General features: G+C 64.2%; 43 protein-coding genes. 21 read left to right on the top strand and 22 right to left on the bottom strand.

Annotation, left to right across the window (positions count from 1 at the left end; translation table 11 throughout):
• Positions 1 to 128 precede the first annotated feature (128 nt).
• Positions 129 to 1,643, bottom strand: a complete 1,515-nt coding sequence (locus D7T59_RS17800; protein WP_164138510.1) for an acetyl-CoA hydrolase/transferase family protein — start codon at positions 1,641 to 1,643, stop codon at positions 129 to 131.
• 385 nt (positions 1,644 to 2,028) lie between these two features.
• On the opposite strand from D7T59_RS17800, the gene glnE reads away from it, so the two are divergent.
• Positions 2,029 to 4,824: a bifunctional [glutamate--ammonia ligase]-adenylyl-L-tyrosine phosphorylase/[glutamate--ammonia-ligase] adenylyltransferase gene (gene glnE, locus D7T59_RS17795; protein ID WP_180853027.1), complete on the top strand. Its 2,796-nt coding sequence runs from the start codon at positions 2,029 to 2,031 to the stop codon at positions 4,822 to 4,824.
• Between the two features lie 121 nt (positions 4,825 to 4,945).
• Here the strand turns inward: glnE and D7T59_RS17790 are convergent, their stop codons facing one another.
• The 6 genes from D7T59_RS17790 to D7T59_RS17765 form a co-directional block, all read right to left on the bottom strand.
• Positions 4,946 to 5,506, bottom strand: coding sequence for a queuosine precursor transporter (locus D7T59_RS17790; RefSeq protein ID WP_049480270.1), 561 nt, complete (start codon positions 5,504 to 5,506; stop codon positions 4,946 to 4,948).
• A gap of 74 nt (positions 5,507 to 5,580) precedes the next feature.
• Positions 5,581 to 6,093: a hypothetical protein gene (locus D7T59_RS17785; RefSeq protein WP_106549739.1), complete on the bottom strand. Its 513-nt coding sequence runs from the start codon at positions 6,091 to 6,093 to the stop codon at positions 5,581 to 5,583.
• 32 nt (positions 6,094 to 6,125) lie between these two features.
• Positions 6,126 to 6,620 carry a hypothetical protein gene (locus D7T59_RS17780; RefSeq protein ID WP_180853028.1) on the bottom strand — a complete coding sequence of 165 codons (495 nt, stop codon included), beginning with the start codon at positions 6,618 to 6,620 and terminating at the stop codon, positions 6,126 to 6,128.
• Between the two features lie 19 nt (positions 6,621 to 6,639).
• Positions 6,640 to 7,491 (bottom strand): DUF2145 domain-containing protein, encoded by an 852-nt coding sequence (locus tag D7T59_RS17775; protein WP_180853029.1) that lies wholly within the window; start codon positions 7,489 to 7,491, stop codon positions 6,640 to 6,642.
• Positions 7,492 to 7,539: 48 nt separating this feature from the next.
• Positions 7,540 to 7,770: a hypothetical protein gene (locus tag D7T59_RS17770; protein ID WP_164138501.1), complete on the bottom strand. Its 231-nt coding sequence runs from the start codon at positions 7,768 to 7,770 to the stop codon at positions 7,540 to 7,542.
• A gap of 358 nt (positions 7,771 to 8,128) precedes the next feature.
• Entirely contained in the window at positions 8,129 to 9,091 is a 963-nt protein-coding gene (locus D7T59_RS17765) for a mitochondrial fission ELM1 family protein (RefSeq protein ID WP_180853030.1), read from the bottom strand.
• 126 nt (positions 9,092 to 9,217) lie between these two features.
• On the opposite strand from D7T59_RS17765, the gene D7T59_RS17760 reads away from it, so the two are divergent.
• Together D7T59_RS17760 and D7T59_RS17755 are read left to right on the top strand one after the other, a co-directional pair.
• Positions 9,218 to 9,808, top strand: coding sequence for a malonic semialdehyde reductase (locus tag D7T59_RS17760; RefSeq protein ID WP_106549742.1), 591 nt, complete (start codon positions 9,218 to 9,220; stop codon positions 9,806 to 9,808).
• Positions 9,809 to 9,883: 75 nt separating this feature from the next.
• Positions 9,884 to 10,591 (top strand): YceI family protein, encoded by a 708-nt coding sequence (locus D7T59_RS17755; protein WP_005407837.1) that lies wholly within the window; start codon positions 9,884 to 9,886, stop codon positions 10,589 to 10,591.
• A gap of 261 nt (positions 10,592 to 10,852) precedes the next feature.
• On the opposite strand, the gene D7T59_RS17750 is transcribed toward D7T59_RS17755, so the two are convergent.
• Complete coding sequence (locus tag D7T59_RS17750) at positions 10,853 to 11,254, bottom strand: hypothetical protein (RefSeq protein WP_057499930.1); 402 nt, start codon at positions 11,252 to 11,254, stop codon at positions 10,853 to 10,855.
• Positions 11,255 to 11,462: 208 nt separating this feature from the next.
• Between D7T59_RS17750 and D7T59_RS17745 the strand changes: the two genes are divergently transcribed.
• Both D7T59_RS17745 and D7T59_RS17740 read left to right on the top strand, forming a co-directional pair.
• Entirely contained in the window at positions 11,463 to 12,296 is an 834-nt protein-coding gene (locus D7T59_RS17745) for a hypothetical protein (protein WP_180853031.1), read from the top strand.
• Positions 12,297 to 12,342: 46 nt separating this feature from the next.
• On the top strand, positions 12,343 to 12,516 hold the full coding sequence (locus tag D7T59_RS17740) for a hypothetical protein (protein WP_180853032.1): 174 nt from the start codon (positions 12,343 to 12,345) through the stop codon (positions 12,514 to 12,516).
• A 73-nt stretch (positions 12,517 to 12,589) separates the two neighbouring features.
• Here D7T59_RS17740 and D7T59_RS17735 read toward each other — a convergent pair whose 3' ends face one another.
• Both D7T59_RS17735 and D7T59_RS17730 read right to left on the bottom strand, forming a co-directional pair.
• On the bottom strand, positions 12,590 to 13,387 hold the full coding sequence (locus tag D7T59_RS17735) for a siderophore-interacting protein (protein WP_180853033.1): 798 nt from the start codon (positions 13,385 to 13,387) through the stop codon (positions 12,590 to 12,592).
• Positions 13,388 to 13,447: 60 nt separating this feature from the next.
• The gene (locus tag D7T59_RS17730; RefSeq protein WP_180853034.1) at positions 13,448 to 14,008 is read right to left on the bottom strand and encodes a PadR family transcriptional regulator; all 561 of its coding nucleotides are present in this window, start codon (positions 14,006 to 14,008) and stop codon (positions 13,448 to 13,450) included.
• Positions 14,009 to 14,551: 543 nt separating this feature from the next.
• On the opposite strand from D7T59_RS17730, the gene aceE reads away from it, so the two are divergent.
• From aceE to D7T59_RS21445, 3 genes are all read left to right on the top strand, one after another.
• A complete protein-coding gene (aceE, locus tag D7T59_RS17725; RefSeq protein ID WP_180853035.1) occupies positions 14,552 to 17,239 on the top strand; it encodes a pyruvate dehydrogenase (acetyl-transferring), homodimeric type in 2,688 nt (895 codons plus the stop codon).
• 76 nt (positions 17,240 to 17,315) lie between these two features.
• Positions 17,316 to 19,271, top strand: coding sequence for an NACHT domain-containing protein (locus tag D7T59_RS17720; protein WP_180853036.1), 1,956 nt, complete (start codon positions 17,316 to 17,318; stop codon positions 19,269 to 19,271).
• A 1,168-nt stretch (positions 19,272 to 20,439) separates the two neighbouring features.
• Positions 20,440 to 21,327 carry an HNH endonuclease gene (locus tag D7T59_RS21445; protein WP_180853038.1) on the top strand — a complete coding sequence of 296 codons (888 nt, stop codon included), beginning with the start codon at positions 20,440 to 20,442 and terminating at the stop codon, positions 21,325 to 21,327.
• A 136-nt stretch (positions 21,328 to 21,463) separates the two neighbouring features.
• Here the strand turns inward: D7T59_RS21445 and D7T59_RS17705 are convergent, their stop codons facing one another.
• From D7T59_RS17705 to D7T59_RS17695, 3 genes are all read right to left on the bottom strand, one after another.
• Positions 21,464 to 21,832: a hypothetical protein gene (locus D7T59_RS17705; RefSeq protein ID WP_180853039.1), complete on the bottom strand. Its 369-nt coding sequence runs from the start codon at positions 21,830 to 21,832 to the stop codon at positions 21,464 to 21,466.
• Between the two features lie 452 nt (positions 21,833 to 22,284).
• Complete coding sequence (locus tag D7T59_RS17700; protein WP_180853040.1) at positions 22,285 to 22,710, bottom strand: TonB family protein; 426 nt, start codon at positions 22,708 to 22,710, stop codon at positions 22,285 to 22,287.
• Positions 22,711 to 22,801: 91 nt separating this feature from the next.
• Positions 22,802 to 23,011 carry a hypothetical protein gene (locus tag D7T59_RS17695; protein WP_180853041.1) on the bottom strand — a complete coding sequence of 70 codons (210 nt, stop codon included), beginning with the start codon at positions 23,009 to 23,011 and terminating at the stop codon, positions 22,802 to 22,804.
• A 132-nt stretch (positions 23,012 to 23,143) separates the two neighbouring features.
• On the opposite strand from D7T59_RS17695, the gene D7T59_RS17690 reads away from it, so the two are divergent.
• A complete protein-coding gene (locus D7T59_RS17690; RefSeq protein WP_180853042.1) occupies positions 23,144 to 23,800 on the top strand; it encodes a DUF6988 family protein in 657 nt (218 codons plus the stop codon).
• Positions 23,801 to 23,985: 185 nt separating this feature from the next.
• Here D7T59_RS17690 and D7T59_RS17685 read toward each other — a convergent pair whose 3' ends face one another.
• Positions 23,986 to 27,810: an XVIPCD domain-containing protein gene (locus tag D7T59_RS17685; RefSeq protein WP_180853043.1), complete on the bottom strand. Its 3,825-nt coding sequence runs from the start codon at positions 27,808 to 27,810 to the stop codon at positions 23,986 to 23,988.
• A gap of 10 nt (positions 27,811 to 27,820) precedes the next feature.
• Positions 27,821 to 28,321, bottom strand: a complete 501-nt coding sequence (locus D7T59_RS17680; RefSeq protein ID WP_180853044.1) for a hypothetical protein — start codon at positions 28,319 to 28,321, stop codon at positions 27,821 to 27,823.
• A 549-nt stretch (positions 28,322 to 28,870) separates the two neighbouring features.
• Between D7T59_RS17680 and D7T59_RS17675 the strand changes: the two genes are divergently transcribed.
• A complete protein-coding gene (locus D7T59_RS17675; RefSeq protein ID WP_180853045.1) occupies positions 28,871 to 29,797 on the top strand; it encodes an XVIPCD domain-containing protein in 927 nt (308 codons plus the stop codon).
• A 166-nt stretch (positions 29,798 to 29,963) separates the two neighbouring features.
• Positions 29,964 to 31,109 (top strand): YncE family protein, encoded by a 1,146-nt coding sequence (locus D7T59_RS17670; protein WP_180853046.1) that lies wholly within the window; start codon positions 29,964 to 29,966, stop codon positions 31,107 to 31,109.
• Positions 31,110 to 31,165: 56 nt separating this feature from the next.
• Here D7T59_RS17670 and D7T59_RS17665 read toward each other — a convergent pair whose 3' ends face one another.
• The gene (locus tag D7T59_RS17665) at positions 31,166 to 32,257 is read right to left on the bottom strand and encodes a hypothetical protein (protein WP_180853047.1); all 1,092 of its coding nucleotides are present in this window, start codon (positions 32,255 to 32,257) and stop codon (positions 31,166 to 31,168) included.
• A 517-nt stretch (positions 32,258 to 32,774) separates the two neighbouring features.
• Between D7T59_RS17665 and D7T59_RS17660 the strand changes: the two genes are divergently transcribed.
• From D7T59_RS17660 to D7T59_RS17645, 4 genes are all read left to right on the top strand, one after another.
• On the top strand, positions 32,775 to 34,319 hold the full coding sequence (locus D7T59_RS17660) for a hypothetical protein (protein ID WP_180853048.1): 1,545 nt from the start codon (positions 32,775 to 32,777) through the stop codon (positions 34,317 to 34,319).
• Positions 34,320 to 34,405: 86 nt separating this feature from the next.
• On the top strand, positions 34,406 to 34,960 hold the full coding sequence (locus D7T59_RS17655) for a tellurite resistance TerB family protein (protein ID WP_164137723.1): 555 nt from the start codon (positions 34,406 to 34,408) through the stop codon (positions 34,958 to 34,960).
• Positions 34,961 to 34,972: 12 nt separating this feature from the next.
• The gene (locus tag D7T59_RS17650) at positions 34,973 to 35,998 is read left to right on the top strand and encodes a hypothetical protein (protein WP_164137722.1); all 1,026 of its coding nucleotides are present in this window, start codon (positions 34,973 to 34,975) and stop codon (positions 35,996 to 35,998) included.
• A gap of 70 nt (positions 35,999 to 36,068) precedes the next feature.
• A complete protein-coding gene (locus D7T59_RS17645) occupies positions 36,069 to 37,088 on the top strand; it encodes a helix-turn-helix transcriptional regulator (RefSeq protein ID WP_180853049.1) in 1,020 nt (339 codons plus the stop codon).
• A gap of 40 nt (positions 37,089 to 37,128) precedes the next feature.
• On the opposite strand, the gene D7T59_RS17640 is transcribed toward D7T59_RS17645, so the two are convergent.
• The gene (locus tag D7T59_RS17640; RefSeq protein WP_180853050.1) at positions 37,129 to 37,611 is read right to left on the bottom strand and encodes a DUF4440 domain-containing protein; all 483 of its coding nucleotides are present in this window, start codon (positions 37,609 to 37,611) and stop codon (positions 37,129 to 37,131) included.
• A 221-nt stretch (positions 37,612 to 37,832) separates the two neighbouring features.
• Between D7T59_RS17640 and D7T59_RS17635 the strand changes: the two genes are divergently transcribed.
• Together D7T59_RS17635 and D7T59_RS17630 are read left to right on the top strand one after the other, a co-directional pair.
• Positions 37,833 to 38,645, top strand: coding sequence for an alpha/beta fold hydrolase (locus tag D7T59_RS17635; RefSeq protein ID WP_180853051.1), 813 nt, complete (start codon positions 37,833 to 37,835; stop codon positions 38,643 to 38,645).
• 9 nt (positions 38,646 to 38,654) lie between these two features.
• Complete coding sequence (locus D7T59_RS17630) at positions 38,655 to 38,828, top strand: hypothetical protein (protein ID WP_180853052.1); 174 nt, start codon at positions 38,655 to 38,657, stop codon at positions 38,826 to 38,828.
• An 88-nt stretch (positions 38,829 to 38,916) separates the two neighbouring features.
• Here D7T59_RS17630 and D7T59_RS17625 read toward each other — a convergent pair whose 3' ends face one another.
• Entirely contained in the window at positions 38,917 to 39,597 is a 681-nt protein-coding gene (locus D7T59_RS17625; RefSeq protein ID WP_180853053.1) for a hypothetical protein, read from the bottom strand.
• Between the two features lie 132 nt (positions 39,598 to 39,729).
• On the opposite strand from D7T59_RS17625, the gene D7T59_RS17620 reads away from it, so the two are divergent.
• Together D7T59_RS17620 and D7T59_RS17615 are read left to right on the top strand one after the other, a co-directional pair.
• The gene (locus tag D7T59_RS17620) at positions 39,730 to 40,389 is read left to right on the top strand and encodes a hypothetical protein (protein ID WP_180853054.1); all 660 of its coding nucleotides are present in this window, start codon (positions 39,730 to 39,732) and stop codon (positions 40,387 to 40,389) included.
• A gap of 70 nt (positions 40,390 to 40,459) precedes the next feature.
• Positions 40,460 to 41,428: a polysaccharide deacetylase family protein gene (locus tag D7T59_RS17615; protein WP_180853055.1), complete on the top strand. Its 969-nt coding sequence runs from the start codon at positions 40,460 to 40,462 to the stop codon at positions 41,426 to 41,428.
• A 3-nt stretch (positions 41,429 to 41,431) separates the two neighbouring features.
• Here the strand turns inward: D7T59_RS17615 and D7T59_RS17610 are convergent, their stop codons facing one another.
• From D7T59_RS17610 to D7T59_RS17600, 3 genes are all read right to left on the bottom strand, one after another.
• Positions 41,432 to 42,274 (bottom strand): class I SAM-dependent methyltransferase, encoded by an 843-nt coding sequence (locus D7T59_RS17610; RefSeq protein WP_343203079.1) that lies wholly within the window; start codon positions 42,272 to 42,274, stop codon positions 41,432 to 41,434.
• 127 nt (positions 42,275 to 42,401) lie between these two features.
• Positions 42,402 to 42,725 carry a hypothetical protein gene (locus tag D7T59_RS17605; protein ID WP_180853057.1) on the bottom strand — a complete coding sequence of 108 codons (324 nt, stop codon included), beginning with the start codon at positions 42,723 to 42,725 and terminating at the stop codon, positions 42,402 to 42,404.
• Between the two features lie 69 nt (positions 42,726 to 42,794).
• Positions 42,795 to 43,211, bottom strand: a complete 417-nt coding sequence (locus tag D7T59_RS17600; protein ID WP_180853058.1) for a hypothetical protein — start codon at positions 43,209 to 43,211, stop codon at positions 42,795 to 42,797.
• A gap of 91 nt (positions 43,212 to 43,302) precedes the next feature.
• Here D7T59_RS17600 and D7T59_RS17595 point away from each other — a divergent pair, with 91 nt between their 5' ends.
• A complete protein-coding gene (locus D7T59_RS17595) occupies positions 43,303 to 43,587 on the top strand; it encodes a hypothetical protein (RefSeq protein WP_180853059.1) in 285 nt (94 codons plus the stop codon).
• An 88-nt stretch (positions 43,588 to 43,675) separates the two neighbouring features.
• Here the strand turns inward: D7T59_RS17595 and dmeF are convergent, their stop codons facing one another.
• Entirely contained in the window at positions 43,676 to 44,644 is a 969-nt protein-coding gene (gene dmeF / locus D7T59_RS17590) for a CDF family Co(II)/Ni(II) efflux transporter DmeF (protein ID WP_180853060.1), read from the bottom strand.
• A 52-nt stretch (positions 44,645 to 44,696) separates the two neighbouring features.
• Between dmeF and D7T59_RS17585 the strand changes: the two genes are divergently transcribed.
• Positions 44,697 to 44,981 carry a metal-sensing transcriptional repressor gene (locus D7T59_RS17585; protein ID WP_180853061.1) on the top strand — a complete coding sequence of 95 codons (285 nt, stop codon included), beginning with the start codon at positions 44,697 to 44,699 and terminating at the stop codon, positions 44,979 to 44,981.
• The last annotated feature ends 165 nt before the right edge of the window (positions 44,982 to 45,146 follow it).

Raw genomic sequence — 45,146 nt, 5'->3', positions numbered from 1 at the left:
CCGGCTCTACCCGATGCCCTTACCTGGGGTCAGAGCCCTTTCCTGTGGAAAGGGATCCGACCCCGACGTTGGGCGTGACCGGGGTCAGATCCCTTTTCGGCAGAAAAGGGCTCTGACCCTCAACGCAATCAGCCCTTCATCGTGCCGGTATCCAGCCAACGCTGGTGCCACGACAGCGCTTCCGGCAGCAGGTGCGGGGTGTGCTTGCCGTAGCTCTCGCGGCTGGCACGGTCGAAGTAATCCTGCAGCTGTGGGCGGAAATCCGGGTGTGCGCAGTTGTCGATCAGCACCTGCGCGCGCTTGCGCGGGGTCAGGCCACGCAGGTCGGCCAGGCCCTGTTCGGTCACGATCACCGACACGTCGTGCTCGGTGTGGTCGACATGGCTGGCCATCGGCACGATCGCCGAGATGGTGCCGTTCTTGGCGGTGGACGGGCTCAGGAACGCCGACAGGAAACCGTTGCGGGCAAAGTCACCGGAACCGCCAATGCCGTTCATGATCCGCGTGCCCATCACGTGCGTCGAATTGACGTTGCCGTAGATGTCCACCTCGATCATGCCGTTCATGCCGATGCAGCCGAGGCGGCGCACCAGTTCCGGATGGTTGGAGATCTCCTGCGTGCGCATGATGATGCGCTCGCGGTAGAAATCGATGTTCTCCTTGAACGTCTCGTTGGCCTGCGGGCTCAGCGCGAAGCCGGTGCACGAGGCGTAGCTCAGCACACCGTCGCGCAGCAGGTCCAGCATGCCGTCCTGGATCACTTCGGTGAACGCCGCCAGGTCGCGGAAACCGCTCTTGGCCAGGCCGGCCAGCACCGCATTGGGAATGTTGCCCACGCCCGACTGCAGCGGCAGCAGGTTCGGCGGCAGGCGGCCCTTCTTCACCTCGTGCTGCAGGAACTCGATCAGGTGCGAAGCGATCTGCTCGCTGGTGGCATCGATCGGGCTGAACGGGCTGTTGCGGTCCGGGCCGTTGGTGCGCACCACGGCCACGATCTTGTCCGGGTCGCAGCGCAGTGCGGTGTCGCCGATGCGGTCGTTGGCGTTCACCAGCGGAATCGGCTTGCGGTGCGGCGGAAGCGCGGTGCCGTAGTAGATGTCATGCATGCCGTCGACGCCGGCCGGCTGCCATTCGTTGACCTCGACGATCACCTTCTTGGCCAGGTCCAGCCAGGTCTTGTTGTTGCCCACCGAGGTGGACGGCACCAGCGAGCCATCCTCGCGGATGGCCGAGACTTCGATCACGGCGGTATCGATCCCGCCGTAGAAGCCGAACCACACGTGCTGGGCCACGTGGCTGAGGTGGATGTCGATGTAATCCAGCTTGCCCTCGTTGATGCGGTTGCGCGCATCCGGGTCGCTCTGGAACGGCATGCGCATGGCGATGCCATCGGCCTTGGCCAGCGCGCCATCAAGCTCCGGCGCGGTGGAGGCACCGGTCATCAGCTTGATCTGGAAGGGGTTGCCCTGGGCATGCACCGCTTCGATGCGGCGGGCCAGTTCGACGGGAACGGCCTTGGGATACCCGGAGCCGGTAAAGCCGCTCATGGCCACGGTTTCACCGGGCTGGATCAGCGCGGCTGCGGCCTCGGCGGAGACCACGCGGTCACGGAGACGCGCGTTGGCGATGCGATCAACAGACATGACGACACGTGTTGCTTGGGGGAATCCCGATTATCGGCCATCCCCATCCGTACGGGGGGTTCTACCTTCGTGGAATGGCTTTTCCCCGCAGGGGGCACCCATACCCGCCGGTTTTGTTTTGCAGTGCAGCGTGCAAAGTGCTTTCGCAGCCCGCACGATGGCCCTGCATCCCGACGTGGGGGAGGGAGCAGAGCCCGCTGGCAGTTCGCTGCAAGCGGGCTTTTTTATTGCTTGTCGCCCAGTATGAATGCGCGGTTTCCATTATCGGTAGTGCCGGCCGCWGGCCGGCAACCCCAGTAACCCTCGGCGGGATCATCGAATCTGCCGGCCAGCGGCCGGCACTACCGGGTCCGTTGCGTCCCGACCGGCTCGATACAATCGGCCCATGACCCTCGCCCCCGCCGAACTGCCCGCCTCCCTGCAGCCCGCCGTCGACCGCGCCTTGTCGCGATTGGCCCAGGTGCTGCCTGAGCCCGCCCCGGCTGAGCTGCAGCCGCTGCTGACCCGGCTGGCGGTGGCCAGCGATTTCGCCCTGGACACCCTGGTCCGCCAGCCCGGCCTGCTGGCGCAGCTGGCCGCCCCCGGTTGCCCGCCGATCCCGGCGCCGGTGCTCGACCCCCTGCAGCCCAGCGACTGGCCGGCACAGCTGCGGCGCTGGCGTGCGGCGATGTCCACGCGGCTGATCTGGCGCGACCTGGCTGGGCTGGACGACGTGGCGCAGACCCTGGCCGGCGCCACCACCCTGGCCGAGGATTGCCTGCGGCTGGCGCTGGAGGCCCTGCAGCAGGAATTCGCCCAGCGCCACGGCGTGGTGCGTGATGGCGAAGGCGCCCCGCAGCAGCTGGTGGTATTCGGCCTCGGCAAGCTTGGCGGTGGCGAGCTCAACTTCAGTTCCGATATCGATCTGGTCTACGCCTACCCGCACGGCGGCGAATCCGATGGCCCGCGCGCGCTGGCCGCCGAAGAGTATTTCGCCCGCCTCGGCCAGCGCCTGGCCAAGCTGCTGGACGAAACCACCGTCGATGGATTCAGCCACCGCGTCGACCTGCGCCTGCGCCCGTTCGGCAGCGCTGGCCGCGTCGCACTGTCATTCGCGGCAATGGACCAGTACTTTCAGCGCGAGGGCCGCGACTGGGAACGCTATGCGTGGTTGAAGGCGCGCGCGGTGGCCGGCGATATCCAGGCCGGTGAAGCGTGGCTGCAGACCCTGCGCCCGTTCGTGTACCGCCGCTACCTGGATTTCACCGCGCTCGACGGCCTGCGCGAGATGAAGGCGGCAATCACCGCCGAAGTCGCGCGCCGCGAACTGCACGAGGACATCAAGCGCGGCGCCGGCGGCATCCGCGAAATCGAGTTCCTGTGCCAGGCGCTGCAGCTGATCCGCGGTGGACGCGAACCGGCATTGCGCGAACGCCGCCTGCTGGTGGCACTGGATGCACTGGTGGCCGCCGGTCAGATCGCGCCGGAGGATGGCGCCGCGCTGCGCGAGGCCTACCTGTTCCTGCGCCGGCTGGAGAACCGCCTGCAGATGCTGCGCGACGCGCAGACCCACGTGCTGCCCAGCGATGCATTGGATCGCGAGCGCATCGCCGTCGGCCTCGGTTATCCGGACTGGGACGTGCTGCGCGCGGCACTGGCCGTGCAGCAGCAGCGGGTCAGCACCGAGTTCGCCGCGCTGCTGGCGCCGCGCAAGGGCCAGGCCGCGCCCGACGCGCTGGCCAACTACTGGCGCAGCCTGCCCGACGGCAGCAATGCACCGCTGCTGGCCGAAGCCGGGTTCCTCGATGCCAACGGCGCCGACCAGTCGCTGCGCGATTTCGCCCAGGGCACCGGTGTGAAGTCCTTGTCCGATGCCGCGCGTGCGCGACTGGATCGCGTGCTGCCGGCGCTGCTGCATGCGGCCACGCGTTCGCCCCAGCCCGACGCCGCGCTCAAGCGCGTGCTCGGCCTGCTGCAGGCGGTGCTGCGCCGGACCAGCTATCTCGCACTGCTGGATGAGCAACCAAGTGCGCTGGCGCGGCTGGTGGACGTGCTGGCGCGCAGTGCGCTGCTGGCCGAACGCCTGGCTGCGTATCCATTGCTGTTGGACGAACTGCTGGACGTGCGCGTGTCCGGGCCGATGCCGGATGCCGCCGGGATGCTGGCCGAGTGCCAGCAGGTACTGACGGTGGAGGATCCCGAATCCGCGCTGCGCTGGCTCAATGAAACGCGGCTGGCGCTCAGCTTCCGCATGGCGATGGCCACGCTGGATGGCCGTCAGGGTGCGGTGGACAGCACCCGGCAACTGGCCGAGCTGGCGCAGGCAGTGGTGGTCACCGTGCTGGCGATGGCCGAAGCGGACATGCGCGCCGCACACGGCGAGATTCCCGGTGGGCGCTTCGCGATCATCGGCTACGGCAGCCTGGGTGGCCTGGAGCTGGGCTTCGGTTCCGATCTGGACCTGGTGTTCCTGCACGACAACCCGGCCGGCGTGGATGCCAGCGATGGTGCGCGCCCGCTGGAGCCGGGCCGCTGGTATGCGCGGCTGGCACAGAAGGTGATGGCGCTGCTCGGTGCGGTCACCGCTGCCGGTCGCCTGTACGACATCGACGTGCGCCTGCGCCCGGACGGTGGCAAGGGGTCGCTGGTGTCTTCGTTGGCCAGCTACACCGAATACCAGCGCGAGCGCGCATGGACCTGGGAACACCAGGCACTGGTGCGCGCGCGTGGCGTGGCTGGCGATGCCAGTCTGCTGGCCGACTTCGAGCAGGTGCGCGCACAGACGCTGGGGCGTGAGCGTGATCCGGCCACACTGTATGCCGATGTGTTGAAGATGCGCGGCCGCATGCGCACCGAACTGGACCGCAGCGATGCCGCGCGGCTGGACCTGAAGCAGGGCGCCGGCGGCGTAGTGGACCTGGAGTTCCTGCTGCAGACCGGCGTACTGGCGCGCAGTGCACAGCATGCAGCGCTGTTGGAGCCGCGCGATACGCCGTCGTTGATCGATGCGTTGGCGGTTGCCGGATTCCTGCCGGAAGGCACCGCGCAGGCGTTGCATGGAGCGCATGCCACGCTGTTGGACGTGGGCCTGGCCTGCACGCTGGACCGGCGCCCGCGGTTGGCACCGACCACGCCGGCGATTGAAGAGGCGTGTGCGGCGATTACGGCAGCGTGCAGAGCCGCGGAGCTGCCGTTCGCCTGAGCGGCGGATGGCGGAGGTCTGCAGTTGGTAGGTGCCAACCTTGGTTGGCACAACCCATCCGCGTTCATGACCCCGGCAACAGCGTGCCAACCAAGGTTGGCACCTACCAGAGCATGTAAGGTCAGCTGGTGGCGCGCAGTGGCGCCATCTTCCACAGCAGCGCGCGGAACGGGGCCAGCAGGCACACGCCGATCGCCAGCTTCACCGCCAGGTCGCCGGCGGCCCAGCTCACCCACGGCAGGGCGGAACCGGCAAACGCGATCGACCAGAAAATGGTGGTATCCACCGTCGCGCTGCAGGTGGTGGCCACCATCGGTGCGCGCCACCAGCTGCCACGGCGCAGGCGGTCGAACACGGTGATATCCAGCAGCTGCGCCACGATGAAGGCCGAGCACGAGGCAATGGCGATACGCGGGGTGGCCACCCAGATCGACAGCAGCACCGCCACCAGGAAGCCGATCCACGCCACGCGGCGCGCCGGGCCCGGGCCGAAGCGGCGGTTGATCAGGTTGCTGACCAGGAACGCCACCGGATAGCTGAAGGCACCCCAGGTCAGCCAATCGTTGATCGGGTACTGCACCAGTACGTTGGACAGCAGCACCACCGCGCCCATCGCCAGTACCGCCAGTACCAGGGCACGCGGGGTCAGCGGGGCAAAAAGAGGGGCAGGACGCACGGACATGGCGAGCCAGGGGACAAAGGGAATCACCCATTATCCGCCCGGCCCGCGCCAAATCCAAAAACGCTGGTTCAGCTTTACAGCGCTTCGCTCATCACATCGCCAGCGGCATAGGCGGTGGGCACGTAGGCCAACGCCTGGCCCTGCGCGCTCTTCACGGTCCAGCCGGCACCGGCCTCAGTGGGGTCGAAATGCACCTGCTGGCCGACCACGAACGCGGCCGTCTGGTCTTCGTGCACGCGCGCCGGCCAGCGCAGGGTGGCGGTCTGGTCGGCCTTGTCCGGCACCTGCAGCTGCACCTGGCGTTCGCCCGCTGGCGTGGTCTCCACCTTCTTCACTTCCATTGGTGGCAGCGGCACCGCCTTGGTGCGCTGGGCCTTCTCACGGCGTTCGCTGGCCTTGAACGGCGCCTTCGACAGTTCGGACAGGCCCGCCGATGCGGCAAGGGGCACCGAAACCACGATCACCGAGGTGATCAGCACGCTGGCCTCGCTGCTGTTCAACTGCGGTGCGGCGCCGGCATGGACGGTGGGCACCAGCAGTGCGGAGAGCAGCAGGGCGGAAGCAGGAACGCGCAGGCAACGGAACATGGAGACCTCCTGGTCAGGGTGGGGACGGCGGCTCAGCGCCGGGTATCGAAAATGTCGCGCGGGCCGGTAGCCTCGGGCAGGTATTCCAGCGGCCGGCCCTGGTTGTCCTTCACCTGCCAGCCCTGGTCGGTGCCGGTCGGCTCGAAGTTCACGGTCTGTCCCACGGTGAACTGCACGGCGGGATCGCCGGGGCGCTTCGGCCACTGCATCGACGCAGTGTTCTGCGGGTTGTTGGCATCACGCAGCAGCACTTCGCGGCGGCCGTCGACGGTGGTGGCGATGGCGCTCACCTGCATCTGCGGCAGCTTCACCGATGCGCCATGGCCGGGCGGCAGCCCGGCATCCTGGGCTTCCCTGGCAGCGGCGGCGCGCGCTGAAGCAACCAGGGGCGCGGACATTTCCAGGCTCGGCCCCTGCGGACCCGGGTCCTGCAGGATGATGATGCGGCGTTCGGCATGGGCGGTGTTCGCGCCGAGCAGGCCGGCAACGATCACCATCGGCATCAGGGAAACACGCAGCAGACGCATGTCGTTCTCCTCGCGGGATTCAGGGCGTGGCGGCGGCAGCACCGGCCACCGGCACATGGGGGATCACCAGTTCCTGCTGCAGCTGGCTGCGCTGGTGCAGGAAGTCGAACACCGATTCCACCGTCACCACCGAATAGTTGCCGGAAATGCGTTCGCCGGCCGGGTGGTCGGTGGTGGTGGCGTTGGCCACGAACAGGCGCGCACCCACGCGTTTGCCCAGGCCGATATGCAGCACGCTGGGCTGGTACTTCTGCTGGCGCAGCCACTGCTGGGCCTGCTCGCGCTTGACGATGGCCGGCGCGCCTTCGGCCTGCGCCATCGCCGCCGCCAGCACTTCCAGTACCCACTGGTTGGAGTTCTGGTAGTCGGTGGCGAACGGATAGGCGACCACGTTGTATTTCGTTTCGTGCAGCGCCTTGGGCTGGATCGAGGGTGATACCAGCATCGCGCGCAGTGCCGCACGCAACGGTGCCGATGGCACGCCGATGCGCAGGTCGGTGTGGCCGCCGCTCTCGCCGACGAAGTTGCCCAGGCCTTCGTGGTACAGCTGCGAGCTGTCGGTCTTGCAGCGGTTGAGCAGGTGCATCGCGCGCCAGCGGCCGTCGTCCTCGCGCAGCAGGAAGGCCAGGTGGCTGTGGCGCAGGCCATAGCGGCTCAAATCCTGGCCACCGCGCGCGGCGACCACCACGTCCACATCGGGCAGCGCATCCAGGCGCTCGGCGGTGGTCCAGGCCACGTCCAGCATCGCCGCCTGCGAGGCCACGCTGGGGTAGCGCTCGCGGCACTCGGTGCTGTTGGCCCATGCAGGCGTGGTCGCCAGCAGGCTGGCGGTCAGCAGGGCGGCGCGGGGCAGGCGGGAGAAACAATCCATGTCGGTACCTTCAACGGCGGGCAGGCCCGCGCGCCGATCATACGCCGGTCAGCGCAGCGGGCGGTCCACGCCCTTGCGCTTGAGCTCGCGATCGCAGGCCTCGCTGATCGGCGCGATCGGCAGCGGCGGGCGCTCGCCCGTCTTCGGATCGCGCAGGGCCGGCTGTTCGCGGTATGCATCCAGCTGCTGCTGGCACTGGTAGGAAATCGGGTCCAGCTCGGTGGGCGCGGTGGAGCAGGCGGCGAGCAGGGCCAGTGGCAGCAGGAGCAGGGTGCGCATGAAGACGTTCAGCGTGATGGGGGAAGCTGGACTCTAACCGTGCAGCCGGATCGAAATGTTCAGAAATCGCTGGACACCCGGGTAACGGAGGGCCGGAGCACGTTGGGGGCTTGGGCCAGGGCGCGGGGCTTGGGCCGCTGCGCGGTAGAGTCGACTGTTGGTCGACTGCCGTTGGCGGTATGGCTGAAAACCCCGCGCTGCGCGCGGTAGTCGACTAACAGTCGACTCTACCCGGTCGGCTCCTTTCCCGGGTCATTGGCGGTATGGCTGAAAACCTCGCGCTGCGCGCGGTAGTCGACTAACAGTCGACTCTACCTGGTCGGCTCCTTTCCCGGACCCGGTCGGCTCCTTTCCCGGGTCATTGCGCACGCCCCAGCCGCGCTCTCACTTCCGCCGCCACCCGCGCGGTCTCGCGCAGCGGCTCGATGCGGTCGTACTGCCAGTCCAGCCAATGTTCCTGCAGCCGTCCACGTTCGCGCAGCTGCTGCTGGAAGCGCGCCAGCCGCCCCTGCACGGTATTGGCCAGCGCCACCATCACCGGCATGCGCGTGGCACAGGCTTCAGAGAGCAGGTTCACCGAATCGGGCGAGACCACCACGCGGTTGGCCCAGCCGAGCAGCCCCCCGTAGGGGTTCACACCGTCGCCGCCATCGCCCCAGATCACATGCGGCAGCCCGGCGAAGGTGGCGCGCAGGATCTCGGCCAGTGCCGGCGGCGTGCGCCGCGAGGTGGTGGCCAGCAGGCTGCCGCCTTCGCTGCGGATCTGCTCGGCCAGGGCCTGGAACACGCCGACCATCCGCGCCTCGTCCCACGGCGCCAGCGGGGTTGGCCCACCCACCAGCAGCGCGGTGCGTGGGCCGGGCAGGGTGCTGAAGCCGGCGAACGCGGCGCGGCCCCAGGCCAGCCAGTCATCGTCCACCGGGTTGAGGCTGCCGAGCAGGGTCAGCACATTGCTGCCGCGCAGGGCGTCGTGCTCGGGCACCACCACCACATCCCAGTGGCGTGCGCCGATGCGCGGGTCAAGGATCTGCACCACCTGGCTGCCACGGGCACGCAGCACGCGCAGCGCACCGGCAGCCTGGCGGCCACAGCCGATCGCCAGCGCCGGGGCCTCGGCGGCCAGTGTCGCGAAGGCCTCGCCGTAGCCATCCACATCGCCCGGCAGGCGCCGTGGTGAGACCCAGCGCCAGGGGGCGCGGGGCTGCAGCACCAGCGGCCGATGGGTGCCCTGGCGCAGCGCCGAGGCCAGCGCGACCGCCTGGCGGACATTGCCCGCTCGGCCATCAGTGACCGTCCAGGGCGCGCTTGATCGTTTCACCATTGGCATTAATTCGTTTCAGCCCTGCTGGGTGTTGCAACAGTCGCGACACTCTACACTGCGGCTCGTCGATTCGCCCCGCGCCGCCCGCGGGCACTGACTTCCCTTAGCCGCCCTGGAGATCCACCGATGTCCCACGCGCTCGACGCTGCTGCCCTTGATCAGCTGTTCCGTACTGCCCGCACCCAGAACGCCTTCCTCGACAAGCCGGTTCCGGCCAGCCTGCTGCAGGAACTGTACGACCTGGTGAAGTGGGGCCCGACCGCGGCCAACACCACGCCGGCCCGCTTCGTCTTCGTTACTTCGAAGGAAGCCAAGGAAAAGCTGGCCCCGGCCCTGTCCGAAGGCAACCTGGCCAAGACCATGGCCGCCCCGGTCACCGCCATCATCGGCTTCGACTTGGATTTCCACGAAAAGCTGCCGTACCTGTTCCCGCACACCGATGCCAAGGCCTGGTTCGACGGCCCGCAGGAAGGCCGCCACGAAGCCGCCATCCGCAACGGCAGCCTGCAGGGCGCCTACCTGATCCTGGCCGCACGCGCGCTGGGCCTGGATGCCGGCCCGATGTCGGGCTTCGATCCGGCCAAGGTGGACGAAGCGTTCTTCGCCGGTACCTCCATCAAGTCGAATTTCCTGGTCAACCTGGGTTACGGTGACTCGGCGGGCCTGTTCCCGCGTCTGCCGCGCCTGTCGTTCGACGAAGCGGCGCGCATCGCGTAAGTCGCTGCATCGATTCCGGGCCGCCCCCTTGGCGGTCCCTGCTGTACCCACCCTACGATCCGGAGAGTTCCTGAGATGAGCGCCACCCGTAAACTGCTGCTGCCGCTGGCCCTGACCCTGGCCATCGCCGCCTGCTCCAAGCCGGCCGACACCGCTGCCCCGGCTGCCGATGCCGCCGCCCCGGCCACCACCGAACAGGCTGCTACCCCGGCTGCCGATGCCGCCGCTGCCGCCCCGGCCGCCGAAGCGATCAAGATCGCCTCGGGCACCTACAAGCTGGACCCGACCCACACCGACGTGCTGGCCCAGTGGAGCCACTTCGGCTTCTCCAACCCCAGCGCGCACTTCGGCAACGTCGAAGGCACCCTGGTGTACAACGCCGAAGACGTGACCAAGTCCACCGTGGAAGTGAAGCTGCCGCTGAGCGGCCTGAACAGCTTCACCGCCAAGTTCGACGAGCACCTGAAGAGCGCCGACTTCTTCGACGCCGCCAAGTTCGCCGATGCCACCTTCAAGAGCACCAAGGTGGAAGCGGCCGGCACCAACAAGCTGACCGTCACCGGCGACCTGACCATCAAGGGCATCACCAAGCCGGTCACCCTGGACGTCACCGTCAACGGCGGCGGCGAGCACCCGATGGCCAAGGTTCCGGCCGCCGGCTTCGATGCCACCACCACCCTGAAGCGCAGCGATTTCGGCGTCGGCGCGTATGCCCCGAACGTCAGCGATGAAGTGAAGATCCGCATCACCACCGAAGCCACCGGCGAAAAGCCGGCCGCTTGATGCACCCCGCTCACTCGTCGTGAGAAGGCAGAAGGCCCGCTGGAAAGCGGGCCTTCTTTTTGGGTGCTGGGGAACACGCGTTGGTAGGTGCCAACCTTGGTTGGCACGCACGCCTTGTCATGGCGGCCGGAATTCGCTTTGGTAGAGTCGACTGTTAGTCGACGGCTCTTCGCGGGATGCCAGAACCCCGCGCTGCGCGCGCGAGTCGACCAACAGTCGACTCTACCGCTGCTCGGTTCCATCACATCGTGCGGGGCGTGCTCAGCGCAGCGCGCCCAACCATGCCACGCACGCTTCGCTCGGGCTCTGCTTGGCCTTCACTGTCATGCCACTCACGCGCACGAAGGTCTGCGCGGCCTGCGCCACCACCTGGCGGGCGATCAGCGCCGCCTGCTTGGTCGCAGCCTGCTGCTTGCGCAGCTGCACGATATGCACCGACGGGCGGCCCACCGGCGCGTACTTCTGGTCGCGGCGCAGCACATCAGCCACCTGCGCCACTTCGAACTCGGCCTGCAGGTAGCGGTGCTGTGCCTCCACCAGCTCGCGCAGCGGCGCGCGCAGTGCGGCGGTGTCGGCGAAAGCGGCCAGGGCCGCATCGCAGGCGGCGTCATCGGCGAAGCGGGTACGCAGCGCGTCCACGCTGGCCAGGGTCAGTTTGGCCATGTGGGCCTCGTTGCTGCAGGAAAGGAGCGCGATTGTCGCATTGCTTGCCGGCTGATGCGTTGAACCGGGCGGCGGAATCCCTGTAGAGCCGAGCCCATGCTCGGCTCATCGCGCGCAGCGCGAGGGTTCTCCGATGGCGGAACGAAAAGCAGCCGAGCGTGGGCTCGGCTCTACAATGGCCCGCTGTACCACCCACGGAAGGAAGACCATGCAGGACGCGCAGTACTGGTTGAACGAATTCTGGACGGGCCTGAGCGTGCTCGATCTGCTGGGCGGCAGCGTGCTCGGCACGCTGCTTGGCCTGGTGCTGGGCATCCTCGCCTGGCGCGGGCTGCACCGCCGCGGCTGGCTGCAGCGGCGCAAGCGCTGGCATCACTGGCTGCTGGCCAGCTACGTGGTGCTGCTGCCGCTGGCCACCGCCTTCTTCGGCCTGCAGCTGGGCTTCACCGCCGGTGCGCACCGCGCGCTGTTCAAGCAGCTCGATCATTTCCAGCCGCATCTGCAGACCCTGGTGGAAGGCTGGAGCGAAGGCTTCACCGATTCACTGGACGACCCGCGCATGCGCGAGGCATTGCGCAGCCAGGGCACGGTGGGCGATGTGGCCGACACCATCGCCTCGGCTTATCTGAGCGAACACCCGCTGCCCGGCCTGGACCGTCTTGGCGATGGCCCGCTGGCGCGTGGTGCGGGATGGGTGATCGGCAAGGTGCGCGAAGGCCTGCTGCGCGGCATGGTGGAAGACACGCTGGTGGACAAGGCCGGCACGATCGGCCTCGAGCCGAAGGTGGTGCGCGAAGCGCTGACCATGCATGTGGATGAGCTGCTGCACACCCGTGGCGTGCTGCGGCTGGTGAAGGCGCAGATCAACGGCATGATGCCGGGTGTGTACTTCGGGCTGCTGTTGCCGCTGTTGGTCATCGCGCTGCTGGTGGCGCTGGAGATCTGGGCCGCGCAGCGGTTCGGGTGGACGCGGCAGGTGGTGTCCAGCGCGGTAGTGCCGGCCGCTGGCCGGCAGCTGCAGGTTCCTGCCGAGGGTTCATGAGGTTGCCGGCCAGCGGCCGGCACTACCCAGCCAGGCAAGAAGGTGCATGAGCGGCGGCGTAGCCCCTGTAGAGTCGAGCCATGCTCGACTCATCGCGCGCAGCGCGATGCGTGCGGATTTCGGGCTGCTGCCGCTGCTGATCATCGCGCTGCGGGCGGCGTCCAGCGTGGTAGTGCCGGCCGCTGGCCGGCAGCTGCGGGTTCCTGCCAAAGGTTCATGAGGTTGCCGGCCAGCGGCCGGCACTACCCATCGGAGGGCGGGCGGACCAACGGTCCGCATCCGCCATCTCTTGGTCAATCGCCGTCGGTTTCGTCCGGGTGGGCCTTCCAGTAGCCGGTGGAACGAATCCAGTCGCGCGGCACGCCCAGGTGGCCTTCGATGAACTTGCGCATCATGCGGGCGCGGCGCGATTCGGTGGCGATCCAGTAGAAGACGTCGCCGTCCGGTGCTTCGAAGTCGGTCAGCATGTCTTCCAGCAGGGTGCTGGTCGCCGCCGGGAAGCCGTTGCGCTCCAGCCAGTGGATGCGCACGTTCTCGTACTGCGGCAGGTCCTGGCGTTCGGCTTCGTCGCTCACTTCGATGAAGGCCTGCACCTCGGCACCGTCCGGCAGCACGTCCAGCCAGCGGGCGATGGCCGGCAGCGCAGTTTCATCGCCGATCAGCACATAGGCATCAAAGCTGTCGGCCACCACGAACGAGCCGCGCGGGCCGCCGATCACCAGCATGTCGCCCGCCTGGGCCTGCTCGGCCCACGGCCCGGCAATGCCCTGGTCGTGCAGCACGAAGTCGATGGCCAGCTCGCCGGTTTCGTGGTCCCACCAGCGCGGCGTGTAGTCGCGGGCCGGTGAGGGCTCCTTGCCGGCCGGGTAGCTGCGGCCTTCGGCGGTCAGCACCGGCAGCACCATCTCGCCGCTGGCATTGGGGAAGAACAGCTTGATGTGGTCGTCGGCGCCGGGCGAATCGAAACCGGCCAGCTCGGCGCCACCCAGCACGATGCGGCGCATGTGCGGGGTGACCTCTTCGGTGCGCAGCACGGTCAGTTCACGGAAGCGCACATCCAGGCGCAGGCGCGTGTTGTTGTGTTCGGTCATGGGGATACCTGTAAAGGTGTCGCGCGGGGGGCGCGCGGCGTAGGGGCGACCTGGCTGGAGTCAGTCTGGCTGGGTCGTTGAAAAGGGTTGGCTCTCGCTACCGGCCGTACCGTTGAGCAGCGCGGATGCCCGCGTCAGCAGCGCCGCAACTTCTTCCGCCTCGCCCTCGGCCCAGCGGCCGTGGTGGTGCACCAGCGCCCGCTTGAACTCGCGCAGGGCAGTGGCCAGCGGCGGCGGCAGCGAGGCCTTGGTGATCTCGCGGGCACGGTCGAAGGCGCGTCGCTGCGCCAGGCGCACCTGGGTGCGCTGCACCTTCAGCTCGAACTCGCCGGCGGTGGTGATGCGGAAGATCCGCTTGCCATCCACTTCCTCGGCCTCGATCCAGCCGGCCTGCTCGAAGCTGGCCAGCAGCGGGTACATGGTGCCGGCGCTGGGCGTATAGGCCTGCATGAACTGGTTGCTGATCAGCTGCATCAGCTCGTAGCCATGGCGCGGCTGTTCGCCGATCAGGGCCAGCACCAGCAGGCGCAGGTCGCCGCGGCTGAGCACCCGCGGCTGGCCGTTGCGGCGCGGTACCGCCGGGTCGGGGGAACGGGCTCTGGGAGAAGGGGTACGGCTCATTTCGATATATCGGTAAACGAGTGTGCAAACGATATATCGATATGCCGAAGCCGACAATCATCGATCCGGCCACAAGCAGCTCTGTTTTGGGCCACGGCTGGCCGCGCGCAGCAAAAGGGGCGCCCCTTGCGAGGCGCCCCGGCGATGCTGTGGAAGGGAGCAGGGCCACCGGGCCCATCACTCGCGGGCCACCCTGGGCCCACGACCGGCACAGATCCAGAGGCAGGTGCGACATGTTGTCGCCGGTTCAGTAGCGCCGCCCGAACCGCCCCTACGGCGGCGCCGGAGTTGCCCTACAACCGTCATCGGCAGCGGTAACACTGCGTCCTGCACATGGGCGCAGCAGCCCGCAAGCGACAGCCCGCGCAGCCGCCACGGCCCGCCGCAGGGCCTTCACCGGGACGTGCAAGCCCCTTGCGGACACTGGCCGGTTGCATCCATACGCCTGCGTAGCCAAGTGACGAAAGCCCTTGGTGCGCTACACTTTGCGGTCTAGAAATCTATACAACAGTCGCGCGCGTGCGTGCGGTTATGGGAGCGCTAATGAACTGGTTGAACGAGGTGCTGAACAACGACCCGAATCCTGTGGAAACCCAGGAGTGGATCGAGTCGTTGAAGGCCGTTATTGATGTCGAGGGCTCCGAGCGCGCGCATCAGCTGCTGGAAGGCATGGTGGAACTGACCCGTCGTTCGGGCGCCTACCTGCCGTTCTCTCCCACCACCGAGTACGTCAACACCATCGAGCCGCAGCTCGAGGCCAAGAGCCCGGGCAATGCCGAGCTGGAATGGCGCATCCGTTCGATCATCCGCTGGAACGCGATGGCCACCGTGGTGCGCGCCAACCGCAAGCCGGGTGACCTGGGCGGCCACATCGCCTCGTTCGCCTCCGGCGCCACCCTGTACGACGTGGGCTTCAACCACTTCTGGCGCGCCCCGAGCGAAAGCCATCCGGGCGACCTGCTGTTCATCCAGGGCCACAGCGCCCCGGGCATCTATGCGCGTTCCTTCCTGGAAGGCCGCATCAGCGAAGAGCAGCTGGACAAGTTCCGCATGGAAGTGGACGGCGGTGGCCTGTCCTCGTACCCGCACCCGTGGCTGATGCCGGAATACTGGCAGACCCCGACCGTGTCGATGGGCCTGGGCCCGCTGGCCGCCATCTACCAGGCGCAGTTCATGCGCTACCTGGAAAACCGTGGCCTGATCGAGAAGTCCGATCGCAAGGTGTGGTGCTTCATCGGCGACGGCGAGAGCGACGAGCCGGAAACCCTGGGTGCCATCGCCCTGGCCGGCCGTGAAGGCCTGGACAACCTGATCTTCGTGGTGAACTGCAACCTGCAGCGCCTGGACGGTCCGGTGCGCGGCAACGGCAAGATCATCCAGGAACTGGAAGGCGTGTTCCGTGGCGGCGGCTGGAACGTGATCAAGCTGCTGTGGGGCGGTTACTGGGATGCCCTGCTGGCCAAGGACAGCGACGGCGTCCTGAAGAAGCTGATGATGGAAACCGTCGACGGCGAGTACCAGAACTGCAAGGCCTTCGGCGGCGCGTATACCCGCGAGCATTTCTTCGGCAAGTACCCGGAAACCGCTGCGATGGTGGCCGGCCTGAGCGACGACGACATCTGGCGCCTGAACCGTGGTGGCCACGACCCGCACAAGGTGTACGCCGCCTACCACCAGGCCGTGAACACCAAGGGCATGCCGACCGTCATCCTGGCCAAGACCGTGAAGGGTTACGGCATGGGCAGCGCCGGTGAAGCGCTGAACCCGACCCACCAGACCAAGAAGCTGGACGACGAAGCCGTGCGCCACTTCCGCGACCGCTTCAACATTCCGGTGACCGACGCGCAGCTGGCCGACGGCCAGGTGCCGTTCTACCACCCGGGCCCGGATTCGCCGGAAGTGCAGTACCTGCAGGAACGCCGTGCCGCGCTGGGCGGTTACCTGCCGCAGCGCCGCCGCAAGGCCGACAAGACCTTCGTGGCGCCGAAGCTGGAAGCCTACGACCGCCTGTTGAAGAGCAGCGGCGAGCGCAGCTACTCCACCACCATGGCCTTCGTGCAGAGCCTGAACATCACCCTGCGCGACAAGGAACTGGGCCCGCACATCGTGCCGATCGTGGCCGACGAAGCCCGTACCTTCGGTATGGAAGGCCTGTTCCGCCAGATCGGCATCTACGCGCCGTTCGGCCAGAAGTACAAGCCGGTCGACGCCGACCAGCTGATGTTCTACCGCGAAGACCAGAGCGGCCAGGTGCTGCAGCAGGGCATCAGCGAGCCGGGTGCGATCAGCTCGTGGATGGCCGCCGGTACCAGCTACTCGGTCAGCAATGTGCCGATGCTGCCGTTCTACATCTACTACTCGATGTTCGGCTTCCAGCGCGTGGGCGACATCGCCTGGCAGGCCGCCGACATGCGTACCCGCGGCTTCCTGCTGGGTGGCACCGCCGGCCGCACCACGCTGAACGGTGAAGGCCTGCAGCACGAAGATGGCTTCAGCCATCTGGTGGCCGGTGGCATTCCGAACGTGCGCAGCTACGACCCGACCTTCGGCTTCGAAGTGACCGTGGTGCTGCAGCACGGCACCAAGCGCATGATGGAAGACCAGGTGGACGAGTATTACTACGTCACCCTGATGAACGAGAACTACACCCACCCGGAAATGCCGGAAGGCGCGGCCGAAGGCATCGTCAAGGGCATGTACCTGCTGACCGACGCCGGCAAGCCGAAGAAGGGCGAGCTGCGCGTGCAGCTGCTGGGTTCGGGCACCATCCTGCGCGAAGCCATTGCCGCCGCCGAGCTGCTGGACAAGGACTTCGGCGTGACCGCTGATATCTGGAGCTGCCCGAGCTTCAACGAACTGCGCCGCGATGGTTTCGACGTGGAACGTGCCAACCGCCTGCATCCGGAAGGTGAGCAGCGCAAGGCCTACGTGACCGAGCTGCTGGAAGGCCGCCAGGGCCCGGCGATTGCCGCCACCGACTACGTGCGTGCGTATGCGGACCAGATCCGTGCGTTCGTGCCGATGTCGTACACGGTGCTGGGTACGGATGGCTTCGGCCGTTCGGATACGCGTGCGAACCTGCGCCGGTTCTTTGAGGTTGACCGGTACTACATCGCGCATGCCGCGATTGCGGCGCTGGCTAAGGACGGGAAGATGACCGGGAAGGATGTGGCCCGGGCGATCAAGCAGTACAAGATTGATCCGGAGAAGGCTAATCCTGTTGGGGTTTGATTGCTAGATAGTTAAGTGGTCCGCGGAGCGGGGTCGCCGCTCCGCGTTGTTGTGGGGAGCGTGAGTTTCTAACTTCATGTCTGAGATACCCAATAAAATGGTTACTGCAGTCGACCTTTTGCCCGTGGCTAAAGAAGCGTTAAAGCCTGCGTCGGGATTCATCGATGCACTGCTTGCGCCGAAACTAGAGAAAGTAAAGGGCTGGGCGCGTACGAGAGAACGCGACAAACGAGTTGAAGCCGCTCGTTTAGCAGATGCTTCAGAGAAATATCTTCGACGTCTTCTCAAACGAATTTCTAGCGTAACTTCGCTTGTATTTCCTCAGAGATCCGTTCCGTTGCCTGAGGTTTATGAGCCGCTTTTGCTGGTCGATGTTACAGCGCGAATGAACTTTGCAGCGTCTCGGCGCCAGCGGGCTGGGGCGAAACCTATATTTTGGATGGATTTGACGAGGCCAGGAACTCGTAGCTTCATAATTGATGGTGCAGGCATGGGAAAGTCTACCTATGTGAAGCACCTTTCTATGCTGGAAGTCAGTAGTTCGGACCGAATCCCAATCTTCGTTGAGTTGCGCCGAGTGGGAGAGAATGAAAGCCTCCTCGAAGCGCTTGCTCGGGATTTTGATGATCTTCATCAGAAGTATGACAGAGAGCTTTTTCTTAGCTTGTTGTCGGTAGGTAGATTTCTTATTGTTTTGGATGGTTTGGACGAAGTGCCTGTTGAAGCGCGACAGTCCTTGTGTGTTCAGATAGAAGAGCTATCCGTTAAGGCGGATACAGCATCGATCGTTGTAACTTCTCGTCCGGAAGTTTCTCTGCCAATCATGGCAGGCTCGAAAATTTTTAACTTTCTCCCGCTGAGTAAGGTTCAGGCTGCGTCTTTGATCAATCGATTTGATCAGTTTGCTGGTATCGATGTTGGGGCTAGATTGCTTCATCGGCTGGATGAATTGCCTGAGCATTTTCTTGAAAAGCCAATATTAGTTGCGCTTTTATACATTTCATTTGGGCATAATGGCGAAATATCCCCGAATGAATCAAGCTTCTATGATGATCTGTACGCTGCCTTGTTCAAGGGGCATGACCTCTCGAAAGGAGGTTTTGCGAGGAAGAAGATCTCCGGGCTGGAATTTGATAGCTTTAGGCGGCTAACCAGAGCTTTCGCATTCTTACTTATTGCTGATCCACCCAGTGGAGGGATGACGGAGCAGAATGCAGTAGGTTACATTGAGAGAGCCATCGGCTTTGCAGCGGTTTCGCCGGTGTCCCCGGCGAACTTCTTGGATGATTTACTAGTTGCAGTCCCGCTGCTTTCTCGGGACGGGTCGGAAATGAAATTCTCTCACAAGACGATTGGCGAGTATTTTGCCGCTGATTTTGTGGCTAATTCTCACAATGGCTCAAGCCTTGTAAGGTCGATAATATCTTCACCGGCTGCCGATCAGTTTTCTCAGGTGATGTATTTTCTGAGGAGTTTGCATCCTCAGTTGTTTGGGCGGGAGGTTGTTCTTCCTGCTCTGAATAGATTTATAGCTATTCTTGAGGGTGAGGGGGATATTGCCATCAGCTCGCTTCGCTTTGCTGTTGGTAAGTTTAGAATAATGGCATCGGGTAAGCCTGAGTTTGATGACCCCTCTTTAAGTTCCGCGGAACAGGCCCGGGTGAGAAAAGCTCGGCCGATTCAGTTTGACCTCAATAGTGACGTTGCATTTCTTGATTTATTTATTGATGATCTGCTTGAGAATGCTAATGATGAAGATTATGTTAGCTTCATTAACGGCTTCGAGTGGCTTCCAGAGGGGGAGTGGTTTGATATAGATAAACTTCTGTCGCAGGAGGCGGATTTTCGGGAGAAATTCATAAAAATGATGCCTTCTTTGGTGGGTTTGTCGCATTCTCGGAAATCGAATCAATGGCGAAATGAGAATTATTTGATTAGTCTTGATAAGGTTGTTCGAAGAAAAGAGCAGATAGACGCCGAGAATTCAATGTCTGAAGGACTTTCGGCACTGCTTGCTGGATTGAAGTCATAGTTGAATTTCTGAGATTTTGGTTTGGCGGGGTCGATATGTTTTGTTGTGAGCGATCCTATTGATGCGGCTGTCAATATGCGTACGCGTTAAGATAATTCAAAGATATTTAGGTCGTAGACGGGGTTTGTAGTTTTATAAGGGGGGGGGGCTCACTATGTATTTTATCCAGTTAAAGGTGGGCATTATTTCTGATAGGCAGATCCATGGCGAAGCTGATCGTCAGCGAGCATCGGCGTGTCGAGTATGCTCCGGCTCTGCAGGTCAATTCCGTCGGTTCGGATAAAGAAGCATGCGCCAATGCTGCGCAGAACGGCTTGGCAGCGTGCACTATGGTGGGCATTGGTCATCTTACGGATCAGCAACTACCCCCCCCCACCCGCGTGCGCTAATTAATCTGTGTAGTCAACGCTGCAAAAGCCATAGTTAGGCCCTCCATTATCAGCCCCCGCAGATACTCCTCGAGCGCATCGTTCTGCCGCGCGCATTCCTTGGCCAGCGTCAGTTCGCCACCAGCGCAGACCGGCCAGCCTGCGGCATGAGTCCGCCTGCGGAGGGCAATGCTCAGGCAATTGATGTCGCGTCGGCCAGGGCCGGCCGTCTGTACCGGTTCCAGTGCGGTGCAACGTCACGACGAAAAAAGCTGGGGGTCGATGGGCAGTTTGCATCCGGCTTCGGCATTTTCCGGATCGTACTGCGCGTGCAGGGAGCGAAAATATTATCCCTACAGAGCACACAAGCAGCGCCACCGATAGGAGTGGCGTGGCAGAGTAGGGCGCCTCGAAAGCCCTATAACGACTACCTGTACCAACCATCCACGAAGCTAGTACGGCGGTGGTCTACAACGCGGACAGTTGCCGTAAGGTGACAACCTGCCCGGTGCCGCCCCATCCGCACAGCCTGGAGTCGGAACACAAATAGCAACAGGGTGTTTGTGCACATCATGAACGGCGAAAAACGTGCGAAGGACACGAAGAGAGTCTTGCAGAAGTTCAGTTGTAGGGTGCCCCGTCGCAGCAAGGTAAAGAGAGGAGGCAGGGTGTCACCGTGCCCTCGCTGTATCCGTAAAGAGCGTGCTGATTACGACATCGGAAGGTACTATCCCGTCTCGTAGGCCAATAGGCCGCATCAATTTGATGAGACAGGGGAAGCAGGGATGGCGTACTGGTGGGTGAACCAGAAGCAGACGTTTGATCGGGCTGTTAAGGCAGGCTACTTGTGGTCGCCGAAGACCAATGTAGAAGGGAAGACGAATCCCTTCTATGAGCACATGACCCAGGTACGTCCGGGTGATGTGGTCTTTGCGTTTGCCAACACTCGAATCAAGGCTGTCGCAATCGTCAATGGCGCGCACTATGCGAAAGATCGCCCTGATGACTTCAAGAAGACGGACAACGAATGGCGCAGGGACGGATGGGCCGTTCCGGTGGACTATCACCTTGTGGAAGCGCCGTTAAAGGTGAGCGAGCACATGGCGAAGATCGGGCCGAGTCTTCCGAGGAAGTACTCGCCACTGAAGCCGGATGGCAAGGCCAACCAGGCATACCTGTTCCCAGTGCCCCAGGAAATGGCTGCTGAGCTGCTGTCGCTGCTCAACGTTGACATCGATGTCCTAAGCGCTTGGCAAGACGAGGTGCGAGTCAAGGAGATCAAGGAAGACAAGAATATTGTCGATACAGTGAAGGCCCAGCTGATCAATGCCAGAGTGGGACAGGGAATCTACCGTAAGAACGTCAGCGAAATCGAAAAGGTCTGCCGCGTTACCGGTACCAGTGAGCCCAAATTTCTTATCGCTAGCCACATTAAGCCCTGGGCGAAGAGCACCAATTCTGAGCGCCTTGATGGAAGCAATGGGCTGATGTTGGCGCCCCATATCGATCGGCTATTCGACCGTGGATACATCTCGTTTGAAGATGACGGCCGGCTAATTCTGAGCAAGCAGTTGCCGGAGGCAGTGCGCTTGAGGTGGGATGTGGTGCAGAAGATTCCGAGCGTTCCGTTCTCGGCGGTGCAGGTCTCGTACCTGAATTACCATCGGGCCGTACTGCTGCGTAAGTAGGCAATGACCACCGGGAGTAGGCATCTCCGAATCGGGGATGCCTTGCGGAACCCGCAAAGTTGACTTCCCAACCGACGTTAGCCGATAGCACGTGGATGGCCAGCAGTCACGCGACAGTTGGCCACGTCCAACTGGGCTACTCCCGCACGTGCAACCGCTCAGCCACCTGCGCAGTCAACGCAACACACGCCATCTTCAATCCTTCCATAACCCGATCCCCCACGTACTCCTCTGGCGAGCCGTTCTGCCGAGTCCGCTCCGCAGCCAGCATCAGCTCTGCCACCACACGCAGGCCCGCCAACGCGCAATCCGCATCCGCCAGCTGTAGACAGCGCCCAGGCAGTTGATGCCGCTCCGGCCAAGGCTGGCCGTCCGCAGCCGCACCGGTTCCGATGCGGTGCAGCGTGGCGACGAAGGCGTTGGGATCGACGGACGGTTCGCGCTCGCGTTCGGCGTGGTCCGGATCGTACTGCGCTTGCAGGGAACGGAAGTCCGGTGTGTTCATGGCAGTGCTCCGTACAGGACAGATAGCAGCGCCACCGATAAAGGCGGCGGACGATGCGTGGCTCGAAAACCGGTAGATGTCAGACCGGCGGGTCCGAAGACCCCCACGCACCGCCCGCCATGGAACGCGAACGGATTGCCAGCCGGCGCCACGTAAAAGTGACGCCGGCTGGCAAGCGTATACATCTGACATCAAGACGGGTTTTCGAGTCCCGCGCCACCCTTTTCCGGTGGCACGCCAAGAGATACCCGCGCAGCTGCCAAATGCCAAGAAACCACAGGACTGATCATTGCCAGTCCTGACGCTTTCGGCATTGTCGCACACGGTGTTAAGCCGGCAAGCGATTGCGCTGCAACGGTCTTGAAGGGCTTGGCGCTATTGACTCCAAGCGCAGGAATACCGGCAGCTAGGGCGATGACCTGGAGCCAATCGCGACAGATTGGACCGACGGTTCAGCCGGGCGGCGCCTCGGCTGTAGGCACGAAGGTCAGGCGGACCCGCACCCGCGCATGCAGCGCGACGCCCTCAACCACGACCGGATCAAAGCGCCACTGGTCCACTGCGGTAAAGGCCGCACGATCAAGCTCCCGCAGTCCGCTGGACCGCGCCACCATCACGTTGGAAACGTGGCCCAGCTCATCCAGTTGAGCAACCAGCAGCACCGCCATGGGAGCCTGCAGGAAGGTATCGGGCGGCGTGGCGAGGGGCGTTGAATACACAACGGTGGGCGCCTGCTGCAGCTTGAAGGTGGGGTTGTCGCCGGCCTCTACGAATACTTCGGTGGAAACCTGCGGGTCTGCCGCCATGGCCATGGCAGGTGTAGCGCCCAGCAGCATCAGGGCGAGGTTCAGTGCCAGGGCGGTGTTCAAATGGGGCATACGTGGTTTCCATTCCGGTGCGCTGCCAGCATAGCGGCCATCCCCTGGCATCGCTTGCCTTGAATGCCGGCGTGCGGGATTTCTGCGCGGATTACATAGGCGCGTCCGGCCGTGGCCAGAGTGCATCGTCGCGCTCCAGGTCGTAGTCGCTGCCGAACGCCAGTGCAGCCTCGCGCGGTGGGAGGTCTGCGTAGCAGCGCATCAGGTACTCATCCATGCCGGCATCGCTATGGTCGATGGCAAACAGGTGGAGGAGCTCCTTGTCGAAGGCCTCCAGCCATGTGGGGTCGATCCTGGTCATGGGCATCCTCCAGTGGGGGAGGGCAGGATGGTCCGGATCTGTCTCAAAGCATGGGACCAGTCCCGCATGCGCTCTGGCGGACGGCTCCCCCCACTGGATATGCTCCACCCGCCGATACCAGGAGTCATCGTCATGGAAGACCTGCTCAATCGATCCGCGCTGCTTCGCCAGGCGATCCTCTCCACGGTGGATCATCCGCTGGCGGATGACTCGCCCAGATTGTTGGCGTCACTGGACGCAGCATTGCTGAGCCTTGAACATGCAGACGCCCTTCGCACGCTGCTGCAGGCCGGCATGGCGTCCTCTGCGATGGCATTGATGCACTGCCAGTACGAGGCCTTCACGCGGTCCGTCTGGATCCTGCACTGCGCAGACGACAAGCAGGTCGAGCTGCTGTGCCTGCCGCCGGAGGCTGGAACGAGCGAGCAAAAGTTGCCGATGCTGTCGAAGATGCTGGAAGCATTCGCAAAAGTAGCGGAATTGACCAATCTGCTCCCGCACCTCATCGAACTGAAGGTCCACGCTTGGGCTCCGCTGAACTCATTCGTACACGCAGGGGTGCACGCAATGAGCCGAAGCCGCGATGGCTTCCCCACGCCCTTGGCGATCAACGTCATCCGGATGAGCAACAACCTTTCGATGATGGCGGGTCAGCACCTTGCTATCCTTACCGGCGTTCCGGAATTGCAGAAGGAAGTGCTGCGGCTCGATGAGGCCTTTGCCGAGTGTCTTCTCTTCGATGAAGAAAAACGCCGGGCCATCGAGGCGAGGGCGCAGGTAGAGCGGTAGAGCTAGCTGAAGCCGACTGCCTACATCGCATGTCTGCCTGCTCACGCGCCTGGCGGTGGCCGATTGCTTCCTCCTGGTTCAGGCTCTCCTGCACCGGCCGCTGGGCGGCCTCTGCGGTTGCCATGTTAGTGCGAAGGGCCAGCGGTGGTCCAACAGCCGATCGCCGTGCCGGCGGATCCTCGCAGCTACCACGCGTTTGCTGCCCGCACCTGGATATCCTGCTGTGCTCGCTCATCCTGCAATAGCTGCTCCTGCTGATTGGCCAGTGCGCGCTGCTGCGCTTCCCTACTGACCGAATCGAACTGCAGCAGTGATTCCTCCACCGGTGTCTGCGCAGCCTCTGCGGTAGACATGGAAGCGCGCAGATGGGCAGGATCGTTCGTCTCGCCCTGCACCACGAAGAGGGTATGGCCGGCAGGATGCGTTGCAGTGGCGTTGCTTACGAGCACGTGGTCAACGTGGGACAGGTCATTGTCCTTGGCCAGAACCAGCAGGCTGGCGGTCATTTTCTCGCTCGTGGCATCGAAGCTGCGGCCGTGCCTGGCATCCAGCTCCGCTACGCCCTCACGGATCTGCAGATAGAGCGCGTGATCGGGATGGCCGGGCTGCATCGGATTGCTTTCTGCCAGAGCGGCCGACGGCGGCGCTACCTGCTCAGGGAGGTCGCGCTCCTCACCTGAAGGTGGGGAGGGCAGCGCTGTCTGATGGGCAGCGTCTCCGCCAACGTCAGCGGATCGGGGGCCTGCAGGTTCCAGCTCCGAATTGTCCCGGGCCGGGGGGGGCGGGACTGGGAGATCCAACGGGACTTCCTGCGCGGTCCTTCGGGCCTGCTCGTTCTCAGAAGGTTGCGGCAGTGGCTTCTCGGCTTTGTCCTGAACTGTAGCGACGGCGGGCTGCACCGGCAGTGCATCCGCAAGCTTCTGCGGCTCAGCGCTACCCTCACGTGCGGGATCCTCAGCCTTGTGCTCCTGCATGTGAACTGGCTGGGTTGAGCCTGCACTGGCCGCAGTACTTACGACCGAGGCATTCCGCTCCTCATAGGTCTGCTCTACTGTCGGTTCATGTTGCGAGGCACTTTGTGGGCCCACTGCTGGTGCAGTCGGTGCTGGCTCCTCCTTCCGAACGTCCTGCCGGGCGGCATCCTCTGCACGCTGCGCCGAATCGGCTTGCCGTTCAGAGCGACTCTCCACTCGTTGCTCACTCTCACGCGAAGGACGTGTGCGTTCTGGCTCAACAATCACCGCCGAGGGCGCCGCGATGACTGGAGCGGGTGCAGGAGCGGGTTCCCGAGCGGGCTCAACGGCAGCGCTGGTTGCTGCACCCCGTTGCAGGTCACTGTCGACCTTCATTGCCTCAACCGGGTCGACCTGCACCCCTCGCGCCTCCAGCACGGCCGTAGACGCTGCCTGCTGCGCATCCACCGCCGCGCTGCCTTGGCGATTGGCCTCCTGCAGGGCTTGCCGGTGTGCGTCCTGCTCCTTTGCAGTCAATGCAGCAATGCGTAGCTCGGGCACGTCGGGCGTCGTTGCTTGATCTGCAGGTGTGGCGCCTTGGGCAGCCAGTGAGGCCTCAGGCCGAAGCTGCGACTGAGCCCGCGTAATGTCCTCAATGGTGGTGGTGCCGGTGAGCACCATCCGGTTTCCGCCGGCGTCACCGAACGTGGCGATGGCACTTTCTGCGCTGGGTGCGTGGGTACGGGGGTCTGGCATCAGCTCCAGAACCACGTCGCCTGTTCTGCCTTGCAGGTTCAGCGTCTGCTCCACCGCGACGGCTGTAGCTGCAAGCTGCTGCTCGGTGCGCTCGATGCCATGGCGCGCGTACAGCGCATCCACCTGGCCGCGAATACCTTCGTGTGCAACCTGTGCGGTGTCCTTGAGCTGCCTCGCGATGTCGTGCAGTCCGGCAATACCGTCATTCTGGCTTTGCCAGGTGATCTCCAGTTCGTCGCTCAGGTTTCGGTTGGCGGCGCTGTCAAAGATCACACCCTTGCTGACCCATTGGCCGTCCGCCTGCCGTGTATAGGCATTGCCATCACTCGCCTTCAACGTGTCGGCGCTGGCTTGCGCGTCCTGAACGGCACGAGGAATGGATGGATTGTTCGCGTCGCCGAAGTCGCTCCAACGCCCTTGCTCGTGAGCAACCATATAGCGCGCAGCCATCGCGGCTTTGGTGTTTGACGCGTTCTGGGCGATGACCGTGCGTGACTGTTCATCCAGCGCCTGCGCCTGCTCCGCCGAGACTGGCAGGTGGCGGCTGTTGGGCACTCGACCATCCACCATTTCCTTGATTTCAAGTTCCCATTGCCCCGAGCTGGCATCGCGTACAAAGGCGCGATCCGTTTCGAAGGCAGCTCGCGCGGGCTCGGCCAAGCCATTGGCGCTCAGGCGGTAGGGATTCTGCGATGGTGGCGGGTTCGACAAGCCCAACTCATACGAGGCCCGAGCCGCCTGCCAGTTCAACTGGCGCTCCAGTGTGCCGGTGGCGACGTAGCTGGTGCGGAAGGTGACGTCGTCACCCTGTGCCGTCTGCACCGGGCGGACTTCGACGCCGGTGCCCAGGTCGGTGCTCTGGACCTGCTGCTGTTCACCGGATCGCAGCCATCGCCCATTGGGGTCGGCCGGGTCGCGTGTCCAGGTGCGCCCCATCGGATCGACCTGGGAGTAGACGCGTTCGATGTCTTTCTGCTCGGCCCAGCGTTCGCCGAGGTACGCACCGAGGACGCCGCCACCGATACCCGTTGCAATGGCGCCGGGCCCCGTCCACGAGCCCGAAGCAAGGCCGACACCGGCACCGCCAAGAAAGCCACCCACTGCGCCGCCGACGTTGCGGCCCATGAAGTGTGCAGCGGTGGAATCTGCGCCTGCGGCATTGCCCTGCGAGTTCAGCTCAATCCACTTGTGCCCGGAGGTGGCGAAGTCGTGCGCAAGCAGTGCGACGCCTGCAACGCCGGCAACCTTGATGGCGGGATTGATTCCGGCATGTACGCCATGCGGTGCAACGTCGGCAGCTGCTTCGGCAACCGTCGCCGCATGGGGAGGGCCGCGTGGAGCTCCTGGCTGCAGGGGCGCATGCGATGGTGGTTCGGGCAATTCAGCGAACAGTCGCGGTCCTGTGCCCAGGTTGGCATGCGCGGCGACCCAGTTCGCGCGCGTGGTCGACATCTCGCTCAGGTTCAACGTGCTGTAATCGTGCAGCGGTCGTTCGAAGAGCGTCTTGCTGACAGCGTCATAGCCGTCGATGGGCTTGAGATGCAGGCGCACCTGCGCAACGTCGACGGGGTGCACGCTGTTGGTGGTGGCATGCTGCGCGAGGCTGCGCTCAAGTGCCTGGTACTCGGCGGCGGACTGGCTTGCGAAGGCCAGCGGCTCTGGGCCGAAGGCGCTTATGGGGTAGCCGTTGATGCGGACAGTGGGGTGGTCGAGGGCGGTGGCTAGTTCGAACCTACTGAAACCGCGATCGGGAGGCGCCCCATCCACGAAAGCGATCAGCGGCTTGCCCGTAGCAATGGCGTTCTCGAAGAACTTTGGGCTGCCGGCGTTCCACATTATGTCTTGGAGCGCACCCACATAGTTCTTGTCGAAGGGAACGATCCCCTTTGACTCCATCACGCTTCTGAGGCCAGCTTCCATCGACTGGAGATCGGGGATGTGAGCTGGATTCTTGGCTAGCTGATCGACGAACTTTCCCCATGGGGTATCGCCAATTATTCCCGACTTTCCGTTGATATCCTTTGAGTACACCTCTGCATTGGTGTAGTTGGAGATTCTTGTGGTGTCCTTGCCCGAGAACGCGAGGTAATCCATCCCATCCGGAAGTCGCGGAGGGTGGGCCTGCATATTGCCGGTTACATACTGTTCGAAGCTGGCGCTGGTGGTTGGACCCGATCCCGGTGATTTCAGATAGGTGATGACATCGGAAATCTGTTGCGCAGTCAGGGCTTCTCCACTCCCGGCCTGGGTTGCGCCGCCGAGTGTGGTCTTCACAAAATCATCGAAGATGAATTTGCTCATGGCTTAGACCTCAGGCGCCGAATGCGGGGACTTCAACGCTGGCCAGCACGATGGAGCCGTCGGTCAACGTGACGACGTCTGCGGGTGCCGGAATCTGCGATTCCATCAGTGCCTGCGGACTGGTCACCGCGAGATAGCGTAGGGATTCATCGTTGTCAGTTCGGCCTGCGAATGAAAGTACGAACCCTTGTGCGAGCCCTTTGAGATAGGTGAAGTCGTCATCGGCGTTACCCAACATCTGCTTGTATGCCAGCATGGCGTGGATGACCTGAGCATGCTTGAGGTCAAAGACGAAGCAGTGGACGGAGCGTCCTTCGTCCTGCGTAGTTTCATCCCACCCATCGAATCCAACTCCACCTACACGCGACTCTCCGCGATAGATGGCGAACTGATACTCGGTCCCGTGCCGACCGTCTGCCAGAACAGTCGGTCCAATTCTTGGGCGAGGGATCTCCGTTTCACTGATCGGATCGAGCGAGGAGTAAGGCTTGGCCTGGAAATGGAAGGGCATCTTAGTTCCTGCGTTTAGTGGGGCGGCTGCTGCTAGTGACCGATTGAGTGGATCGGTCGGCGTCCGCAAGAATAGGGAGGGCATCCGTAGCCAGAACAGCCCGGTCACCTTTGATGCCGCGCGACGTCGGGCCGATGACCTTGCCAGCGATAGATCCATCACGGGATTCAAAAGCCCGCAGCATGTCGGATCGCTGCTTGAGGCGAGGGCGTGGGCCTTGCGCGTCTGCTTGGCTGATGGTTGGTTTCGAGCCAATCGCGACAGCGGGCCGAGCCTGAAAGCACGGCCCGCGTAATCGTTCATACAAGGGCAACAGTGTCGGCAGCCTCACGATGAGGTCCATGAGCAAATCCATTGCTTCACATGCGCCAACTATACGGCCCACTCCCGCCTTACTCCATACAACGATACATGGGCACCGCCGGAATGCACGCTGGTTCACACATTCAGCATGCCAGTCGTGGCCCCAACTTTGTCCTCCACCTACCCCCCATCCCACCTATGCCATCATCCAGCCAGGACCGCAGCACCCATCAAGGCTGAACAGGCATGGAGCAGGCAACACGCTACACGGCAACGCTGTACCTGGCCGCCCCCGGCACCCCACTGAAGAGTGGGGGCATCTCGCCGCGCGGCCACATGTACCTGCAGGTGGCCGCGGGCGACGAGGCCCACAGCTACGGCTTCGCGCCACCGCGCCAGGTGCCGGGCGAAACCCTCACCGGCGTGCAGTACGCGCAGGTGCGCCATGACGATGCCGACGAACATCTGGACCCGTACTACAGCCGCACCCTGGAAATCACTGAGGAGCATTACGGCTGCCTGCGTGATTTCGCCGAGGAACCGGCCGAGTTCGAATTCGATGTGGATCGCCCGGCCACCATCAACCGCTGCAGCGATTTCGTCTGGGCCGCGCTGCACTACGCCGGCTTGCATCCGCTGCCGGCGCCGCTGGATGGGGGCAGCAACCTGGGCGAGTTCGCGGTGCTGTTCAACCTGCCGGAAATCCAGTGCATTGCCGCGCCGTTTCCGGGTAGCGATCTGGATACCGAAACCCACCACGCGATGCCCGAGCGCGAGGCCGAGCATCATCGCCAGGGCGACCGTGCCAGCGATGAGCCGCCACCGACGCCAATCGAGGTGGCCGGCACGCTGCTGGACCCCTCGCACCCGGACCACCGCCTGTTCTCGCAGCTGATCCAGAAAGTGGCCGAACTGGACGCCGCGCACGGGCGCCCGTTCGATGCTGTCAGCCAGCGCATCAGCGCCAGCCTGTTGGTGCTGGCCAAGCAGAACAATCTCTCGCGGGTGGATCACGTGCTGCTCAGCCAGCCGACCCAAAGCAGCCATGCAGCCGAGAGCATCTTCATCGTGCAGGGCGACCGCAACGACCCGGGGCACCGCCGCGCCAGCATCGCCACCGAGGTGGCGGCCAAGACCGATGTGGCTGATTCGCTGCGGTTGAAGGAGCAGTAGTCCGCGCACCTGCCATACGCGCGCCGGCGCACGCCACGCCCCCCACCTGCTACCATTCCCCCGCAACCCCAGCCAGCCCACCCTGCGCAGACAGATGCGGGGCGGGCCGTCGCAGTACGGCCCAGCGAGCCAGGACACCTTCCCGTGCCCATTCAAGGACGCTCGCATGTTCCGTAATCCTCTCTTCCGCTCGGCCGCCCTGGCCGTTGCCGTTTCGCTCAGCCTCGGCGTGCCCTCCGCGTTCGCCGACAACGCACCTGCCGCCAGTGCCACCGCCGCCGTGCAGCGCCAGGCCGTGGCCAAGGGCCTGTACGAGCTGGCCTACAGCCCGAAGCAGAACGCCGTGTTCGTGGCCTCGTCCGGTGGTTTCGGCGATGACGCCGGCCCGGCCCAGGTGCTGCGCCTGAATCCGACCACGCTGGCCGTTGAAACCCGTATTCCGCTGGAGCGCAAGGCGTTCGGCGTGGTGCTGGATGACGCCCACAACCGCCTGTACGTGGGCAACACCGTGGACCTGTCGGTGACCGTGGTCGACACCGCGCAGAACAAGGCCGTCGGCACCATCCAGTTGATGGAGAAGAAGACCGGCAAGGACGGCAAGGCCGCCTACACCCACGACCTGCGCGAGCTGGTGGTCGACAGCGCGGCCAACCGCCTGTACGTGACCGGCCACAGCAGCCAGCCGGACGTGAGCAGCGTGCTGTTCGTGATCGATACCACCACGCTGAAGGTGATCAACACCATCGATGGCCTGGGCAATGCCAAGGCACCGGGCCTGGCGCTGGATGCGGCCAACAAGCGCGTCTACACCAGCAACCTGCTGGCCGACCTGGTGGTGGTGGGCACCGATTCGAACAAGGTGGTGGCGCAGCACAAGATCGCCGCCGAGCAGCCGATGAACATCGCGCTGGACCCGGCCGGCAAGCGCCTGTTCGTGACCGACCAGGGCTCGGAATTCCTGCGTGGCTACCAGGCCAAGAGCAGTGGCCTGGTCAGCAAGCATCCGGGCCAGCGCGTGCTGGTGCTCGACCGCAGCACCGGCAAGGAACTGGCCAGCATCCCGACCGACGCCGGCCCGCTGGGCATCCTGCTGGATGCACCGCGCAAGCGCCTGTACGTGACCAACCGCGAAGCCGGCACGGTGACGGCCTACAACAGTGACAGCTACCAGAAGGTGGCGACCTACACGGTGCCGACCCACCCGAACAGCCTGGCGCTGGATGCGAAGAACAACGTGTTGTTCGTGAGCATCAAGAACGGCGAGAAGGATGACAAGGGCGCTGACGAGAGCGTGGCGCGGATCCAGCTGTAACCGGCTACGGGGCCGCCCGTGCGTCCGGCACGGGCGGCCCTGCTCGGCTCAGGGCATCAAGTGCCCTGTGTTGCGGGTGACTTCTTCGTGTCTGCTTCCCGCGGGCACGATATGAACTCGGCAACCTGGTCCATGGGGACGCGATGGACAGTCCTGCTTTCGTCATCCTTGATGCGTACAAGCAGCACGGAACTTGTCGAGTACACAACGTTGATCGGATGGGTAGCAGTACCATCACCGATCAGGAGCCTGCGGGATGCGCTGTCACGCGATCGTAGATCCAGCGTCATGCAGCCCCCGGATTTGCCGCTTGGCGGATTGACAACCTGCGATGCCAGGAATGCACCGGTCGGCGGGAAGAGCATGGCCACGGTGACCATGATCGAGGCGAACGAGAGTGCAAGTACACCGACGCCGTATCGTCCACTCAGTTCATCGACCACTCTGATGACGATGGACTGGAATATGCCCAATGCTACTGCGGCCGTGAGCAGGCACACGCCAATCACCAGGTCGCTTTCCCTGGAGACCAGGCCGAGCATGAGCCGCATGATCGTGTTGATGGACAGCAGTTGCATGAGCCCCATGCCCAGCAGGAAGTAGCTGTCCAAGGAAAGCCATTTCTGCTTCCTGTCATCGGGCTTCGCCAATCGGGAAAAGAACACGAAGATCAGCAGGCAGCCAATTGTGCTGAGCCACAGTGCTGCATCTGAAATCTCGGTGTAGAAGGACGCGACATAGATTCCACTGAAGTGCAGTGCGCCTGGCGTGATCAGTGCAAGGCTCCAGAGCCAGAGCGTCCTTCTGCGGCTTGACGGATCGTCCGGAAGCAGCTTGATTCCCTGGCCTGGGGTATACGAGAACCGGTTGGGTGACAGCCCGATGGGGGAAAGGAACATTACGGCCAGGGCAAGGATGCGCAGCCCTGTCACCGCAAGCATCATGGGAAGTGCGGAAACGGCATCGGACGAAAGCAGGCTGAGAGGCAGCTCTTCCCTGACGGCGTAGTAGAGGATGCCCGCGCTGGGCAGAAGTACTGCAATCGACGCAATGAGTACCGGATGGCGCTCGATCCAGGCCAGCACCGGGCGCAGTTCCGCGACGACATTGTCAATGAAGGTCACGAGTTCGGAATGACGCTTGTTCATCAATCTCCCTTCTGGGGGTTCCATCATCCTGATCTGTGTTCCCTCGCTGTCCGATGAGGGGGTTGCCTGCTGTCGACCGCTGAGGTCGTCCGGGTTTCCTCAGGAGTAAACGTCTATCTGGTGTCACGTACTTCGTTGCTGTCGCGTACCCAGCATCCCAGGCCATACAGCGCGAGCCCGTACACCACGGTGGCACCGATGATTCTGAACATGGCGTTCCTCGTCAGGTGATTGAAGGAAGGGAGGCCCAGCACTGACATGGTCTCCCCGGAGAGGAATATGCGGATCCCTCCGACAATCTGTGTCGCAGCGCGATGTGTCGTCGCAATTGGCCACGAAAAGTTCGCAATAGGCCTAAAGTTTTCGGAAGTGCTGTCGATGATCCGGGGGGATCAGGCGTTACGACATGGTTTGTCGCTATATACGCCGAAGATGGATCTCCCAGCCAAACCTCAGGGCGAAGCATGCCCGGGTATTGGCCCACAGCTGGATGCTTTGCGTCACGGAGGAAAGCGCAATGGAACCCAATGCAGATGACAATGCCCGCGAAATGTCGGGCAGGCAGATCCTGGACGCAGCGACGACGATGTCAACGTTGGAGACTGTCCAACGCTATGGCAATGCAAATGCCGAATACATCAAGGGGTATAGCGGAAGAGACGCCCTGACCGGTCAGACATTTAACCATGGCCTGGAGAAGATCTCCAAGTACAAGCTTGATCCGGTACGCCCCGAAAACAGCATTGCCCAGCAGGCCGGCTATGCGGCTGAGGTCGCAGCGACCAGTCGTGACAATGCCGAGGCCATCATCAGTGGGTCACCCGTTCGCACGGTGCGCAGTGATGACCATCCTCAGTACCGGCGGAACGACGAGCGCGTTGACCGGGTAAGGGTGCTGGATGGCCAGATCATTGAAGGCAGCCAGTCCCAGATGAAGTTCGTGGGCAACCGTGACCGGCTGCTTGAGAAGATCGCTGCGCCCGATGGCGAGTTCTCACGCTATCGTGGGCTGAAGTTGGAGCTGCCGTCGGAACAGTACATCGATGCCGAGGCATATTGCCGGGCGCAGGCTGCAGATCTGCGCCGCCAGGCGGACGTGGTCGACGCGAGGGGCAAGCCTGAGGTAGCGCTGCATCTCCGTGCGAAGGCCGACAACTACGAGCAGCTGGCCGGCAACCTTCTGGATACGGGGCTGACCAGTGACGATGCGAAGTTCTATCGTACCCATCCGCGGATGGCGACGGTGCGCGACATCGCGCATACCAGCCACAGGGCAGGCCTTGAAGGCGCGCGCGGCGCGTTCATGATTGGCGCGGCGATCAGCGTGGCGACCAACGCGTATGCGGTTGCAATCGAACGCAAGCGGATGCTGGATGCGGCCTGCGCTGTCCTGGTGGATGGTGCCGTTTCTGCCGGCATGGGCTACGCAACGGCTGCGTCCGGGGCCGCGTTGACCGCAGTGATGCAGCAGTCGGGCCGGCAGAGCCTGCAGGTGCTTTCCCGTACCGCCGCGCCGGCCATGGTGGTCGACGTCTGCGTGACCATGACCAGCTGCATACGTCGTTACGCCAAGGGTGAGATCGACGGCGTCCAGTTCCTGGATGAGATCGGTGAGAAGGGTTCCGGCATGATGGCTTCGGCCATGATGGCGGCATTGGGCCAGATCGCGATTCCGGTCCCGGTGGTTGGCGCCGCCATCGGCGGGATGATTGGCTGCACGCTTTCATCGCTCTTCTATCGGGAAACGTTGGAGGCGGCCAGGAGTGCCGATCTGGCTGCCGAGAGGCTGGCCTTGGCAATCGAGCTCAATGAAGCTGCCCGTGAAGAAATTCTGACGCAGCGCCTGGCGCTGGCGCAGTTCATTGCGGCCGAGCTTCCAGTGCTGAATGACGAGACGGCCCAGTTGCTGTGTGCACTCGATACCACCCAGCCAGAGATTGACGCCGATGGCTTTGCGGCTGCAATCAACCGCTTTGCCCTTCTGCTGGGTAGCCGCCTGCAGTTTGATTCGTTGCAGGAATTTGATGCATTCATGACGGGTGACGAGCCACTTCGGCTTTGATCAATCAAACCCATTTCTGGTCGTGGCCTTCCGGGCAGGTTGGCCACACCGGCTTCCGTGTGTGATCCCAGGACCTTGGAGATACGATGTTCCTTTACCTGCTTCCAGACGCCGAGCAGGCAACCTTCCTGAAGGTTGCGCGCCTGCTGAGCGTGAGTGACAACCCGATGCTGTGGGATGGAAAGACCCACCAGGAAGTGACTGGCGATACCAACCTGAGCAAGGTTTCGCTGGATGAATCCGAGCACGAACGCGCGATCTTCGACAGCTTTTCCCGTGAGTGCGGCAAGGTATATCGGTCCGACGGGGTGACGAAGGAATTGTTGACGCGCCTGCAGACGATGCCGCTGGTGCGCCAGATCGACCCGGTGGAGCGGGCGCGTGTGGCATGCGAGGTGCTCGACTCGCTGATCGATCAGGCCATGGTCGAAGCCGCGCAGCCGGCCGTCCCGAAGGTGATGCTGTACGAACTGATGCTGCTTGCACTGGCCGACGGTGACGTGTCGAGTGTCGAGGAAGCACAGTTGCGTCGCCTGGCCGACATCTTTGGTATTGACGACTACATCTACAACGACCTGCTTGAGCGCGCGGAAAGTATCAATCGCGAGGCCAGCCGTACCGTTGCCATCATTCTTGAGTAAAGGGAGTTACGCATGATTCCAATCGTAATCGGGGCCGCGATGGCGGCCAGCGCGCTGTACGGCATCTACAAGGGCGGCAAGGCCGTGGTCGATCACAAGGACGCCGGCATCGCCAACGCCGATGCCAAAGGACTGATCGAGAAGGGCTCATCGTTGCTGGAGACGCAGCGCAAGCGTACCAACACGGTGCTTGAGGACTATGGCGCACGCAAGCTGCGCGCTTTCAATGGAGGGATTGCGGACTTCATCGATGCGTTCGGCCAGCTCAAGAACGTTGAGGGGATCGGCTCACCCGAACTGGACAAGCTGGTGCAGGGCGATTTCAGCACGGCGTCGCTGGAAGGCCTGAAGCGGGACTACCAGTTGCTGATGGACTCGGGCCTGGGCCTGGGCGCTGGGCTGGGAAGTGGCGCCGCGCTGGCATTTGGTGCGTACAACGGGACCATGCTGCTGGCCAGTGCCAGCACCGGTACTGCCATTTCAACCCTCAGCGGTGTTGCCGCAACCAACGCAACACTGGCGTGGCTGGGCGGCGGCTCGTTGGCTGCCGGTGGATTCGGAATGGCCGGTGGCACCCTGGTGCTGGGCGGTCTGGTTGCCGGTCCGGCGCTTGCGATCTTTGGCTACGTGGTGGGCAGCAAGGCTGAAGCCGCGCTGGCCGATGCCCGCCGTAACAAGGAAGTCGCTCGTACCCACTACGATGAGGCCGTGTTGGCTGCCGAACAGTTGGCTGCGGTCGAGGCAGTGACAACGCTCGCCAACAGGACGTTCTCCAAGTTGTGCATGTCGCTGCGTCGTGGTGTGGCCGACATCCGTGATGCCATCCGGGAGCACGGCTGCGATTTCAGAAGTTTCCCCCAGCAGGCGCGCGAGCGGGTTTTCCGTGCCGTGAAGATTGCCCAGCTGATCAAGGTGATGATCGATACGCCGATCCTGGATGACGAAGGCGCGCTGGTGCTTTCGACCGAGAAGACCGTGGCCGATGTGGATGCGGCGATGGTGGTGATGAAGGGTGAGGAACCCGCCAAGGCGGCTTGACGATGGGCGGAGCCCCACGCCGTTCTGGTGGGGCTCTTGCTCGCTGTCGGCTCTGGAAGGGAAGATTGATATGAAGATCCGTTCGAACGACACGTTGATGCGGCAGTGGGAGATGCTGCGCATGATCCCGCGCGCCCCGCGCAGGATATCGGTCAGGCAGATACTGGAGAATCTGGAGCCGCTGGGCTTCAGGACCAGCAGCCGCACCATCGAGCGGGATCTCCAGAACCTGTCCGCGCGGTTCCAGCTCATTGCCGATGACAGTGAAAAGCCCTTTGGCTGGAGTTGGTCCAGGGAAGCGAACTTCGCCTTCACGCCCAGGCTGTCGATTTCGCAGAGCGTTGCACTGCTGCTTTCGCATGCACATCTGCGTCAGCTGCTCCCGGCAACGGCCATGAATGAGCTGATGCCCGTGTTCGACATGGCGCGGGCGGAAGTCTCGACCTCGGGCTGGGCGGAGTGGGCCAGCAGGACCGCGATCCTGCCAACGGGCCTGAACCTGCTTGCCCCCGAGGTGGAAACGGCCGTACAGGTGGATGTCCACAGGGCATTGGCATCCCGACGCTGTCTGTCAGGCTGGTATCGCAGCAAAGGCAGGGACGAGTCCAAGGAGATGATCATGCATCCTCTGGGGCTGCTGATGCGCGGTTCTGCGCAGTACCTCGTCTGCATGCTGCGGGACTATACGGACATCCGCCACCTGGCGTTGCATCGCCTGAGTGGAACCCGGGTGCTGGAAATGGAGGCAAGGAGCCTGCCGGACTTCGACTTCCAGCGCTATGCGACGACCACCGCCACCGCGTTCCAGGGGCAAGGACGCATCGTGCTGGAGGCCCGCTTCCGGGCGAAGGCCGCGGAGCATCTCAGGGAGACGCCCCTGTCGGACGATCAGGCGATCAGTGACCTGGGCGATGGGTGGATCCGGCTGCGCGCTACGGTGGAGGACGACCAGACCCTGCGGTGGTGGCTGATGGGCTTCGGAAGCAACGTGCGGGTCGAGTCCCCATCGCACCTGTGCGACGCTATCGGCGCGGAGTTGGCCCAGGCAGCGAGCTACTATGCCCGCGATCTGGAGGAGGCCGTGGGCTGAAATGCCCCTGGTCGGGGTGAGTGAGCACTGACCGACGGGTTCATTTCGCTGCCGGCCGATGGTCGTAGCTGATCACCCGCTCGGCCAACCAGCGCCCGTCCACGCGGCGCCAGACCTGGATGAAGCGGGCCTGGCCGGTCCAGTGCTCGACGCCCTTTGCATCACGCTCATGGAAGCGGTGGTCGCCGATCTCCAGGGCGCGATCGTCGTGCAGCGGAAACACCTGCAGCGAGCTCTCCACCAGTTCGCGGCGCAGGTGGGTGTGGTTGGCGCGGGTGCTCTCGCACAGCGCGGCTACGCTGCGGCGGAAGTCGTCGCGCTTGCTGGCGGTCTTGCCCGCCTTGTCATGGAAGAATTCCATGTCTTCAGTGGTCATGGCCGCGGCCTTGTCGGCATCGCAGTCATCGAATGCGGCAGCGAACAGCTGCGCATCGGCCTGGCGGATCTGCTCGCGCAGGGTCTCGGTGGTGTTCGGCGTAGCGGCCAGGCCGGCAGCAAGCAGGGGCAGGGTGAGCAGCAGCATGGCAAGGCTCCAGGGCGGGATTCACGCAGGCTCGCACGGCACGCTGGGCGCCGCAGCCGCCCTGCGACGAAACGGGATTTCCAGGGAGTGAATGCCTGCATCGGTGGATCGGCCGGGTGGCGTGGGCTGTGCAGACGGTGTCATGGCCGCCGGCGATTCCCTCACGGCCCTCACAGGGGGTGGCCACTAGCCTGAGATCCTCCCCTTCCACAGGAGTTCCCATGCCTGCTTCCCGCATCCGCCTGCACGTTGAAGACACCGGTGGCGACGGCCGCCCGGTCATCCTGATCCACGGCTGGCCGCTGTCCGCCGATGCCTGGAAACAGCAGGTGTCGATCCTGCGCGACGCCCAGCACCGGGTGATCAGCTACGACCGCCGCGGCTTCGGCCGTTCCGACAAGCCGGCCGAGGGCTATGACTACGACACGCTGGCGGCAGACCTGGCCGGGTTGATCGAGGAACGTGACCTGCGCGACGTCACCCTGGTCGGCTTCTCGATGGGCGGTGGCGAGGTGGCGCGTTACGTGGCCAACCATGGCCAGGATCGTCTGCACAGCGTGGTGTTTGCCGCAGCGGTGCCGCCGTTCCTGCTGCGCAGCGACGACAATCCGGAAGGCCCGCTGACCCAGGACAAGGCTGACGAAATGCGCAGTGGTCTGGAAAAGGATCGCGAGGCGTTCTTCGATGGTTTCACCAGGGATTTCTTCAGTGCCCATGGCCAGTTGATGGTGACCGAAGAAACGCGCCAGGCGGCGATCGCGCTGTGCCACCAATCCGACCAGAACGCAGCGTTGGGGTGCATGAAGGTGTTTGCTACCACCGACTTCCGCGAAGACCTGAAGAAGATCACGGTGCCAACCTTGATCCTGCACGGTGACAGCGACGCGATCGTGCCGTTTGAAGGTTCCGGGCAGCGAACGCATCAGGCGATTGCGGGCAGCGAGGTGGTGATCCTTGAAGGCGCACCGCATGGCTGCAACACGAGCCATGCCGACCACTTCAATCTGGCGCTGCTGAACTTCCTGAAGCGGTAAGCTGCGGCCATGCGTGAACCGAAGATGCCCCCGTGGAAGAAGCCCAATCCCAAGGGCCAGACCTCGCAGCCGTTGTCGCCTGCGCAGAAGGCGGCAGCGCGGCAGCGCGCGGAAGAGAACGGGCGGCGTTATCCCAATCTGGTGGACAACATGTGGGCCGCAAAGCTGCCGCGCGGATCGTGATCTGTAGTGCCGAGCCATGCTCGGCTCCGCTCTGCATCCATCCACGCATGGCGTGGAGCTACTGCAGCAGACGAGCGTGGGCTCGGCTCTACAGGTCGGCCAGCGGCTTCCAGCCGGGTTCCAGCCAGGGTGAGATCCTGTTCTGGCGGACGGTGATAGCCTCAACCGGCAGCCCCGCCAGGCGCGCAAGCTCTGCACGCAGCAGCTCGGAGTCCACCGGCACGGCCACAGCCACCTGCAGTCGATCACCCCGATGCCTCACCTGTACCGGTAGCTTGGCGTGCGCGTCATGCTCGCCGCCGGTGCGCCCGATCGGGTAGCGCATCGTTACCGGCTGTGAGAGCTGCACCAGCGTGGGCTGCCAGGCCTGCAGCACAAGTGTCTGCCTTGCAGCGGGAACGTGTACTTCAGCAAGGGTGGCCGGGTAGCCGGTAAGGCTCTCGACCATAACCTGGAAGCGCGCGCCATCCGGCATGACAAGTACGGCGGCGATCAGCGCGCAGAGTGAAACGATCACCGCCGCAAGGTTCCAGCTCCGCGGCGCGGTGGCCGGGTGAGTGGCGGTGCGCAGGCCCGGCTTGCGCCGCAGCTTGCGCGCGTAGATGCGCCGATCCTTCCTGCGTGGGCTGCTGCTGTGTTCCGGCAGGTTCAATGGAACGCGCGGAAGGCGTGCCACGCGAGCCTTGATCAGGCGCGACAGCAGCATCCAGGCGAGCACGAACGCCAGCAACGGGAACAGCATTCGTACCCACAGATACAGCGTGACCATCCACAACACCTCTGCATACTGCCATCCATGCTCATCCCCATCCTACCGGGGCGGACGTGGGCTGTCGTATCCGCCCGCCGACAACCCGGGAGCGCTTGGTTAGGATGGTCCTTTGTTGTCATGGATGAACCGATGACCTCTGCTGCTACCCGCTTCTGCCGTATCTGTGGTCCTGGCCCGATTCTGCTGGTACTGCAGGTGGTGGCGCTGCTGGCGGTAGCCCTTGCAGCCGGCTTCTTCCACTACCGCGTGGGACTGCTGCTGGAGCCGGTGGATGAAGCCTGTGGCGGCCCCGATCCCACCGCGCGCATGCAGGTGGCCGAACAGCTGCTGGCGCGTTCCACGGCGTTGGCGCCGTGGCAGCCGCTGCAGTGGATTCCGATGGCCGGCGTGGTGCTGGCGCTGCTGGGCGCGATGTCGATCAGCATCTACCGGCTGGGGCGCCTGTCGGGACGCCTGCGGCGGGCCAACTGGGGATTGATGGCGTTGCACGCCGCGATCCTGGTGCTGGCCGCCAGAGCACTGCATCTGTACGACATGGCATGGACCAGCGTAGCCAGGCTTTCCCCAACGACATGCCTGGTGGAACTGGGCGAACAGGGCCGGCTGCCGCTGGCGCAGGCACAGCGGGTGGTGTTCGAGATCCTCACCCATGAGCATGCCCCGCTGCTGCGTAATCCCGATGATCTGGCCCTGGTGCTGGTCGCATTGATGCTGATGGCGATGGCCGCGGGATTCATGCTGTGGCGGGCGATCGTGCGTGAGCGCCAGGCGCAGCCATCCAGCCCATAGTGGGTGTGTGACCGGCCACGCGTCCGCAATCGCGCTAAAGTCCGCACTTCGACCCTGCAAGGAAGTGCTGATGCGTTGGTTGCTGCGTGCTGTGCCGTTGCTGCTGTGCTCGCTGGCGGTACACGCCGCCGAGGTGGACCGCCGGATTGCGGTGACCATCGACGACCTGCCATGGGCGCGGGTGGACGAGATCGTGCCGCCGGACCTGCAGTCGCGGCACGAAGCGCTGATGGCCCAGCTGCGCCAGGCCGGCGTGCCGGTGGTCGGTTTCGTCAATGGGAACAAGCTGGAGGTGGACGGCCAGGTACAGCCGGCGCGGGTGCAGATGCTGCGCGACTGGCTGGACGCCGGCTATGTGCTTGGCAACCACACGTATTCGCACATGGATCTGAACGCCAAGGGTGTGCCTGCGTTCCAGCAGGATTTCCTGCGCGGTGAGACAGTGCTGCGGCCGCTGCTGGCCGAGCGCGGCCTGAAGCCGCAGTGGATGCGCCATCCCTACCTGCGCGCCGGGCGCACGCCGGAAGAACGCGCGCAGATGGGCGCTTTCTTCCAGGATCACGGCTACCGCGTGGCGCCGGTGACCGTCGACAACGGCGAGTGGGTCTGGGCGTTCGCCTACGCCAACGTGATGAACGAGCAGCCCGATTCCCCGGCACGCGAGGCGACGCTGGCGCAGCTGCGCAAGGGCTATGTGCCCTACATGCTGAACAAGCTGGACTACTACGAGAAGCAGTCGCAGGCGCTGCTGGGCCATGCGCTGCCGCAGGTCTGGCTGATGCATGCCAACGAACTCAATGCAGCCACCTTCGCCGAACTGGTGGCGGCTACCAAGCGCCGCGGCTATCGCTTTGTATCTCTGGATGAGGCGATGCGCGATCCTGCTTACGCGCGTGGCGCCGAGGGTTACAACGGACGTTACGGCCCGAGCTGGCTGCATCGCTGGGCGATGGCGGAGAAGAAGCCGAAGGACTTCTACGCCGGTGAGCCGGTGGTGCCGGCGTGGGTGATGAAGCTGGCGAAAGTAGACTCGGAATGAAGCTCAGCGCTTGACGGCCAGCACGCCATCAAGCGCCAGCTCGGCCTTGAAGCCAGCCTTTTCCAGGCGTTTGGCCACTTCGCGCGGCACATCGCGACCGCTGGTCAGCTTGTTCGGCGCACCGGTGTAATGGAACAGCCGGCCGCCCTTGCGGATGACGCGGGCGAGATGGTCGTAGAACACCTGCGAGTACAGTTCGCCGGCGATGCCGAAGCGCGGCGGGTCGTGCAGGATCGCGTCGACACTGTTGCTGGCCACCTGTTCGATCTGCTGCGAGACATCGCCGTGGCTGAACTGCAGGCGGCCACCGGCGGCGGCCGAATCCGGATCCGGTGACCACGGGTTGAGCGTGCGCAGCCACATCACGTCGGCGTTCTTCTCGAACGAACGGATCTGGCCGACACCGGCCTCCAGCGCGCAGGCGGCGAAATAGCCCAGGCCACCGCAGGTATCGAGGATGACCTTGCCGGCCGGGGCGACCAGCTCAACCTTGCGGCGTGCATCCTCGAACGGTGACAGCTTGGAGGTCGGCAGCATCTTGATGCCGTCGATCTCGAAGGTCGGTGCGCCCCATTCGGTGGGCACCAGCTTGATCAGCGAGCTGCTGTAGCGCGAGATCGGCGCGAACTCCTCGCCGTCCCAGTAGTACAGCGTGCGGTCCTTCAGCTTGCCCGGCCACGGGTAGGCCTGGCCACGGAAGTGGAAGCCGTCGCCATCCAGCGCCACGCTGTCCTCGCTGCGGCCGAGGTCGAGCGAGCCCTGCCAGCCGGCAGCGCCCTTGTCATGGGCACGGCGCAGGGTGTCGGCGCTGTCGCGGGTCAGCAGGGGGCCGGTGTAATGGGGCACGGCGGGTACCGGGGCGGTTCGGGGGAGGGCATGGTACCGCAGCTGTTGCAGGGGCCACGTGTGGCTGCTGCAGTAGATCCACGCCATGCGTGGATGTAGACGGGAGGCGCCGAGCGTGGGCTCGGCGCTACAGCTGGCTGGTGCAGCTGTAGCCGTGTGTGGTGCCTTCCCCCGAGAGCATGCCGACGCCACGCGATGGCTGCATGCCTACGCGGGCGCACGACCGACGATGGACGTCCTGGGTTTCCGGTGGCTGCCGATCAAAGTCGTAGCGCAGGCTGCCGTCTTCCTGCAGCAGCCAATGCACGGTAACGCGCTCGTGGCGACCATCGCCGAGATCCCAGTCCAGGGTGCGCATGATCAGGGTCTGGCCATCGGGCAGCTGCCGGACTTCGTCATAGGCCCCCTGCGTCTTCGGCGCGCTTGCCGCAAGCAGCAGAAAAAGCAGCATTGGCATCGCTCCTCAAAGAAGACAGGATGTGCCCATAGTGCCCTGAGCCGCCATCAGAATCATTGCATCCTACGGGCACTTCACCGCATACACCGGCCCGGCCCCGATCAGCATCAGCGCCATGTAGTCGCTATCACTGGCCTTGCCCTTCAGCGTCGCGCCTTTGTTGAAGTGGAAGATGCCGAAGCCGCCGGCCATGCGGATCAGCGCCTCGTCGATCTGTTCGGCGTCATCGCGGAAGTAGCGGCTGATTTCGCTGCGGGAGGCTTTGTGCAGGGCGTTGGGTTCGCGCTGCCACTGGTCGCCGCGACTGAAGGAAACGAAGTACTGGCCACCCTCCCTTTCGATGCGGAAGTCGGCCGGTTTGCGCCCGCTGGTGGCGAAACAGCCCTGCATCGGATCGGCGGAGAACGGAAGCCCGGCGTCACCCCCACAGGCGGTGAGCAGCACGAGGGCACCGGGCAGCAGCAGGCGGAGCGTGCGCATGGGATGTCCCTACAGGGGCAGGTGCGGCTAGTGTAGGCAGCATGCGGGCACGGCCCGTACAGAAATTCGGCAAGAACAAAGGGGTTTTCGGATGGCGCAGGGCAAGGCACCGTGGTGCGGCGTGGGCAGTTGGCTGGGGATCGCTGTGGGTTGGGGGGCTGGCACGTTGGCCGCGCAGGCAGCAGTGGCCGCGGGCGGCAATGGCATGGCCGCCGGACTGGGCGTGGGCGTGCTGGGTGCGGCGCTGGTGGGCGGCGGCCTGGCAGTGGCCTCGCGCGTGCGTGGAGAGCGCTGGCCGTGGATCGGTATTGCTGGCGCGGTGATGAGTGCGCTGCCGCTGCTGATGTACCTGCTGCGGATGATGTTGAAGTTGTAGCAGCAGTGCCGGCCGATGGCCGGCACCTGCAGGTTGCGTGCGGCGTTCATGGGGTTGCCGGCCMGCGGCCGGCACTACCCGATGCGGGTCATGCGCTGCGGTGGATCTCCACTGTCACGTGCACCAGCTCCTCGTGGATGGCCAGCGCGTTGCGCACGGTATCGGCATCCAGGCGGGCATCGCTGGTGACCACGCTGGCGCTGACCGCGTACTTTCCGCGCCCCACCTGCCAGACGTGCAGGTCGGCCAGGCGCGCCGGCCAGGGGCCCTGTTCGATCACTTCGCGTACTTCGGCCACCACCGGTGCGTCCATCTGCGCGTCCAGCAGGATGCGGCCGCTGTCGCGCAGCAGGCCTGCTGCCCACACCGTGACCAGCACGGCGCCCACCAGGCCCATCACCGGGTCCAGCCAGGTCAGGCCCAGCAGCTTGCCGCCGAGCAGGGCGACGATGGCCAGCACCGAAGTGGCGGCGTCGGCCAGCACATGCACGTAGGCCGAGCGCAGATTCAGGTCGTGACCGTGCGCATGGTCGTGGTGTGCGTGGTCATGCCCGTGGTGATCGCCATGGGCGTGCCCATGGTGGTGATGCGCATGCCCCGGGCTGTCGTGCAGCCACCAGGCGCACAGCAGGTTCACGCCCAGGCCCACCGCAGCGATGGCGATGGCTTCGTCGTAGTGGATGGGGGCGGGCACCCAAAGTCGTTCCAGCGATTGCACGGCCATCAGCGCGGCGACGCCGAGCAGGGCGATGGCGCTGGTATAGCCGGCCAGGATCTCGATCTTCCAGGTGCCGAAGGCGAAGCGCGGATCGTGCGCATAGCGGCGTGCACAGCGGTACGCGAACACCGACAGGCCCAGCGCCAGCGCGTGCGAACTCATGTGCCAGCCGTCTGCGAGCACGGCCATGGAGTTGAACCACCAGCCGCCGACGATCTCCACCAGCATCATGCCGACGGTGAGCCACAGGGCGCGGCGGGTATTGCGTTCTGCCAGCGGATTGCCGTCGTCGAAGCGGTGTTCGTGGCGGCGGGCGGCGGCGAGGGCGTCCAGGTGCATGGCGGAACCAAGGGGGTGGAGTGGATACCCCCATAGGGTATATGATCCGGTCATGGCCCATGTACACAAGAATCGAAAGCAGCTGCTGACCCGGGTGCGCCGTATCGCGGGTCAGGTGGCGGCGTTGGAGCTGGCGCTGGACAAGCCCGAGGGGCAAGCGGGCGACTGCGCGGACGTGCTGGTGCAGGTCGCCGCCGTGCGCGGTGCCGCGCACAGCCTGCTGATGGAACTGCTGCACGAGCACCTGCAGGAACACGTGGTGGGCGCCGAAGACCCGCAGCAGCGGGCGGACGAGGCCCAGGTGCTGGTGGAGCTGCTGCGCCGCTACGGCAAATAGGCCGGGGGGGGGGTAGAGTCGACTGTTAGTCGACTATCGCGCGAAGCGCGGGGTTGCATGTAGCCCGAGCGAAGAGCAGTCGACTAACTGTGTAAACCCAGTACGTTGTTCAGCGGGATTCTGGAAATAGGTGGCTGGCAGCCGATCCCCATATGGGGGCGGTGC

The sequence above is a fragment of the Stenotrophomonas maltophilia genome, assembly GCF_013464915.1.
Lineage (GTDB): Bacteria > Pseudomonadota > Gammaproteobacteria > Xanthomonadales > Xanthomonadaceae > Stenotrophomonas > Stenotrophomonas maltophilia_AT.
The sequence above is the reverse complement of the archived record's forward strand: the minus strand, read 5'-3'. Positions and strand labels throughout refer to the sequence as shown.

What these genes read in the sequence shown, in the direction of transcription:
- D7T59_RS17670 (WP_180853046.1), top strand. Translation starts at nt 29,964, where the DNA reads ATGTTCCGTAATCCTCTCTTCCGCTCGGCCGCCCTGGCCGTTGCCGTT.
- D7T59_RS17720 (WP_180853036.1), top strand. Translation starts at nt 17,316, where the DNA reads ATGTCTGAGATACCCAATAAAATGGTTACTGCAGTCGACCTTTTGCCC.
- D7T59_RS17700 (WP_180853040.1), bottom strand. Translation starts at nt 22,710, where the DNA reads ATGCCCCATTTGAACACCGCCCTGGCACTGAACCTCGCCCTGATGCTG.
- D7T59_RS17680 (WP_180853044.1), bottom strand. Translation starts at nt 28,321, where the DNA reads ATGCCCTTCCATTTCCAGGCCAAGCCTTACTCCTCGCTCGATCCGATC.
- D7T59_RS17785 (WP_106549739.1), bottom strand. Translation starts at nt 6,093, where the DNA reads ATGTTCCGTTGCCTGCGCGTTCCTGCTTCCGCCCTGCTGCTCTCCGCA.
- aceE (WP_180853035.1), top strand. Translation starts at nt 14,552, where the DNA reads ATGAACTGGTTGAACGAGGTGCTGAACAACGACCCGAATCCTGTGGAA.
- D7T59_RS17735 (WP_180853033.1), bottom strand. Translation starts at nt 13,387, where the DNA reads ATGACCGAACACAACAACACGCGCCTGCGCCTGGATGTGCGCTTCCGT.
- D7T59_RS17780 (WP_180853028.1), bottom strand. Translation starts at nt 6,620, where the DNA reads ATGCGTCTGCTGCGTGTTTCCCTGATGCCGATGGTGATCGTTGCCGGC.
- D7T59_RS17745 (WP_180853031.1), top strand. Translation starts at nt 11,463, where the DNA reads ATGCAGGACGCGCAGTACTGGTTGAACGAATTCTGGACGGGCCTGAGC.
- D7T59_RS17600 (WP_180853058.1), bottom strand. Translation starts at nt 43,211, where the DNA reads ATGCGCACGCTCCGCCTGCTGCTGCCCGGTGCCCTCGTGCTGCTCACC.
- D7T59_RS17645 (WP_180853049.1), top strand. Translation starts at nt 36,069, where the DNA reads ATGAAGATCCGTTCGAACGACACGTTGATGCGGCAGTGGGAGATGCTG.
- glnE (WP_180853027.1), top strand. Translation starts at nt 2,029, where the DNA reads ATGACCCTCGCCCCCGCCGAACTGCCCGCCTCCCTGCAGCCCGCCGTC.
- D7T59_RS17685 (WP_180853043.1), bottom strand. Translation starts at nt 27,810, where the DNA reads ATGAGCAAATTCATCTTCGATGATTTTGTGAAGACCACACTCGGCGGC.
- D7T59_RS17650 (WP_164137722.1), top strand. Translation starts at nt 34,973, where the DNA reads ATGATTCCAATCGTAATCGGGGCCGCGATGGCGGCCAGCGCGCTGTAC.
- D7T59_RS17640 (WP_180853050.1), bottom strand. Translation starts at nt 37,611, where the DNA reads ATGCTGCTGCTCACCCTGCCCCTGCTTGCTGCCGGCCTGGCCGCTACG.
- D7T59_RS17665 (WP_180853047.1), bottom strand. Translation starts at nt 32,257, where the DNA reads ATGAACAAGCGTCATTCCGAACTCGTGACCTTCATTGACAATGTCGTC.
- D7T59_RS17660 (WP_180853048.1), top strand. Translation starts at nt 32,775, where the DNA reads ATGGAACCCAATGCAGATGACAATGCCCGCGAAATGTCGGGCAGGCAG.
- D7T59_RS17800 (WP_164138510.1), bottom strand. Translation starts at nt 1,643, where the DNA reads ATGTCTGTTGATCGCATCGCCAACGCGCGTCTCCGTGACCGCGTGGTC.
- D7T59_RS17690 (WP_180853042.1), top strand. Translation starts at nt 23,144, where the DNA reads ATGGAAGACCTGCTCAATCGATCCGCGCTGCTTCGCCAGGCGATCCTC.
- D7T59_RS17750 (WP_057499930.1), bottom strand. Translation starts at nt 11,254, where the DNA reads ATGGCCAAACTGACCCTGGCCAGCGTGGACGCGCTGCGTACCCGCTTC.
- D7T59_RS17620 (WP_180853054.1), top strand. Translation starts at nt 39,730, where the DNA reads ATGACCTCTGCTGCTACCCGCTTCTGCCGTATCTGTGGTCCTGGCCCG.
- D7T59_RS17775 (WP_180853029.1), bottom strand. Translation starts at nt 7,491, where the DNA reads ATGGATTGTTTCTCCCGCCTGCCCCGCGCCGCCCTGCTGACCGCCAGC.
- D7T59_RS17695 (WP_180853041.1), bottom strand. Translation starts at nt 23,011, where the DNA reads ATGACCAGGATCGACCCCACATGGCTGGAGGCCTTCGACAAGGAGCTC.
- D7T59_RS17595 (WP_180853059.1), top strand. Translation starts at nt 43,303, where the DNA reads ATGGCGCAGGGCAAGGCACCGTGGTGCGGCGTGGGCAGTTGGCTGGGG.
- D7T59_RS17655 (WP_164137723.1), top strand. Translation starts at nt 34,406, where the DNA reads ATGTTCCTTTACCTGCTTCCAGACGCCGAGCAGGCAACCTTCCTGAAG.
- D7T59_RS17765 (WP_180853030.1), bottom strand. Translation starts at nt 9,091, where the DNA reads ATGGTGAAACGATCAAGCGCGCCCTGGACGGTCACTGATGGCCGAGCG.
- D7T59_RS17585 (WP_180853061.1), top strand. Translation starts at nt 44,697, where the DNA reads ATGGCCCATGTACACAAGAATCGAAAGCAGCTGCTGACCCGGGTGCGC.
- D7T59_RS17630 (WP_180853052.1), top strand. Translation starts at nt 38,655, where the DNA reads ATGCGTGAACCGAAGATGCCCCCGTGGAAGAAGCCCAATCCCAAGGGC.
- D7T59_RS17755 (WP_005407837.1), top strand. Translation starts at nt 9,884, where the DNA reads ATGAGCGCCACCCGTAAACTGCTGCTGCCGCTGGCCCTGACCCTGGCC.
- D7T59_RS17625 (WP_180853053.1), bottom strand. Translation starts at nt 39,597, where the DNA reads ATGGTCACGCTGTATCTGTGGGTACGAATGCTGTTCCCGTTGCTGGCG.
- D7T59_RS17615 (WP_180853055.1), top strand. Translation starts at nt 40,460, where the DNA reads ATGCGTTGGTTGCTGCGTGCTGTGCCGTTGCTGCTGTGCTCGCTGGCG.
- D7T59_RS17770 (WP_164138501.1), bottom strand. Translation starts at nt 7,770, where the DNA reads ATGCGCACCCTGCTCCTGCTGCCACTGGCCCTGCTCGCCGCCTGCTCC.
- dmeF (WP_180853060.1), bottom strand. Translation starts at nt 44,644, where the DNA reads ATGCACCTGGACGCCCTCGCCGCCGCCCGCCGCCACGAACACCGCTTC.
- D7T59_RS17730 (WP_180853034.1), bottom strand. Translation starts at nt 14,008, where the DNA reads ATGAGCCGTACCCCTTCTCCCAGAGCCCGTTCCCCCGACCCGGCGGTA.
- D7T59_RS17635 (WP_180853051.1), top strand. Translation starts at nt 37,833, where the DNA reads ATGCCTGCTTCCCGCATCCGCCTGCACGTTGAAGACACCGGTGGCGAC.
- D7T59_RS17740 (WP_180853032.1), top strand. Translation starts at nt 12,343, where the DNA reads ATGAGCGGCGGCGTAGCCCCTGTAGAGTCGAGCCATGCTCGACTCATC.
- D7T59_RS17675 (WP_180853045.1), top strand. Translation starts at nt 28,871, where the DNA reads ATGGAGCAGGCAACACGCTACACGGCAACGCTGTACCTGGCCGCCCCC.
- D7T59_RS17605 (WP_180853057.1), bottom strand. Translation starts at nt 42,725, where the DNA reads ATGCTGCTTTTTCTGCTGCTTGCGGCAAGCGCGCCGAAGACGCAGGGG.
- D7T59_RS17705 (WP_180853039.1), bottom strand. Translation starts at nt 21,832, where the DNA reads ATGAACACACCGGACTTCCGTTCCCTGCAAGCGCAGTACGATCCGGAC.
- D7T59_RS17760 (WP_106549742.1), top strand. Translation starts at nt 9,218, where the DNA reads ATGTCCCACGCGCTCGACGCTGCTGCCCTTGATCAGCTGTTCCGTACT.
- D7T59_RS17790 (WP_049480270.1), bottom strand. Translation starts at nt 5,506, where the DNA reads ATGTCCGTGCGTCCTGCCCCTCTTTTTGCCCCGCTGACCCCGCGTGCC.